The sequence below is a fragment of the Enterobacter sp. AN-K1 genome, assembly GCF_020971765.1.
GTDB classification, from domain to species: Bacteria; Pseudomonadota; Gammaproteobacteria; order Enterobacterales; family Enterobacteriaceae; genus Enterobacter; species Enterobacter hormaechei_C.
Genome location: NZ_CP087390.1, coordinates 511,920 through 569,590 on the forward strand (window position 1 = coordinate 511,920; position 57,671 = coordinate 569,590).

The window sequence follows — 57,671 nt, forward strand, 5'->3', positions numbered from 1 at the left end:
GCGTGCTGATAATAAGAATATCTTTAATGCCAGCAAGCATTAATGTTGTTAATGGATAGTAAATCATTGGCTTATCATAGATTGGAAGCAATTGCTTACTTACTGCCATTGTCACCGGGTAAAGACGTGTCCCGGATCCACCTGCCAAAATAATTCCTTTACGCGTAGTCATTCTTTTTCTCATAAATGGTTTGCTCATTCGAGCGAAGCAAATTTGTTACGCTCGTTGAGCTAAGAATAATTCTGCTAACATGCGTTTGACCCCAGTATCCCAGTCAGGTAATGTCAGCGCGAAGTTTTGCTGAAATTTTGACGTATCCAGACGTGAATTATGTGGCCGTCGGGCTGGAGTCGGCCAGGCTTCTGTCGGTACGCCATTCAGCGTTTCCAAAGAAAGTTCGATACCTGAGCGCTTTGCCTCTTCAAAAACCAACTTAGCATAGTCATACCATGTTGTTGTCCCTGATGCGACAAGGTGGTATACACCAGCTAATTCAGGTTGAGTAATAACTGACTTGATAGCATGCGCGGTGCAGTCAGCTAACAGTTCAGCCCCTGTCGGAGCACCATACTGATCGTTAATGACCGACATTTCCTTGCGCTCTTTTGCAAGGCGTAACATCGTCGCTGCAAAATTATTTCCTTTACTGGCATAAACCCAGCTTGTCCGGAAAATGAGGTATTTACGGCATGAATTCTGAACCGCTAATTCGCCCGCTAATTTCGTTTCACCGTAAACATTTAATGGGGCTGGCGTATCACTTTCAGACCAGGGTTTGTCACCTGTACCTGGAAATACATAGTCCGTTGAATAATGAACAACCCACGCTTCAATCTTTTCCGCTTCTCTCGCAATAGCTTCAACGGCTGTGGCATTAATGAGTTGTGCCAGTTCAGGTTCTGATTCAGCTTTATCAACCGCTGTATGTGCAGCGGCGTTTACAATAACATCTGGTCTGAGCTTACGAACCGTTTCGGCTACCCCTTCAGGTTTGCTAAAGTCGCCACAATAGTCCGCTGAATGGACATCAACTGCCGTAACTTTACCTAAAGGGGCCAGTGCGCGCTGGAGTTCCCAACCGACCTGACCAGACTTTCCGAATAGCAGAATGTTCAAGCGTTTCGATCTCCGTAGTTCTCTTCAATCCAGGTCTTATAGGCACCACTTTTTACATTCGCAACCCACTCTTGATTATTCAGATACCATTGAACCGTTTTACGTATGCCTGTTTCAAAAGTTTCTAATGGTGTCCAGCCAAGCTCGCTACTAATTTTTTGTGCATCAATCGCATAGCGACGATCATGCCCCGGTCGATCGCTAACAAACGTTATCTGTTCTTCATAAGACGTTTCTTTAGGCACCATTTCATTAAGCAAATTACAGATAATGCGGATCACTTCGATATTTTGCTTTTCGTTATGCCCACCGATATTGTAAGTCTCCCCTACTTTTCCTTGGGTAACAACGGTATAGAGCGCGCGGGCATGATCCTCAACAAATAGCCAGTCACGTATTTGATCGCCTTTACCATAAACCGGCAACGGTTTCCCTTCGAGCGCGTTCAGAATAACCAACGGGATTAATTTCTCAGGGAAATGATATGGCCCATAATTGTTTGAACAGTTAGTAACAATTGTTGGCAGCCCATATGTTCGGAGCCACGCTCGCACTAAATGATCGCTTGCAGCTTTAGATGCAGAATACGGACTACTTGGCATATACGCCGTTTCTTCAGTGAAAAGCGGTAATGCTTCTCCTTTTGAAATTTCATCTGGATGTGGAAGATCGCCATACACCTCATCGGTGGAAATATGATGGAAACGGAATTTCTGCTGAGCTGGTTTATCTAAGGTTGACCAATATGCTCGAGCTGATTCAAGTAAAGTATACGTACCAACAATGTTGGTATTGATAAATTCCGCTGGCCCGGTGATTGAGCGGTCAACATGGCTCTCTGCGGCCAAATGCATAATCGCGTCCGGTTTATGTTGTTCGAAAACGCGATCCAACTCATCTTTATTGCAGATATCAACTTGTTCAAAAACATATCGCTCATCATCGCTGACGGAGGTAAGCGATTCGAGGTTGCCGGCATAGGTCAATTTATCAACATTGATAACCTGATCAGCCGTATTGTTAATTATATGCCGAATAACGGCTGAACCAATAAACCCAGCACCGCCAGTAATTAGAATTTTCATAATTTATTTGGAAGTAAGTGTATTAACAATAACTTTTGATGAAGTGCCATCGCCATAAGGATTATGAGCGAAACTCATCGCGTTATAAGCCGCCTCAGACTCGAGAAGATTGTTTACTTCATTAACAATACGGTCTTTATCTGTACCAACAAGCTTAACTGTTCCCGCCTGAACGGCTTCAGGTCTTTCAGTGGTATCACGCATCACTAAAACAGGTTTGCCGAGGGAAGGTGCTTCTTCCTGAATCCCGCCTGAATCCGTTAATATCAGATAAGATTTGTCCATTAAATAAACAAAAGGCAAATACTGTTGTGGTTCAATAAGATGCACATTATCGATACCTGCAAGGATACGATTAACCGGCTCTCTAACGTTTGGATTCATATGGACAGGATAGACAATCTGAACATCATTATGCTGCTTTGCCAGCATTGCTAATGCTTCACAAATATTCTCAAAGCCCCGGCCAAAACTCTCGCGGCGATGCCCAGTAACCAATATCATTTTTTTATTAACAGACAAGAAAGGGAAACTCGCTTCTAGCTCACTGGCCATAGCAGTATTATTATCAATCTTATCTTTTGCTATATGCAATGCATCGATCACTGTATTTCCGGTAACAATTATTTTATCTTCATTATAGCCCTCATTGATTAGATTCGCTTTAGAAGACTCTGTCGGTGCAAAATGATAATTAGTTAATACAGAAGTTAGTTTTCGATTTGCTTCTTCTGGCCACGGGGAGTATATGTTCCCTGTACGTAGACCGGCTTCAACATGGCCAATAGCGACTTTCTCATAATATGCGGCTAAACTTACTGCAAAAGTGGTTGCTGTATCGCCATGCACGAGAACAATGTCAGGCTGGAACTCCTGAAGAATAGGTTTTAGATTGAGGAGAATAGCTGAGGTGATATCATTAAGAGTTTGCCCTGCTTTCATTAAATTCAGATCGTAGTCTGGAGTAATTTCAAATAAGTCCAGTACCTGATCTAACATTTCTCTATGTTGTGCAGTTACGCACACCTTTAGATTGAGCTGTGGGTTATTTTTGATTTCAGTAACCAGAGGAGCCATTTTTATTGCTTCAGGTCGCGTTCCAAATACAATCAAAACTTTTTTCGTCATTGTGAGTTTTCACCTAATATGTTTGATATCTAACCAAACGTCCCGTGAGTGTACGTATTGTCCGTGTAACAAATCACTGTAAATGCAAATGGCTGAGATTTAAAGCACGCTACCGCCCCTGGCTTGACAGCTACCAGTGCACTGAGCGACGTTTGATTGAAGGAATTTGTAGTCTGATTTCAGACAAAAAACAGGCATTAATTGTCGTCCTAAATGGACTCGGAAACAAGCACAAATCGTTACAAATCAGCCCAGATTTGAAGCAGGTAACTCTCTGTTATCATGAGAATTAATAATAAAAAGCGGCAGCCATCATTTTGGTTATGTAACAACATAACTAAAATAATGGCTGCCGCGCATGACGTCTTTCAGGCTGCGAAGAAGTATCAGTCTTCAGCCAGCAACTTCTCAATCCGGCTTCTGAACTTCGCCCCTTCCTTCAGGTTACGCAGGCCATAGTTCACAAACGCCTGCATATACCCCATTTTCTTACCGCAGTCATAGCTGTCGCCGGTCATCAGCATCGCATCAACAGACTGCTTCTTCGCCAGCTCAGCAATCGCATCGGTCAGCTGGATACGATCCCAGGCGCCCGGCTCGGTTTTTTCCAGTTCAGCCCAGATATCCGCATTCAGCACATAACGGCCGACTGCCATCAGGTCAGAGTCCAGGGTCTGCGGCTGATCGGGTTTTTCGATAAACTCAACGATACGGCTCACCTGCCCTTCTGTCTCCAGTGGCTCTTTAGTCTGAATAACAGAATACTCAGAGAGATCGCCCTTCATACGTTTCGCCAGCACCTGGCTACGGCCCGTTTCATTGAAACGTGCCACCATTGCCGCCAGGTTGTAACGCAGCGGATCGGCGGAAGCGGTATCAATAATGATGTCCGGCAGAACCACGATGAACGGGTTATCACCCACCACCGGGCGCGCGCAGAGGATTGAGTGGCCCAGACCCAGCGGCTGCGCCTGACGCACGTTCATGATGGTCACGCCAGGAGGACAGATAGACTGAACTTCTGCCAGAAGCTGACGCTTAACGCGCTGCTCAAGCAGCGCTTCGAGTTCATAAGAGGTGTCGAAGTGGTTCTCAACGGCATTCTTCGAAGAGTGCGTCACCAGAACGATTTCTTTGATCCCCGCAGCAACAATCTCGTCGACGATGTACTGAATCATCGGCTTGTCAACGATCGGCAGCATCTCTTTAGGAATGGCCTTTGTGGCGGGCAACATATGCATGCCCAAACCCGCTACCGGTATGACTGCTTTCAAATTAATCATTATTTCTTCCACCTTAAAATGGTTGACGAATTATAGCTTTTAAACCTGTTTTCGCCAGCATGTTTTGCCGTAAATATGAAGTAATCCTAGGTCACCCCACCACAAATTACAGTAGTTGTAATCTGAATAGATCGCGATTCCGTACCAGGAATAGTCGCAAAATAGGCTGTAGGATTACCTGTGCGGCAGCGCAAAATTCAACCGTTCCGTATTCACCACATGTTGATCCACCCGATCAATATCCACCGAACTCTGCCCTTTTTCATTAACCGCTTTTATGTTCGCGAGCGACAACAGCGTCTCGTTTTTGGCCATAAACTTCCCACGCACGTCTTTGCGCAAGTCGAAATTCATCTTAAGCGCTGGTCCCGTCGCTGACTCCTGCATCACGTTGATATTACGCAAGAAAAGATGCTGTGGCTTGTTGTGCAGCTCAAGCGTTGCCCGCTGCATGTTGACGTTGGTAATGGCGACAAACGACGTGGCATTGCCGGAGGAAATCTGTATCCCGCGCAGCTTATAGGCAAGCTGTCGGTTATCCAGGCGAATATCGTTAAGTTTGAAGTTTTGCGGTATCGACAGATAATCGCCCTTGATCACGCCATACCCGATTAACATTCCGGCGCTGTTCACCATATCGACATTATCAATAACGAAATTATCACAGCCATAAATAGCTACCGTCGCGTTATCAATGCCGGCCTTTTTACTGAAGTCAGGGGTAATATTGCTGGCCTTGATATTACGGATCACAAAGTGTTTACCGTTTTCAACATGGACCAACTGCCGACAGTTGCTGCCGGTGATATTTGCCACCACGAAGTTTTTAACGGTCTGCTGTTCCGGATAGTCATTGTCGTACGTGCTGCCAGCCAGCCCAATGCCTATGCCCCAGTTGATCTTGCCGTTTGTGCAGTTGATGTTATCGATCACGTGGTCAGAGATCAGGATGTTACGGTCGTTAATCGCCACGTTCCATTCAATCGCGTCACCCTGCAAATGGCTGAATTTGCTGTTGGTAATGCGCGCACCGTCCACCTGATTATGGAAACCCTGGCGCAGAATGGCGTAGTTGGCCTGGCTCACGGCAATGCGATCGATAAGCAGGTTACGCATCACTCTCGGCTTTTTACCGCCGATGTAGATCTGGGTGACGGGGCCGAAGCCGCTCATCGCCAGCCCTTTAATGACACAGTCGGAGCCACGCACGTCCAGCGTAATGTTATGCGTGCGCCCCTCTCCTTCCCCAATGACCTTACAGCCTTCCTGGAGCACAAACCGCCCGCGGCCGTTGCCCTTCAGCGCACCGCGGATCAGCAGGGTTTTGCCATCAGGAATGAAAATGCCGGTATTGATGTTTTCACAGGTTAACCCGGCGGGAACAACAACGGTATCGCCCTCAGTAAATGCCTGCTTAAAGGCGGCGATCCAGTCGTTATTGTTGTAGCGATCGACAGAAACCGTCTTCCCGGTTGCCGCCCGCACAGCGCGGGGCGACAGCAGCGGCATGGCAGCCAGGACGGATAAAGAAGAGACAAATCGGCGTCGGGTAATCTTTTTCAGCATACAACCTCAGCGTTACAGCGTTTGCAGCAGGCTCGCTAACTGGCGATTAATCACCTGCTGATTAAATTCTGCTTCAACTTTTTGCCGCGCATTTTGCAGCACAGGGATCAGCGTCTGCTGATCGATATCACTGAACGCAGCCAGACGATCCGCCAGCGCCAGCGCATTGTTTTCAGGGACCAGCCAGCCGGAGTGTTCAGAGGTGATCAGCTCAGGGATCCCGCTGTGCAGGGTCGAGACCACCGGAATGCCGACCGCCATCGCCTCCATCAGCGCCACGGGAATACCTTCCATATCGCCGTCGGCGCCGGTTACGGAAGGCAGCAGGAACACATCCGCATCATCAAGCATGGCTTTCACTTCGTGGCTCGGCTTGAAGCCCGGCATCTCGACCACGTCTTCCAGCTGATACTGTTCAATCAGCGTGCGCAGGCGACGCTCCCACGGCCCGATGCCCAGGATGCGGTAGTGGAAGTCCACTCCGCGCGCCTTCAGCTGACGACAGGCTTCGATGGCTACGTGCAGCCCTTTCTTTTCGGTCAGGCGGGCAACAGAGATAATTTGCAGCGGCTTGCCCGGCACCTTGACCGGTCGCTGAGTGAAACGTTCCATATCCACGCCCATGCGTGAAACGGTGATTTTCTCGCTCGGGCACCCCATGGTTTTCAGGCGTCCGGCCCACAGGTTGCTTATTGGCAGCATCATGTCGCCACGGCGAAACAGCTGCTGATATTCCGGCGTGTAGTGGTTCAGTACTTCCCGGCTGGAGATGTCGATACCGTGGAAAATGGTTGCGATTTTGCCGTCAATCACCCCCAGCTCACGCAGTTTTGCCGCAGTGACGCCCGCCGGGCCAAAGTGGGCGATAAAGACATCGGCCCGGTACGGCTGGGCCGTTTGCCCGCAAATGGCGGAAAGGATCAGGTTGCGGGCCTCCGCCCCATAGCGCGACATATTCAGCGCCCGCCACGTCGAGGCGCGATGAAGGCCGCGCAGCGTCTGGCTGGCGCGATGGCGCAGTTTGTTCATTCGTCCGGCGGGTTCATCCTGCAACCAGCGGGTTTTCGCCTCCAGCCCATACCGGGTATACGCCGCATGGGTGTTTTGCGTATCGCCCTTTTGCAGGGCGATAATCTCCACGTCATACCCCATATCGATAAACGCGGTGATTTGGTTCAGCACAAAGGTTTCAGACGACAGCGGAAATTTCAGTAAGAAGAAACCAACCTTCATTTCCCCTCCCGGACGCGGTCGAGTACGGATTTCACCATGCCAATACCTTTTTCGCGTTCGGCTTTTACCGCCACCGCCAGACGTTCGTTGATCGCAGGCAGCTGGCCGAGCGTGTCGCCCACCATCGCACCCAGAGATCCGTCCAGCAGATGACGAATATCAACGGCCATTTCCGGCATACCGAGCTGCTGCATAATGCCCGCGGACTTGTGCTCGTAGTTAATGGCGATGGCTGGCGTGCCGAAGTTCATCGAGATAATGGCCGAGTGCAGACGCGTGCCCACGGTCAGGTCGCAGGCGGAGAGCAGCTTGCCCATCTCCAGATCGTTCAGCTCGTCCATCACCACGTGATAGCGGGACGGATCGTTCACCAGGTTGCGCAGGTTGAGCGCCACCATACGGTCATCTTTGTTGTAGCTGTCGATACCGGTACAGGTGGAAAGCGCCAGCACCTGGTAACCGCTGTCCAGCACGCGGTTCACCACATCGGCAAAGGCTTTCTCGTACGCCGCCTGGGTCGTGCCGAGGCGTTTATCGAACGGCGCAAGTTCACGCAGGGTAATGGCGACGGTTTTCTGCTTTGCCGCCACGTCCAGCCAGTGCTGTACCGCGTAGCTGGCCTGGAAACTGTCATCCTGATGATCCACCAGCCAGGCGGTGTCCACACCGTGCTCCACTTTGGTGGTGTCGATTTCACTGCGCTTCATCATGTCGAGGCTGACCGATTCACGCAGGATCAGCGCGTCGCAGTGGCCGAAGACATAGTTCGCCAGCTGGTTAAACTGCGGATCCTGGAATGGCCCGACGCTGTGGCCGATCATAAACAGCGGCTTTTTCGCCATGAACGTACAAAGTGCATGCTCAAACTGCGGCACGCCGTAAAGATCGACGAAGAACGAACCGCCCACCTGAATAATGGCGTCATAACCGGACAGCAGACGAACAAAATCGGTAAAGCCCTGCGCGATGGCAATGTTGCGCAGCTTGCCGGTGTCGGTCACGCGAGAAAGCAGCACCTGATGCTGGTAGCGGCGACGCAGCACTTTCTTCACGCGCCCCATCACGCCCGCGGCGTTGTTGTGCTGTTTCATCTGGCTGTAGAGCGGGTCGCCCATCACCGGGCGGTTCAGTAACCAGGATGAGCTGACCGGATAACGGCTCATCACATCCACTTCAGTCTCAGGCTTAAGGGTGTTAATTGCATCCAGTAAACCGCGCAGGATGGCGCTGTCGCCACGGTTGCCGCAGGTATGGTTGCCAAGAATAAGTAATTTCATAATGGCCTCGTAAAATTAGCCTGCGCGAAGCAGCGTTTTCATTTTTTCGTTACGGCAAAACTGGCGCTTCATCTCGACCACCAGCGCATTGCGTGACAGCACAATCATCACGGCGAACGCCAGCGCGCCTGCCGCGACCTGCACCGCAAGCAGCGCCGCCAGCGGCAGATGCCCGTTGAGCACCACGCCCAGGCCGTAGCTCACCGCAAGCGTCGGTAAGGAGAGATAGAACGGCAGCCACAGGCTGAGGATGTACTGACGGTAGCTGGAGCCCAGCACCGGTTTGATCATCACGAAGTAGCTCAGCACGGTATTGACGATTTGCACCAGCAGGAAGCCGAGCGTCACGCCAATGGCGCCCGCCATGTGGCCGCCAACAATAATTGCCGGAATAAACAGGAAGGTTTTAAACACGTTGAACTTGAAGCTGATATCCACGCGCGCCTTCGCCATTAGCAGAGAACCAATCGGATTCCCCACCGAGCGCAGCAGCCCCACGACGCACAGCAGTTGCAGGATCGGGATGATGCTGTTCCACTTCTCGCCAAACACCAGCGGTACGAAATTGCTGGCAACCACCATCAGCCCCAGCAGCACCGGGAAGTTGATGATCCCCACGACGGAGAGCAGCTTGTAAAAGTTCACGCGCAGCTTTTCGGTATCGTCCTGAATTTTGGCGAACGCCGGGAACAGCACGCGGGTAATGATAGGGTTGAGCTTCATCGGCGGGACAACCGCGACGTTATACGCCAGGTTGTAGCCACCCGCGACGCTCGCGCCCAGAATACGCGCCAGCACCAGCGTGGAGAGGTTAGTATTCACGTAGTTGATAATGCTATCTGCCGTCAGCCACGCGCCGAAGCGCAGGTTGGATGAAACAGACGCCAGCGAAAAATGCAGCCCCGGGCGATAAATCTTACGGCCAAAGAAGCCAAACAGCAGCGTGCGCACGGCAGAGTTAACCAGGTAGCCGAGGATGGCGGTCATCGCCAGCGGCCAGAAATGGGCGCTGACCACGGTGAAGGTAAAGCCCGCCAGCACGGCGCTGGTTTCAATCATGCCGATTTTGTTGAACTCCAGCTCTTTCTGCATCAGCGCGCGGAACTGCTGCCCGTGCGGGATCACCACGAAAGCGAACGACAGGGTGCGCATCAGCGGCGCCAGGTCCGGGTTATGCAGCACGCCGGCAATCACATTGCTCAGCAGGAACACCAGCACAAAGACGAAGATACCCAGCCCGACGTTCAGCCAGTAGAGGGTGGTCAGCTCCAGATGGCTGATCTCTTTGCGCTGGATAATGGAGTTGGCGATACCAAAGTCCGACAGCGTATCGGCCAGGGCGATAATCACCAGCGAGACGGTCAGCAGACCAAACTGGTGGTTATCGATAATGCGCGCCAGCACCGTCATCTGCACCAGGCCTAGGCCAATGATGACTATGGTGGCCATGGCTGACCATTTCGCGCCGCTGATGGTTTTTTCTCGTAAGCTCATCTTAGTACGCCGCTTTGTTCACGAAGCCTTTGAAAATGGTCAGAAAAACAATCTTGATATCGAACCAGAGGCTCCACTCGCGGATGTACTCCAGATCGAACTCGATACGTTTTTCCATTTTTTCCAGCGTGTCGGTCTCGCCGCGCCAGCCGTTGATCTGCGCCCAGCCGGTGATGCCTGGCTTCACCTTATGGCGCAGCATGTAGCCTTCAATCAGGGTGCGGTACTGCTCGTTATGGGCCACGGCGTGAGGACGAGGCCCGACGATGGACATCCCGCCGGTGAACACGTTGATGAACTGCGGCAGCTCATCGAGCGAGGTACGGCGCAGGAAGTTGCCCACGCGGGTGACGCGCGGATCGTTCTGCGTCGCCTGGGTCACCACCTTGTCGTTCTCCATCACCTTCATAGAGCGGAATTTCCACACCATGATCGGCTTACCGTCCATGCCGTAGCGGGTCTGACGGAAGATGATCGGCCCCGGCGAGCTGAGCTTCACCGCCAGCGCAATACAGCACAGCACCGGGGAGATGAGCAGCAGGATCAGGGACGAAAGCACGATATCTTCCACGCGCTTCAGCACGCGGTTAATCCCCGACAGCGGCGTGTCGTACAGTGGAACAACCGGTACCCCGTTCACCTCTTCAATACGGGAGTGGAGAATATTGAAGGTGAAGACATCCGGGATGAGGATCACCGAGCAGGTGGTATCCGCCAGCTCGCGCATCAGTTTCTTGATGCGGGATTCATCTTTCATCTGCATGGCGATGTAGACGTTATGAATTTTGCCGGCTTTCGCATCGTCAATAAGCTGTTCGTAGTTACCTGCCCAGTCGGACGGCACGCCACCGGGCTTCGCGTCGTGATAAATCCCGACCACTTCAAAACCTAACCACGGCTCTTTGCGGAAGCTGTCGAGCAACACCTGTCCCACCGGCAGGTCGCCCGCCACGGCAACGAAGCGACGGTTATACCCGCGGTTGCGCAGCCAGCCCGCGCCAAAGCGGATCAGCGAGCGACAGACCACCATGCCAATGCTGGTTAACAGATACCAGCAGAGATAGGTCACAAGACGGTTATCAAAATCATGGCTGAACGCCACCAGCCCTGCGCTGAAAACCAGGCTTAAGGTCCAGTTCTGGAGCAGCAGCATCAGTTCGGTGGTCATTTTGACGCCGCGCCATGAACGATAAAAATCGGTCATGCCGCCGATCATCTGAAACACCACCAGCGCAATCAACGCCATCAGCAAGTGCATGTATAAGAACGACTGCCCGCTGACCCAACACACCGCCCACAGTCCGCCGACCATGATGGTGATATCAGAAAAACGCTGCACCATAGAGATTAACGATGCATTCGTTCTCGCTCGTTCGCGCTTTTTTAGATTTGTCATCGTTGTTCCTTTAGTTCTAAACCTTACCCCTCGCCCCTCACCCCGGCCCTCTCCCCAAAGGGGAGAGGGTGTTCAAGTTCCCTCTCCCCTTTGGGGAGAGGGTTAGGGTGAGGGGTAAGGTTTTCTTTTTACTGATTCAACAGCGCCAGAATGTCCTTCGTTCGGGCTTCCATCAGCGCGGTATCGGCGCGGGACTCCACGTTCAGGCGCACCACCGGCTCGGTATTGGAGGAGCGCAGGTTGAAGCGCCACTGCGGGAACGCCATGCTGATACCGTCGGTACGGTCAATCTCCAGCGCATGAATGGCAAAGTGGTGTTCTACGCGGGCAATGGCCTCAGCGGGCTGCGCCAGTTTGCTGTTGATCTCGCCGCTCGCCGGGAACGCCGCCATGCGGTCGCGCACCAGTTCGCCGAGGCTCTGCCCTTTCAGGCACAGCAGCTCGGTCAGCAGCAGCCACGGGATCATCCCGCTGTCGCAGTAGGCAAAATCACGGAAATAGTGGTGGGCGCTCATCTCGCCGCCGTAGATGGCGTCTTCCTCGCGCATACGCTCTTTGATAAACGCGTGGCCGGTTTTGGACATCACCGGCTCGCCGCCCGCGGCCTTCACCACGTCGACGGTGTTCCAGGAAAGACGCGGATCGTGAATGATCTTCGCCCCCGGGTTTTTCTCGAGGAACGCTTCCGCCAGCAGGCCAACGATGTAGTAGCCTTCGATAAACTGCCCTTTCTCGTCGAACAGGAAGCAGCGGTCGAAATCGCCGTCAAAGGCGATACCCATATCGGCGCCGTGCTCGATCACCGCGTTGCGGGTGTCGTCGCGGCACTCCGGCAGCAGCGGGTTAGGAATACCGTTCGGGAAGTTGCCGTCTGGCGTGTTGTGCACTTTGACGAAGGTCACCGGCACGTTCAGCGCCTTAAAGCGGGCTTCAAGTGCATCGACAACCGGGCCTGCCGCGCCGTTGCCGGAGTTAATCACCAGCTTCAGCGGTTTGAGGTTCGCCACGTTGATGTAGCCCAGCAGGTGGTCGATGTACTCTTTTTGCAGGTTAATCTGCTTATAGCTGCCGCGTCTGGCTTCATTTACCGGCGGGAAGTCGTTGGCCTCGGCCAGACGCTGCACGTCACGCAGGCCGGTGTCGCCGCTGATAGGACGCGCGCCCTTGCGTACCAGCTTCATGCCGTTGTAGTCCATCGGGTTATGGCTGGCCGTCACTTCGATACCGCCGTCCACGCCCAGGTGGAAGGTGGCAAAATAGATCTCTTCGGTACCGGAAAGGCCAATGTCCAGCACATCGACGCCCGCGTCCTGTAGCCCTTTCGCCAGCGCCAGCTTCAGGGATTTGCTGGTCAGACGCACGTCGCCGCCCAGCACGATAGTTTTTGGTTTCAGGTATTCGCCGTACGCGCGGCCGATGCGCCACGCAATGTCTTCGTTCAGCTCTTCGCCCAGCTTGCCGCGAATATCGTAGGCTTTAAAACAGGTTAATTTTTCCATGATGACCCCTTTTTCAGGCAACAGTTGGCCCTGACCATGTAATGGCCAAATTTATTTTTGTCATTCGTAGGCCCGGTAAGCGCTGCGCCACCGGGCATGATGCGGAGTGCTACACGCGCCCGTAGCGATCCTGGAAGCGGATGATGTCGTCCTCTTCCAGATAGGAGCCGGAACGCACCTCAATTAAGTCGAGCGGAATTTTCCCCGGGTTTTCCAGACAGTGCGTGGCGCCCAGCGGAATATAAATGGACTCGTTTTCACCGAGCAGCTTCACTTCACCGTCGATGGTCACTTTGGCGGTCCCCGCCACCACCACCCAGTGTTCGGCGCGGTGATGGTGCATCTGCACCGACAGCCCTTCTCCCGGCTTCACGGTGATGCGTTTCACCTGATAACGCTCGCCAGCGTCGATGGAGTCATATTTGCCCCACGGGCGGTAAACTTCACGGTGAATATGGTGTTCGTGGCGGCCATCGGCCTTGATCTTCTCCACCACTTTTTTAACGTCCTGCACGGCATTACGGTCGGCAATCAGCACCGCGTCTTTGGTCTGCACGACCACCAGATCCTTCACCCCTACCGTAGTGACGAGGCCAGATTCGGCGTAGACGTAGCTGTTTTCCGTTTTGTGGCTGATCACATCCCCGTGATGGACGTTACCCTCCGGGGTATGCGCGCTAATCTCCCACAATGACGACCAGGAGCCGACGTCGCTCCAGCCCGCATCCATCGGTACCACTACCGCATCTGCCGTACGTTCCATCACCGCATAGTCAATGGACTCTTCCGGACAGGCGAGGAAGGCTTCTTCGTCCACGCGGATAAAATCGAGATCCGGATCCACCACCGCCATCGCTTTTTCGCAGGCGCGTAAGATATCCGGGCGATATTTTTCCAGCTCTTCCAGGTAGCGACCGGCGCGGAACAGGAACATACCGCTGTTCCAGTAGTATTCCCCGCTGGCGACGTACGCCTGCGCGGTTTCCAGATTCGGTTTTTCGACAAACTGCGCCACGTCAAAGGCCACGCTGTCGCCTTCACCAGGCGTAACGCTGCCGCGGCGAATGTAGCCATAGCCGGTTTCCGGGAGATCCGGCACGATGCCGAAGGTCACCAGCTTGCCGTTCTCAGCGTAAGGAATCGCGGCGCGTACCGCATCGCGGAAGGCCTCTTCCTGCTGGATGACGTGGTCAGCCGCCAGCACCAGCATCAGCGGGTCGCAGTCCGGGCTGCTGCGTTTTGCCGCCAGCGCCGCAAGGGCAATGGCAGGCGCCGTGTTGCGTCCGGCAGGCTCCAGAATGATATTTTCGGTCAGTTTGTTCAGCTGGCGCAGCTGCTCGGCAACGATAAAGCGGTGCTGTTCGTTACAGATCACCACCGGGCTTTCACACTCCACGCCGTGCAGACGGTTAACCGTCGTTTGCAGCATGGTGAGGTCGCCTTTCAGGCACAGAAATTGTTTTGGATAAAGCACGCGGGACAGTGGCCACAACCGGCTCCCGGATCCACCCGCCATTACGACCGGATACAAAGTGGTTTGACTCATGATTTATCCCCGTATATCTGCAATAAATTGGCTCAGCACGTTCTCTTTCTCGAGCGTGCGTTCGGCATATTCACGTGCCACCGTGTTCTCTTTTGGCATGGCGAGTGCCTGCTCAATTCCGGTCACCAGCGCAGGAACCGATTCCGGCTCCACGCAAACGGCAATGCCCGGGTAGCTGTTGCACAGCTGGCCTAATTCTGTTGCGGCTTCTGCCGTAATCACCGCGTTTCCGCCCACTGCCAGAATGTTGGTCAGCTTGGACGGCAGCACCGCATCCGCCGCGCCGCGTTTTTGCACCACCAGATGGCAATCCGCCATTTTCAGCAGCGCGGGCAGCGCGTCATAAGACTGAAGCGGGAAGAAGCGGATGTTGGTCAGTCCGCGCTCGCTGGCCATTTTTTCCAGCCGCGCTTTACCGCCGCCCTGCCCGACTATCACGAACATCCACGGGTGTTCGCTCAGCTGAAGCGCGGCGTCAATCACGCTCTCCAGCCCCTGTTTTTCGCCGATGTTGCCTGAGTAAAGAATGATTTTTTGCTCAGCAGGCAACCCGAGCTGCGCGCGTAACGCCTGCGCATCCTGGTCTGTCACATCGCGGAAGCGCGCCACTTCGGACCAGTTCGGAAAGAAGATCACTTTTTCCGCCGGGACGCCCTTCTCCTGCGCCTTGTTCATCATCGAGCGCGAAATGGTCGAGACGTAATCCACGTTGTGCAGGCCGCTGCGCTCAAAGGCGCTGGCGAGCTTCGCCACCTTGCCGCCCTTGCCTTTCCCGGCCATCCCCAGCCCGAGCATGGCGTCCACTTCATAATCCTGAATGTGCAGCAGGGTGCGCGCGCCGGAGAGTTTGCCCAGCAGGCGCATGCCTGGCGTGCAGAACAGCGTCGGCACCACGCCGATGATGCGATCCGGCTTCCAGCGACGCTGCGCCATCAGCGGGAAGAAACTGCTCAGGGCAAAGCTGCCCAGATGAATTAAACGTTTCAGCGTCGAGGGCTGTTTCGGCACGTAGAGCGGGCAGCGCCAGACGGTCGCGGCGCCCTCTTCGCGGCGGTAGCGCCAGCTGGAATAGCGTTCGCCTACCTTCCACTCCGGGTAATACGGCGGGGCAGTAATCACCCGCACGTCATGTCCCTGGCTCGCCATCCACTCGACCATCTCGCCGGTGTATTTCCCGATACCGGTAAGCTCCGGCGAGTAGTTAATTCCGTAGACGAGGATTTTCATAGACCTGGCACCTCGGCCTGACGTTCCGCAAGGAAGTACGCCCGACTGTTGTCATGGACGTTGTCGCTTGCCAGCAGCGCCTCTGGCGTTAACCAGCGGTAATCGTCATGCTGAGAATCAGGCAGACGCAGGTCTGCCTCACTCACCTTCAGGCGGAACCCCAGCACGATGTAGTGCGTGGTGAACCCGGTGCCTGAAAAGTTATCGTCATAGAAGTGCTGCCAGACCCCGTAAAACTGGCCCGCTGCCATCGGCAGTTGCAGGCCCAGTTCCGCCAGAGTGAGACGCTCAAACGCATCGGTAAGCGTCTCATCCTTCTGCACGCGCCCGCCGGGCACGAACCAGAAGCCCTGTGCAGGACGATTGGTTCGTTTCCCCAGCAAGAACTCGCCGCGTTCGTTCTCCACGATCAAATCAATTGAGATCAGCGGAGTGGAACGCACTACCGTGGCAAAATCTTCCTGACTTAAAAACATCATTACCCCCGGAAGCGGTGCTGGTTTTCCAGGAACCACTGGTAGGTGCTGGCCAGCCCCTGCTCCAGTGAGACCTCGTGATACCAGCCCAGCTGATGCAGACGGGTCACGTCCAGCAGCTTGCGCGGCGTGCCGTCCGGTTTGGTGGCGTCAAACACCACGCGTCCTTTGTAGCCCACCACCTGCGCGATGGTCTGCGCCAGCTCGCGAATGGTGCAGTCCACGCCGGTCCCGACGTTAATGTGCGACAGCATCGGCTCGGTGTTTTCCTGCCACACCTCGCGATCCAGCTCCATGACGTGAATGCTGGCCGCCGCCATGTCGTCCACGTGCAGGAACTCACGCATTGGCGTACCGCTGCCCCACACCACCACGTCCGGGGCGTTCTCGGCAGTCGCCTCGTGGAAACGACGCAGCAGCGCCGGGATCACGTGCGAATTGCTCGGGTGGAAGTTGTCGTGCGGTCCGTACAGGTTGGTCGGCATCACCGAGCGATAGTCGCGGTTATACTGACGGTTGTAGGATTCACACAGCTTGATCCCGGCAATTTTGGCAATCGCATACGGCTCGTTGGTGGCTTCAAGCGTGCCCTGCAACAGTTCGCTCTCGGCGATCGGCTGCTTCGCCATTTTCGGGTAGATACAGGATGAGCCGAGGAACAGCAGTTTATTCACGTTGTGCAGATGCGCCGCGTGAATGATGTTGCTCTCAATCATCATGTTCTCGTAGATGAAATCCGCCGGGTAGGTGTTGTTAGCGACAATGCCGCCCACCTTCGCCGCCGCCAGATACACCTGGTCGATACGTTCGCTGGCGAAGAAGTCCTGCACCGCAAGGCTATCAAGCAGGTTCAGCTCGTCGCGGGTGCGAACAATCACCTCAACGTCGCCGCGCTGTTCCAGCTGGCGAACAATCGCGGAACCCACCATTCCGCGATGACCGGCGACAAAAATACGTTGTTTTGTCATTCTCAGGACTCCAGCGCGATGGCAACCTCGTAGCCATGAGACTTGAGCAGGGAGTGTTTTTTCGCTGCTTCAAGATCTTTGGCCACCATCTCGGATACCATTTCTTGCAGGGTGGTTTCTGGTTTCCAGCCCAGCTTCTCGTGCGCTTTGGTTGGGTCGCCCAGCAGGGTTTCCACTTCAGCAGGACGGAAGTAACGCGGATCAACCTGGACAATCACGTCGCCTGGCTTCACGCCCGGTGCGTCGTGGCCGGTCACGGAAACAACGATACCCTTCTCTTCCACGCCGGTGCCTTCGAAGCGCAGCTTGATGCCCAGCTGTGCCGCAGCCATCTCAACGAACTGACGCACGGAGTACTGCACGCCGGTCGCGATCACGAAGTCTTCTGGCTGTTCCTGCTGCAACATCATCCACTGCATTTTCACGTAGTCTTTCGCATGGCCCCAGTCACGCAGGGAATCCATGTTGCCGAGGTGCAGGCAAGACTCCAGGCCCTGAGCGATGTTGGCAATCGCGCGGGTGATTTTGCGGGTCACGAAGGTTTCGCCGCGACGCGGAGATTCGTGGTTGAACAGAATGCCGTTACAGGCGTACATGCCGTAGGATTCACGGTAGTTCACGGTGATCCAGTAAGCGTACAGTTTCGCCACAGCGTACGGAGAACGTGGGTAGAACGGCGTGGTTTCTTTCTGCGGAATTTCCTGCACCAGACCGTACAGCTCAGAGGTAGATGCCTGGTAGAAGCGGGTTTTCTTCTCAAGACCAAGGAAGCGAATCGCTTCCAGCAGACGCAGCGTACCCATCGCATCCACGTCAGCGGTGTACTCCGGGGACTCGAAGGAAACCGCAACGTGGCTCATTGCCCCCAGGTTGTACACTTCGTCCGGCTGTACTTCTTGCAGGATGCGGGTCAGGTTGGAGGTATCGGTCAGGTCGCCGTAATGCAGATGGAATTTCGGGTTTGCCGCATGCGGATCCTGGTAAATGTGATCGACACGCTCGGTGTTGAATGAAGAGGCACGACGCTTAATACCGTGAACTTCATACCCTTTTTCCAGCAGCAATTCTGCCAGGTAAGAACCATCTTGTCCGGTAACGCCGGTGATGAGAGCGACTTTAGACATGTTTATATTCCTCTGTACTTATCAAAGTTTTTCAGTTTCAACGCGTTCGCGTATCACCACTGCGGGGTTGCCACGGCAAATTTTATTTGCCGGAAGCGATTTAAAAACGCTGCTGCGGGCACCGACTACCGTGCCATCACCAACAGAAACACCGGGTGCAACAAAGACGTCTGTTGCCAGCCAGCATTTTTCACCGATCACAACAGGCGAAGCGGTAATATCAAAATGCGGGCTCATAAAATCGTGGCTGCCGGTGCACAAATAACACTTCTGTGAAACCACCGAATTTGCGCCAATCGTAATCTCGCCAAGGGTATATAACACCGCGTCATCCCCAACCCAGGCGTAATCCCCAAGCGTTAATTTCCAGGGATAAGTAATTTTCACCGAAGGTCGAATGACTACGTTTTTTCCTATTTTTGCGCCAAACAGACGCAGTAAAAATGCGCGCCAGCGGTACAGTATTTGCGGCGACCAGGCAAATAACGTTGCCTGCACAGCCCACCACAGTTGAACTTTAATACCGCTCCCGCCCCGAAAACCTTTCGGCACGGAGAATCCATTTAATTCCTGCATTACGTTTCCTTATATCTCAGGCTTTGTTATATAAGGCTTTCGCTTTACCCGTCGTTTTCAGACGTAAGAAATAAGATAATTCCGCCCAGAACCCCGGCACGCGTAATATTTTACGCTGCACGTTTTTGGCATCCTGGCACAGTTCCAGATTATTCGAGGTTGACACGCCACCCATTGAAAATTCAGATACCAGTCCTTTAATTCGACGGAACGGGTAGCCAGATTTGTACAGGCTGGCCGCCAGGGCATAATCTGATGACACTTTATAGCGCAAATCGTAAGGCTGTTTTTTCAGGCCGCTCATTGGGAAGAAAATAGCCTGATGGCTGGCCGGCAGGCTGTGGTAGATATACCAGCCTGGTTTCGCGCCGCGCAGCACTTTTTTCCCCTCGCCGAAATCAAGCAGCGCATCACCAATAAACATGGCATCTTCTTTCTGGCGCGCCAGCTGACGGGCAAACAGCGCCACATCTTCATGGAACACATCGCCGGAATTGAGGAAGATCGCGTAACGCCCCTGCGCCATGTTGATGCCTTTATTCATGGCATCGTAAATACCTTTATCTTTCTCGCTGATGTAACGTAAGTTGAACTCACCGTTGAGTTTTTCCAGGAACTCCGCCGTGCCGTCGTTCGAGCCGCCATCGACCACGATCCACTCAAAGGTGAGGCTCGGATCGCGCGCCAGGTTGCGCAGCGAGCGCCAGGTTTTTACCACCCCTTCGTAGTTACGAAAGGCGACAGTAATGACGCTAAGAAACATAAATCACCTCATTTCGTCATACGCTCGTAATATTCAGCGCTTTGCGCAAAATAAACGGACATACAATTAAGAATGCATATTCCGGGCTAAATATTGACCCGGTAAAAAACAACGACACCGGTGTGAACAGATAAAGTTGCACGCGAAAGTTCTGGTTATCACCAAACGCGTTAATCATCATTTTGAAAACTTTAAACAGATACCACAGTGTCAACAGTACGGCGAACCAGGAAAAATAGATAATTAACAGATACAGACCATTGTCTATGGTTTTACCGACATCCGCACCGTTAAAGATTCCGAATGATGCAACATATTCGTAAAGTGAGCCGAATCTTACTACGCCATCAATATGGGTTAAGGAATAACCCACCATCACCAGTGGACCAATGATGCGATAATAGGACGACGAACCTTCCGTTCCCAAATCACCCAAACGTTCAGAAATGTACGGAAACGCAAATATTACGCCCACTAAAAATACCGTCAGAGAGATTATCGCCAGCGGCAGTTTTTTCTTAATCGCCTCTTTGTTCAGGTACTGGAACGCCCACTCCAGCAGGTAAAACAGAATAAACGTCATTACCCCGGAGAACGACCCTGACAGAACGATTCCTGCAAGAATCATAGCATCGGTCTTGGGGGTTTTGATACCGAACTGTTTGATGCTGAGCCAAATTGAGATTAATGCCAGAGCAAAAAACGCCGGTTCAAAATAGAGCGCGGTTGTACGCTTGCCACCAAACTTAATGAAGTTCAGTACATAGCTGTTACTGTATATAAGATATTTCGAAATTATTTCCATCAGGCTACTGCCGCCTGTGAGAATAATTTGCGCCATCTCCATTGCCGCAAGCACAACAATCAGCCCGACGACAATATAAAAGAACCTGAGGATTTTCCTATAATTGTGCGGAGAAATAGTTTTAAAGCGAATACTCCACACCATGCCAATAATGATAACGATATAAACAAACAGCATGGTGGAGGTGACATATTTGCTGGCGTCCAGCGACTGACCAAAGATGTAGTTAAACGCCGTCAGACCAAACCCGATGCCCAGCGCAATCATCAGTTTTTTGAGGTTAAGCTTGTCAACGTAAAGCAACAGCAGAACCGGCAGGAAGGTGACGATAGTGATCGGGAAGCTTTCACCGAGCTGGGCAATCTTAACGTTGACCAGCAGGTAGATCAGCGGCAGCAGCAGATAACTACAGATTCTGATAGAACGAGACATACTCCTCCAGCATCTGTTGTCCACTGTACGCTTTGCGGCTACGGTTGCGGAACGATTCCAGGTCCGTGCCAAAAACAGCCTGCGCGATATCGGCCTTCGACAACTGCACCAGCGGCAGCACCTCATTTTCACTGAAGGTTTTACCGCCGGATTTCTCCAGCACTTCCCGCGCGGCGTCGCTGTGGGTGGCAATCACCGGTACGCCGATGGAGAGCGCTTCGCACAGGATCAGCGGGTAGTTGTCCACGCGGGAGCTGAACACCAGCGCGTCCATACCGTTCAGCGCGCTCATCAGTTTGCGCTTGTCGGTTTCAAACCCGTGGTTCACCACGTTAGCGCCATCAAACGGCGAGAATTTGCCAAAGGTATGCAGCTCAATTTTGTCGCCGAGCGCCATCATGTCGCGCACCAGCTGCTGGTTGGTTTTGCCGTCGTAGCGCAGGTCATGGGCGACGACCGCAATTTTCGGCTTACCGGGGGTAACGGCTACGGGCATCAGTTCGGCCAGGATCGCTTCCGTTGCCACATCAATACCGTTGTTGATGATCTGGCAGCGCCCTGCTCCGTACAGGCTATTAAAAGCGTCCGCCACGTGCTGGCTTGGGGAGATAAAGGTGCAGCCGAGCGAGAGCATATCGCGGAACAGCTGACGCTTACCCTCAACCAGCTGATGCGCGCGATCGACCTTCACAGGCGGGTAGTTGCTGAGCGTAGGGCATTTCTGGCAGTTATCTTTCCAGCCTTCGCAGCCGTCGGTAAAGGCGCAACGTCCGGTCACGCTCCAGTGGTCGTGCAGCGTCCAGACAAATCGGGTATCCGGCTTGTGCGCCTTCACCTTGCCACAAAACGCCACCACCTCTTCCAGATTCAGCCAGTAGCTGTGCAGCACGTGGAAGTGCAGCACAACCGGGCCGCGAGTGCGGGTGACGGTGCGGTAGAGATTATTCAGGTTGCCGAACAGGTCGCGGTTAAACAGGCGGAACAGCGCAATATTGGCGATGGAGGTCAGACGTGGCGTCTGCTTCAGCACCTGCGGATAGTTATCATGGCTGACGCTTTTCTTGCCGCCTTTACCGTAACCGTAAACAAAGCGCGACTGGAGTCCTTTTTGCAGCGCGCGCTGGTGCAGATCCAGCGCTACGCCTGCCGCCCCGCCCTCTGCGAGGCGTACGTTAAATTGCAGAATGTTCATTTAATCACCTTCACGCGGGCTTTCTCGCCCACCACCAGCGCGTTGTCCGGAATGCTGTCCAGCACCACGCTGCCTGCGCCAATCGTCACGTTATTACCCACGGTAATGTCCCCGATCATCACCACGTTGGCGCCCAACTCGACGTTATTGCCAATCACCGGGCAAGCCAGGCTGTCTGGCCCGCGGTTGCCGATTGTCACCCCGTGGCGAATGGTGAAATCATCACCCGCGACGACGAACTTGTTGATGACCACCGCATAGCCGTGATGAATGGTAAAGCGGCGGCCAATGGTGGCAGCGGCCTGAATTTCATAGCCAAAAAAGCATTCGGTGATGATGCGGTACAGCACCAGCACCGGCGCGGCCCAGATATTGTTCAGCACATTTTTTTTGCGCCACACCGAGCAAAAGTGCGCAATACGGTAGGCCAGAACCATGCAGCACGGGCGCAGGCTCCAGCTGTTAGCGCGGCAATCTTCCAGAAACATTATTTCCCCCGAAGCCCGTCAGCCAGACGCTTGCCGTTACGTACCGACAGCAGCGTCAGCAGCGTGCGCCAGTTCATGCGCTTATTACGGATCTGATACAGGGTGAAGAGCTGATACTTCCGGCTGGCACGGTCAAACTTGTCCTTGTGCTTGCGGTAAAAATGGAAGTAGCCCGAGAATTTCTTCGGCGACGAGGTGATTTGCATCTCCCCGTGATTGATGTGCAGGATCTGCGTGGCCTCTTCCACCTTCCACGGCTCGCCGTACTCCACCACCATCCGCAGGAAGATGTCGTAATCCTGCGCGGCCTTCAGCTCGGTATCGAACAGGCACTCCTTAAAGCGCCATGCCCAGGTAAACACCTGATTGCCGATAATGTTGCGCTTGTAGAACAGGCGGCGGGAATACGGTGATTTCGGATACAGCGGCAGGCTGGCCGGCTGCGAATAGACCTCGCCCTGGCAAACATAGTCATTGGCATACAGAAACGCGTGGGTCACCAGCTGCGCTTTGTGCGACAGGAAGATTGACAGACGGTTTGGCGTCCATTCGTCATCGTCGTCGATACCGGTCAGATACTGCCCTTTCGCCTGCATAATCGCCTGGTTGCGCACCGCACACGCCCCGGAGTTGATGGCGTTGTGAGTGTACACCACGCGCGGGTCGTTCAGGTCTTCAACAAACTTTTGCAGTTGTTCGTAAGAGGAGGAACAGTCATCCACGATAATCAGTTCCCAGTTATCGTAATCCTGACGCAGGACCGATTTAATCGCGCGGATCGCCAGCTGCTGACGATTCCATGTCGGCATATAGATAGAAATCAAAGGGCGTTGTGTGGTCATGGTCTTCCCCTTATCCCTCACCCCGACCCTCTCCCGGAGGGAGAGGGAGAAAAGCTGCACCATGCAGTCCTCTCTCTCCCCTGGGGAGAGGGTTAGGATGAGGGGGATTATTATTTACTGTCAGACTTGTATTCGTACTCGTAGTAGCCGTAATCCTGATACCCGGTCGCGCGGCGGAAGATGGAGTTCAGAATGACCCCCTTCACCTCAATACCGTTTTGCTCAAAGCGGCTAAGGCTGGTTTCCACTTCCTTCAGGGTGTTCACCGCATAGCGTGCGACCATCAGCGTGGTGCCCGCATGACGCCCTACCACGGCAGCGTCGGTGACCGCCAGAATTGGTGGGGTATCGATCAGCACCAGGTCATAGTTTTTGCTCGCCCACTCAATCAGCTGCGTGAAGCGCTCGCTCATCAGCAGTTCAGACGGGTTCGGCGGCACCTGGCCACGCGGGATCAGGTCAAATTTCGGAATCGACGTCGGCTTGGCGCTCTCGCTGATTTCCCCTTTACCGAGCAGGATTTCCGACAGACCGTTAACGTTGTTGGTCCCCAGCAGCTCATGGGTGTAGCCCTTACGCATATCGCAGTCGATCAACAGCACGCGCTTGTTGGTCTGGCTCACCACCGCCGCCAGGTTGGCGCAGACGAAGGTTTTACCGATTGACGGGCTGACACCGGTCATCATCAGGACGTTGTTTTTGGCCTGCATCATGGCGAAGTGGAGGCTGGTACGCAGGCTGCGCACCGCTTCAATCGCCAGGTCAGTCGGGTTACCCACGGCCAGCAGCTGGCTCTGTTTGTAACGCTTGACGCCCTTAACGGTTTTGACGCTGTCACGGGACTTCTGCCACTCTGAAAGCGGGATGCTGGCGTACACGCTGATCCCGTTCTCTTCCAGCACCTGCGGGCTTTCGATACCGCGGTTGAACAGCGAGCGCAGCAGCACGCCGACAATGGAAAGCATCAGGCCGAGAATAATGCTGCCGAGGATAATCAGCGCTTTCTTCGGCTTCAGCACGCCCGGCTGGGTAATCGCCGGGTCAACGATACGCACGTCGCCGACGGTGCTGGCTTCGGTGATTTTCAGCTCCTGCTGTTTGTTCAGCAGCTGCATGTAAACCTGCTGGCCGGATTCCACATCACGCGTCAGGCGTACAATTTCCTGCTGCGTCTTCGGCATCGCGGTCACGCGGTCATTCAGCTTCGCCTTCTCTTCTTCCAGGGTACGACGTTTCTCCAGCAGCGTGCGGTACGCCGGGTGACGTTTGGTATAGAGCTTGGAAATCTCCGCCTCTTTGAAGGTCAGCTCGTTCAGCTGCGCATCAATATTCACCATGGAGTCGAGAACCGATTTCGCCTCCAGCGGCAGATCGACGGAATCCTTGTCCTGACGGTACGCGTTCAGCTTGTTCTCAGCGTCATCCAGACGGGCGCGCACCTCCGGCAGCTGTTTACTGAGAAACGCCAGGCTTTTTGCAGCTTCCGCTGACTTACGCTCAACGTTCTGCTCCAGATAGTTGCGGGTGATGCTATTGAGGATGTCGCGGATTTGATCCTTGTCTTCACCGGTGAAGGTCATGCTCAGGACGCCGGTGTCCTTGCCGTTTTCGGTGACGGTCAGGTTGTTTTGCAGGTTGTTGATCATCCCGAGCGTCGAGAATTTGGTGACCGTAAACTCCCCGCCCTCATGCGCCTGAATTGCGCTGACCTTGATGCTGACGCCCTCTTTGGTCAGCATCTGCCCCACCTCGCCGCGTGCGCTGAAGCCCGCGTCGCTGGTCAGCTGATACTGTTTTGGTCCCAGCACTGTCAGGGTAAAGGTTTGGTCCCCTGCCCCTTTTGGGATCACGAAGTCGGTCACTTTTACCGTATCGTTACTGCGCCCCATCAGGCGATCCCAGCCTGCGCCAAATACCGGGAAGGTGTTTTTGGTGACCGCGATATCCAGCCCCAGATCGTGAACCGTTTTGCCCAGTACCAGGCGCGACTGGATCAGCTGAATTTCGGCTTCCGATGCCGGCGGCTTGTTGGCCAGCGCCGAGCCGATATCCTGAACCAGCGAGTTTCCGGTATTTTGTTCGATCTGCACCAGCGCGTCGGCGCTGTAAATAGGCGTCGCGAACAGCGTATAAACGATCGCCGCCACGGCAAAGATGGCGGTAATACCCAGCACCCACCATTTCGCTTCAATAACGGTCCCGACCAGGCGACCGATATCGATTTCATCACTGCCCGACGTCGGGGCGGCAGAAGGTCTTGTTTTTTCTGTCATTGTTATCCCTGCTGAGCTTTCAGTGCCTGCGCCCACTGACGGGCAGACTGGTCTAGTAAGGTGTATACCGCCTCAAAGGCCTCGCGGCTCTTGCGATACGGATCGGGAATTTCGCGCTCACCATCCCAGTGACCAAACAGCATCACCTTGCCGCGCATCTCCGGTGCGATATCGCACAGCGCGTGAATGTGGCGTTTTTCCATCGCGAGGATCAGGTCATATTCCCGGCACATCCGGCCAGAGACCTGACGGGCAACGTGCCCGTCGAGTGAGAGGTTATGCTCAAGGGCAACGCTTGCGGCACGTTCGTCGGCACCTTTTCCGACCAGCGCGCCCAGCCCTGCGGAGTCGACCGTTAACGCAGGCTGGTAATTTTTCAACAGCCTTTCAGCCGTGGGGGAACGGCAAATGTTCCCCACGCACACCACCAGAATTTTGTTAAACATCGCGGCTTACCAGTTATGAACGTCGCTCGCCGTATCCGTCATGTAGCGAACGCCACTGATGGTAGGCAGCAACTGGTTGATCAGACGGTTCCAGCGGGCAACCGGCGCGGTGGTGACATAGACCACATCGTACGGCTGGAGACGGAACGACGTTGCCATGACCAGGGACGTCGCGTCGGACATATCCAGCTGGTAGATGTTGGCAATCTTGCCCTTCGCGTTCTCGCCTTTGATAGGACGGATCACGAAGATACCGCTGGCGTTGGAGGCGGTCAGATCGATGCCTTCCGCATTGCCCAGCGCTTCGGTCAGGGTCATACCGCTGAAGTCCATCTTGAGGGTGCTCTGTTTCTTCACTTCACCCATCACGAACACTTTCAGATCGTCGTTGCGCGGCACGTACAGAATATCGCCCGGATAAAGGAGGCGGTTCTGGGTCAGGTCACCGTTTTGCATCAGCGCCTGAAGCGAAATGCGCTGCTCTTTGCCGTTGTGGGTCAGCACCACGTTGCGCCAGTCAGCGCCGTCGGTTAAGCCGCCTGCGGCATTGATCGCATCGAGAACGGTGAGCGGGACGTTAGTGATCGCCTGCTGGCCGGATTTATTGACCTGGCCAGAGATATAGGCTTTCTGGGATCGGAACGCGGCGATATTAACGTCCACCTGCGGGTCAGCAATGTACTGCGCCAGGCGGCCGGTAATATCACTACGGATCTCAGCAAGCGTTTTGCCCGCGACGTGCACTTTGCCAATGTAGGGATAGAACATGGTGCCATCGGACTGTACCCAGTTACCGGTGTCACTTGAGCTACGGTACTGGCCCGCAGGCGTGGTCAGTTCAGGGTGATCCCAGACGGTCACATTAATGACGTCACCCGGACCCACGCGATACTGGTAAGAGGCAATTTCCTGGTCCAGAGACATATTTGGCTGAGCAACATTTGGACGTGGGCGTAATTGTTCCACCAGACGTGGGGTTAATGGATACACATTCACCATTTTGTCGAGATCAAAATCAGCATCCTGCTGTTTAATCACATCCTTGCCCATTGTCGACATATTGCTGCCGGGAAAGACCGTGCAACCACTCATCAAGGTCACAGACACCAATAATGGCATCAATTTCATTTTGGATTTCATCATTGATTATTTATCACTTTGGCAGAGTAATTATCCTGTGCAATTAAAATAAGCGCGGGTCGTGGTGACAATCAGAATGCAGTTAATCATTTAGCAATATAACTGGCATCAGTCCTAAAAAAAGCTTATTCATCCATTGGCTATTGACAGAATAATTGAGGCTGATTCACACGCTTTCAGGCACGCTACCGCCCTTGGCTTTCAGTTACCAATCCACTGACTAAACAATGCGTTATGGTTAGACACCCTCTTGGATAAGGCCTTTTGCGAAATATATCAAACGCCTCACAGGGGCGATTGATAATGTATAGCTTTCACCAAAGACCGAAACAAAAATAGCAACAAGGAGATTTAACATTTGATGCTGGAAGAATTGTTGCAGCTAACCTAATAGCAGGCAAGGAGACAACCGTCCTAATATTCGTTTTTAAGATTAATATTAAGAGCAAAGTTTTAAGGTTTTCGGATTTTCTTTATATTGACAAAATAGATCGCCAGACCATTTATTGCGATATATCCTAAATATCGTCTTATGTAATTAAATCTTCGCAATTAACTTATTTACACCGCCCGGCAAATGGGGCTTACCTGAGTGTAGCATTAAGAGAAATCTCACCCCGGCATTGCAATTTCCGTCGGCTTTATCCATGATCGAAGTGTGACATTAGTCATATAACAGAAGGTATTGCATTTACTATGGAATGGATTGCCGATCCATCAATCTGGGCCGGGCTGGTGACGCTGGTCGTCATCGAATTAGTGCTCGGCATTGATAACCTGGTGTTTATCGCTATCCTTGCCGATAAATTACCCCCTTCACAACGCGACCGCGCCCGCGTGACGGGTCTTCTGCTCGCCATGGTGATGCGTCTGCTGTTACTGGCCTCAATCTCCTGGCTGGTGACGCTGACCAAACCCTTATTCAGCGTGCAGGGTCTGAGCTTTAGCGCCCGCGACCTGATCATGCTTTTCGGCGGATTGTTCCTGCTGTTCAAAGCCACGGTTGAGCTTAATGAGCGGCTGGAAGGAAAAGACAGTGAAAACCCCACCCAGCGACGCGGTGCAAAATTCTGGCCGGTGGTCGCGCAGATAGTGGTGCTGGATGCCGTCTTTTCTCTCGACTCCGTGATCACAGCCGTCGGGATGGTTGACCATCTGGCGGTGATGATGGCCGCGGTGATCATCGCCATCACCCTGATGGTGCTCGCCAGTAAAGCCCTGACGCGCTTTGTGAACAGTCACCCGACTATCGTCATCCTCTGTCTGAGCTTCCTGCTGATGATTGGCTTTAGCCTGGTGGCGGATGGTTTTGGCTTCCATATCCCGAAAGGGTATCTGTACGCCGCCATTGGTTTCTCGGTGCTGATTGAGTTTCTCAATCAGCTGGCCATTTTCAACCGTCGCCGTTTTCTCTCCGCGAACCAGACATTACGACAGCGCACCGCAGATACGGTGATGCGCCTGCTGAGCGGCAAAAAAGAGGATGCCGAGCTGGATGCTGAATCCGCGGCGATGCTTGCCGACCACAGCGACGGGCAGATCTTCAACCCGCAGGAACGCCGGATGATAGAGCGCGTGCTTAACCTCAACCAGCGCTCGGTGAGCAGTATCATGACCTCCCGCCATGACATTGAGCATATTGACCTGACGGCGCCGGAAGAGCAGATCCGCGCCCTGCTGGATAAAAACCAGCACACCCGCGTGGTCGTGACCGGCGGTGAAGAGGAAGAAGAGCTGCTGGGCGTGGTACACGTGATTGACCTCCTGCAACAGCAGCTCCACGGCGAGCCGCTCAACCTGCGGGCGCTGGTGCGCCAGCCGCTGGTCTTCCCGGAAGCGCTACCGCTGCTCTCCGCGCTGGAGCAGTTCCGCAACGCGCGTACCCACTTCGCGTTTGTCGTTGATGAGTTTGGTTCTGTGGAAGGGCTGGTGACGCTCAGCGACGTGATGGAAACCATCGCTGGTAATCTGCCTAATGAGGTGGATGAGATCGATGCGCGTCACGATATTCAGAAAAACGCCGACGGCAGCTGGACCGCCAACGGCCATATGCCGCTCGAAGATCTGGTGCAGTTCGTTCCGCTTCCGCTGGATGAGAAGCGCGAATACCACACCATCGCCGGTTTGCTGATGGAATATCTGCAACGTATTCCGCAGCCGGGCGAAGAGGTCCAGGTGGGGGATTACATGATCAAAACCTTGCAGGTAGAGAGCCATCGCGTGCAGAAGGTGCAGCTGATACCGCTGCGCGGTGAAGATGAGATGGATTTTGAGGTGTAAAAAAGCCGGGTGGCGCTTCGCTTACCCGGCCTACGGTGTCTGGCTTTTGTAGGCCGGGTAAGGCAAAGCCGCCACCCGGCACAACAGGCATCACAGCTTATCGAGCAGCTTTTTCACGTCCTTACCTGACTGAGACTCTTTATTGCGGTCCGCCCAGTCATTCAGCCGACGTTTCGCTTCATCCTGAAGGTGCTTCCGCAGGATCTGATCGACCTGCAAACTGTAATTCAACTCCTGCCATTTTCCGTACACGCGCAGCGGTATCGGCGTCTCTTTCAGGAACTCCACAAGCTGGCCTTCGCCTTCCCAGCCAGCCTTCACGCGGACGTTGAAGCGGGTGTCTGCCGTCTCTTTCACCAGATCCAGCGCGCCGGTTCCGGTCAGCGCCAGCAGTGACGAAGTCCCCTGCATGTCGTCAAGCGAGAGCTGACCGTTATCGAGGGCAAGCTCGCTGGTAAAGCTGTCCAGACGGGTTGCGCTGTCGTAGTTTTCATTCGCTTTCACGCTGCTGCTGCGCTCTACCGCCTGCTGCACCAGTTGCTGGAAGTTCAGCCCTTCCATGCGCGAATCTTTCAGCTCAACGTGCGCCTGCCCCTGCCAGCTACGACGGAAGGCGTCCGCATCAATCTTCGTACCAGAGAAATCCCCTGCCAGCGACAGCTGCCCCGTGAGGGCAATCGGGTAATTAAAGGCTTTCAGGATGGTGCCAATCTCAACGTTTTCCAGACGCGGCTGGAACGCGGCGCTGGCAACGTCTTTGCGTACATCCAGCGTGCCCGGCAGGGAGAGGTTCCCTGCTCCCATTTTTCCGCTGAGCTCGGAGATGACCAGCAGGCCGTTGTGGTTGAACATCTGGCTGCTGACGTCAGTAAAATCAATCCCACGCCAGCGCACGCTGTTCGCTTTCAGCAGAATGTCGGCGGTAAATCCGCGCAGGCCGTTGTAGTCAGGCTGATCGAGATTTGAGGAGATCACCGGACGCGACTGCGTGACCTGGCTTTGCCCCACCTGCGTGGCTCCCTCATCGGTCGCGTTCACCGGTTGGGGCGGAAGCAGGTTCTCGAGGTTCAGCTTGTCGAATTGCAGATCCAGCACCCACTTAGGTTTCTCATCAAGCGTGACGCTCGCCTGCCCCTTCAGGGCACTGTCGTTGGCCTGGAGGTTGAGCGCGTTCAGTTCGAGCTGTTTGCGCTCTTCATGCCACACCGCCTGCATCGTGCCCTGGCCGGCAATCCCCTTCGCGGGTAAATCCGCGCCGGTCAGCTGCCAGTTAAGCTGCTGAACGTCCGCAGTCAGCTGGTGCGGATAATCAGAGGCGTTCACGTTCGCGTTCATCGACAGGTTGAGATCGCGCTGATTGCGGTTGATCCGCCCGGAGAACTCCATGGTGGCGTGATGGTTGGCATCCTGCTCCATCCTGAGGTTGATATTGCGTACGGTGATCTGTTCGTCATCTTCATGCTGGAAAACCAGCACGCTGTCGGCAACTTTCAGATTACCAATATCGAACGACCAGCCGGTGTCAGACGGGACGTCAGGCAAGGTGTTTTCACGCGGTGCGACCGGAGCATCCGCCTGACGAACGGCTTCGGTTTGCGGCGTAAGCTGAATCACCGCCCCTTTCAGCATCACCTGTTCAACCTGGAGCTGATGGGATAAGAGCGGGATGAGCGCGACATCAAGACGCATGTTATCCGCCGTGACCAGCGGCTGCGCGGCACCCGGCGCGGTGAGGGACATACGTCCGGAGAGAATGCTGAGCTGAGGCCAGACGTGCCAGCGCAGCGGCCCGTCCAGCTTGAGTTCATACCCGCTGCGCGCTTCCACCTGCCGCACCATGTAGGCCCGGAAGTCATTCGGGTTAACCAGCAGCACCAACGCTGAAAGGCCAGCCACCAGCACCACCAGCAAAATCATCAGCGTTGTCAGAACTCTTCTCATGGCTTCCTCAGTGAACTCACAGATCAGTCTTTATCGATACGACTGGCAACCGCACCCTGCTGGTCGCGATATTTTGCGTCCTGACGGCGGTTATAAGGACGGTCTGCCGGGCCGGTCAGCGGTTCAAAGCTCAACGCACCAATCATCATTCCCGGACGAAGCGCCAGCGGCAGTTTACCGGCGTTAAAGAACTCCAGCACGATACGGCCAGACCAGCCCGGATCGATACGGTGCGCGGTGACGTGCACCATCAGGCCCAGACGCGCCAGGGAAGAGCGTCCGTCAAGCCAGCCGACCAGGTCCGCAGGCAGCGTGACCGATTCAAAGGTCACCGCCAGCGCCAGTTCGCCAGGATGGAGATAAAACGCCTCTCCTTCTTCGATGACGATTTCGTCGCTCATGACGCGATCCAGCGCCGCACTGACTTCGTCTTTCGGCCCGCTGAGGTCGATAAACGGTGCCGTGTGGCCGCTGAAGGTGCGGAATTTATTCCCCAGACGCACATCGACGGTCACGCCGTTAATACGCTCAACCGGCGGACGCGGGGTGATAGACAGGCGGCCTTCATCCAGCCAGGCTTCTATATCGCGGTCACAAAGACGCATGGCACTTTCTCCTTTCGTGCATCGCGCCCTGAAGCCTTACGGCGTCAGGGCAAAACCAGGTTATCTCTGAACGGTACACAATTCACACGGCTTATTCAAAAAACTGACTGATTTTCGCTTTTAAGATATCAATGGCAATACGGTTTTTACCGCCGCGAGGCACGATAATATCGGCGTATTGTTTCGAAGGCTCAATAAATTGCAGGAACATCGGGCGAACGGTTTTCTGATATTGCGCCATCACGGAGTCCATGGAGCGGCCGCGTTCGTTAACGTCGCGTTTAATACGCCGCATCAGGCAGATATCCAGCGGAGTGTCGACGAAAATCGAGAAGTTCATAGATTCGCGCAGACGGGCGTCGGTGAGCAGCAAAATCCCTTCAAGGATAATCACCTTCTTGGGCTCGATACGGATCGTTTCCTGGGTGCGGGTATGTTCCACGTAGCTGTAGACGGGCAGCTCAATCGCCTCGCCGCGCTTCAGCGCTTCCAGATGCTGGAACAGCAGGCTGTGATCCATCGCACTGGGGTGGTCGTAGTTGGTTTTTACGCGCTCTTCCATCGAAAGATGGGATTGATCTTTGTAATAGCTATCTTCGGGAATAACACCGATATGCTCATCACCCACTTGTTCACGCAGTTCGCGATAAAGCGTACTGGCAATAAGACTTTTACCTGAAGCCGATGCGCCGGCGATGCCTATGATGACGCACTGATGAGACTTATCAGTCATAAATTTAGCGACCTGATTAACCTGGATGTAAGGAAGGACGACGCCGGAGCGTCAAACGCGGCAATTATAGGGATTTCGGGGGCGTGATACCAGTCGAATGCGCAGGTTATGCGAGGCGGGCTGAAAAGCGCCGTTTCACGCCTTTAGCGAAATTTTTACGCGCGGTTTTTCGCCATTTCATTACCCTTCTTCGCAGAGTAACTATTTTATAAGTCTATGAAGTCAAAATCTGACCACTCAGCATATGAATTGTAAAATGTTTGTACTAGCATAAACCAAATTATTAATTTCACGCGTCCGGACCTGGCTCCTGACAACATGGCGTCCCTGGATAGAGCGGTAATGAATAAACAATACCAGCGGGTTTTGGTTACTACCCCACATCCTTTACTGCGGCTTGTCTGTCTGGGTCTGGTCACGTTCATCTTCACCTTATTTTCCCTCGAGCTGACTCGCTTCGGTACGCTGCTGGCGCCACTATGGTTCCCGACTTCAATTATGATGGTGGCGTTTTACCGCCATGCGGGAAAAATGTGGCCCGGCATTGCGCTCGCCTGCTCCTTTGGCAATATTTTTGCCTCGTGGATGCTCTTCTCATGGGCATCGATCAACATCACCTACACGGCGATCAATATCATTGAGGCCACGGTTGGCGCGCTGTTACTGCGTAAGCTGCTCCCCTGGTATAACCCGCTGCAAAACCTCAACGACTGGGTCCGGCTTGCCCTCGGCAGTGCCCTGGTGCCGCCGCTGGTGGGGGGCGTTCTGGTTCATTTTCTGGTGCCGAGCGCGGAGCCGCTGCGTAATTTCCTTGTCTGGGTACTTTCAGAAGCCATTGGCGCACTGGCGCTGGTGCCGTTAGGTCTGCTGTTTAAGCCGCATTACCTGCTGCGCCACCGCAACCCGAAACTGCTGCTGGAAACGCTGGTGACCCTGGTCGTCACGCTGGTTCTTAGCTGGACGGCAATCACCTGGCTGCCGTGGCCATTCACCTGCATTATCGTTCTACTGATGTGGAGCGCGGTCCGTCTGCCGCGTATGGAAGCGTTCCTGATATTTTTATTCACCATCATGATGGTGTCCCTGATGATGGCGCGAAATCCGCTCTCCATGACGCCCTCCACCATGATCGTCACCTTCAACGCGCCGTGGCTCCCCTTCCTGATGATGCTGCTCCCCGCCAACATTATGACGATGGTGATGTATGCCTTCCGGGCCGAGCGTAAACATATTACGGAAAGCGAAGAACGTTTTCGCAATGCGATGGAGTATTCCGCGATTGGTATGGCGCTGGTGGGCATTGAGGGCCAGTGGCTCCAGGCCAACAAGGCTCTGTGCAATTTCCTCGGTTACAGCCAGTCTGAGCTTCAGTCGCTCACGTTCCAGCAGTTAACCTGGCCGGAAGATTTAAATACCGACCTGGAACAGTTGCAACAGCTGATTCACGGCGAGATCAACACCTACACCCTCGAAAAACGCTACTACACCCGCAGCGGCGAGGTGGTGTGGGCGCTGCTGGCCGTCTCCGTTGTGCGCCATGCCGACGGCACCCCGCTCTACTTTATTGCCCAGATTGAAGACATCAACGATCTGAAACAGACCGAGTGGGTGAATAAGCGTCTGATGGAGCGTATCACTCTCGCTAACGAAGCCGGCGGAATCGGGATTTGGGAGTGGGATCTCGAGCCGGACGTAATCAGCTGGGATAAACGGATGTTTGAGCTGTACGAGATCCCCTCGCACATTAAACCCACCTGGCAGCTCTGGCATGCGGCCATGGTGCCTGAAGATCGTACGCACGCCGAACAGGTCCTGCGTGAGTCACTCCAGGCCAGGGTACCTTTCAAGCTGGAATTTCGCATTCGCGTCAAGGATGGCATTCGCCACATTCGTTCGCTGGCGAACCGGGTGCTGAACAAACAGGGCGAAGTGGAGCGGCTGTTAGGGATCAACATGGATATGACCGAGGTGAAGCAGCTGAACGAGGCGCTGTTCCAGGAAAAAGAGCGCCTGCATATCACCCTCGACTCCATCGGCGAAGCGGTGCTGTGTACCGACATCGACATGAACATCACCTTTATGAACCCGGTCGCCGAGAAGATGAGCGGCTGGTCGCAAAGCGAAGCGCTGGGTCAGCCCGTTCTGAAGGTGCTGCACATTACCTTCGGCGAGAACGGTCCGTTAATGGAAAACATCCACAGCGGCGATATGTCCCGTACCGATATCGAACAGGATGTGGTGCTTAACTGCCGCAATGGCGGCAGTTTCGACATTCATTACAGCATTACCCCCCTCAGCACTCTGGAAGGGCACACCATCGGCTCGGTGCTGGTGATTCAGGACGTCACCGAGTCGCGCAAAATGCTGCGCCAGCTGAGCTACAGCGCTTCCCATGACGCCCTTACCCACCTGGCGAACCGCGTCAGCTTTGAAAACCACCTTAAGCGCCTGTTGCAGACGGTACAGGAGACCCATCAGCGTCACGCGCTGGTCTTTATCGATCTTGACCGTTTCAAGGCGGTGAACGATACGGCAGGCCACGCGGCGGGCGACGCTCTCCTGCGCGAACTCTCTTCGCTAATGCTGACCATGCTGCGCTCCAGCGACGTGCTGGCGCGTCTGGGCGGCGACGAGTTTGGCCTGCTGCTGCCGGACTGCAACGTCGAAAGCGCACGCTATATTGCGGGCCGGTTGATCGACGCCATCAACAACTATCATTTTTCCTGGGAAGGACGCCTGCACCGCATTGGCGCCAGCGCGGGGATTACGCTGATTGACGACACCAATTACCAGGCTGCGGAAGTGATGTCTCAGGCCGATATCGCCTGCTACGCCTCGAAAAACAGCGGGCGCGGCGTGGTCACCGTCTACGAACCCCAGCAGGAGCGGATCCACAGCACGCGCAGCATGATGTCGCTGGACGAGCAGTGGCACATGATTAAAGATAACCATCTGCTGATGATCGCCCGCAGCGTCGCCTCGCCGCGCATTCCCGAGAGCAGTAGCTTCTGGCTGATTTCCTTGCGGCTGTGGACCAGCCAGGGGGAAGTGCTGGAAGAGCATGCCTTCCGCGCCGGGCTGGCGGAGCCGGAGCTGCTGCACGCCCTGGACCGACGGATATTCAGCGAATTTTTCCGTACCTATGCCGCACAGGTGGCGGCCAAAGGAATGGGCGTCGCGCTGCCGCTCTCAGAAGCGGGTTTAGCCAGCGTCACGCTGGTGGATGAGCTGCTCGACCTGATCACCAGAGGTCCGCTGCCGGCGCGGCTGCTGCATCTGGCGATCGCCGTTGATGTGCTGAGCAATACGGATGAAAACGTGCAGCAGGGTCTGCAAAAGCTTCGTCAGGCCGGCTGTCGCGTGGTGCTGACCCGGGTCGGACGCGATATGAACGTCTTCAGCCAGCTCAGCGCCAACACCGCCGATTATCTGCTGCTGGATACAGACATGGTGACCAACGTCCACGGCAATCTGATGGATGAGATGATGGTGACAATCATTCAGGGCCACGCCCAGCGTCTGGGCATAAAAACCATTGCCGGGCCATGCCATCAGTCGATCATGATGGATACGCTGTCGGGCATCGGCGTTGATTTTATTTACGGCGACACCATCGGGGAAGCGCAGCCGCTTGATCTACTGCTGAATACCAGCTATTTCGCCATCAACTGACGGCGACCAGCCGTCGGTGTACCAGATATGTAACAGCGCATACGAGCGCCACGGCTGCCAGCGTTCGGCATAGCGACGGATCTGCGCGGGCGTCATACCGGCAAAGCGCTGTTTAATCAGATAGTCATCCGGCAGGAAAACATCCTTCGCCTGCCAGCCGCGCAGGGCCAGATAATTCGCGGTCCAGCGCCCGATGCCGGGGCGCTGCTGTAGCGCCTTCATCCCGGCCTCAACGTTCGCAGGCGGGAACAGCGGGAATTCACCGTCCACCACCGACTGCGCCAGATGAATCAACGACTCCGCACGCCTGAGCGGCATCCCGAGGGCTTTCAACGCCAGCGGATCTGCCGCGGCCAGCACCTCTGGCGGAGGAAAGCAGAGATAGCCCGGCGCATCCTCAATGGGTTCACCGCACAGCGCCACCACCCGTGACACCAGTTTTGCCGCCATCGCCACGCTCACCAGTTGCCCGAGAATGGCGCGCACGCCCTGCTCGTATGCATCCATCGCGCCGGGCAAACGTAAGCCCGGCCGCGCCGCGCCGAGCTCGCCGAGAGTCTGCGCAATGTGCAGCGGGTCGCAATCGAGGTCAAACAGGCGGGAGATGCGGTCGAGGCAGATATCCGCCACCGGGATCAGGCCAGGGCTGAGCGACACCGCCAGCGTAGGGGTTGCGCTGTCTGGCGTAACCCGGAAAACGCCCTGGTGCCCGGCATAGCCAAAACTGCGCTCGTAGTAATCCTCCGTAACGGTCTCAACCCCCGTGACCGCACGCGCGGCAAGAAAGCCAAACATCCACGACCAGTCGTAGGGCGGTTGCCAGTTCAGGGTGTACATCGTCTCTCCTTTTGTATTTACCTCAGCATAAACCGAAAGATCGCCTTGCGCCTTGCTTTCATATTCCTGTTGTCGCCTGGCAGACATTTCGCTAAAGTCTCGCCCCTTCTCACCGGCATGGGGATTTATTGTGTTTATTGGATTCGACTACGGCACCGCAAACTGCTCGGTTGCGATAATGCAAAACGGACAACCGCAGCTCCTGAAAATGGAAAACGGCAGTACGCTGTTGCCGTCAATGCTTTGTGCGCCCACGCGTGAAGCGGTGAGCGAGTGGCTGTTCCGCCACCATCAGGTTCCGGCCACGGCGGCGGAGACCCAGGCGCTGCTGCGCCGTGCGGTCAGCTTTAACCGCGAGGAAGATATCGACGTTACCCCGTCCAGCGTGCAGTTCGGCCTCTCTTCCCTCGGGCAGTACATTGAAGACCCGGAAGAGGTCTACTTCGTTAAATCGCCGAAATCCTTCCTCGGCGCCAGCGGCCTGAAGCCGCAGCAGGTGGCGATGTTTGAAGATCTGGTCTGCGCGATGATGCTGCACATCCGCAATCAGGCGCAGTCCCAGGTGCCGGATGCCATCACCCAGGCGGTGATTGGCCGTCCGATTAACTTTCAGGGGCTGGGCGGCGACGAAGCCAACCAGCAGGCGCAGGGGATCCTTGAGCGTGCAGCGCACCGGGCAGGCTTCCGTGACGTGGTGTTCCAGTATGAGCCGGTTGCGGCGGGGCTGGATTTTGAAGCCACGCTGACGGAAGAGAAACGGGTGCTGGTGGTGGACATCGGCGGCGGTACGACGGACTGTTCATTACTGCTGATGGGTCCCCAGTGGCATCACCGTCGCGATCGTGAAAATAGTCTGCTGGGGCACAGCGGCTGCCGCGTGGGCGGTAACGATCTTGATATTGCCCTGGCCTTCAAGAGCCTGATGCCGCTGCTCGGTATGGGCGGTCAAACCGAGAAAGGCATCGCCCTGCCGATCCTGCCGTGGTGGAACGCGATTGCCATCAACGACGTCCCTGCCCAGAGTGATTTTTACAGCACCGCGAATGGCCGTTTCCTCAACGATCTGGTGCGTGATGCGCAGGATGCAGAGAAGGTCGCACTTCTGTATAAGGTGTGGCGTCAGCGCCTGAGCTACCGCGTGGTGCGCACCGCCGAAGAGAGCAAAATTGCCCTTTCCGATCGTCCAGAGCATGCGGTTTCGCTGCCGTTTATCAGTGACGATCTGGCTACGGCTATCACCCAGGAAGGGCTGGAAATGGCGCTGACTCAGCCGCTTCAGCGTATTCTGGAGCAGGTGCAACTGGCGCTTGAGAACGGCAAAGTGAAGCCGGACGTAATTTACCTGACTGGCGGTAGCGCCCGTTCGCCGCTGATCAAGAAAGCGCTGGCGGAACAGCTGCCGGGGATCCCGATTGCCGGCGGCGATGACTTTGGCTCCGTTACGGCAGGGCTGGCGCGCTGGGCGCAGGTGGTGTTTAGCTAATGGGGTTATGCCGGGTGGCGGCTTCGCCTTACCCGGCCTACAAGATCTTCCAACCGTAGGCCGGGTAAGCGCAGCGCCACCCGGCGAAGGCGAAACAGCGCGCCACACTCAGACAATTCCCGACAGTCTTCCATATTTCCTCCATTTTTCCGCTGTGTTAGCTGACTAAACTAGTATCATTCCCCGAAAGAGTTTCAGGATGAGAACGTATAACGATGAAAGGCAGTAACAAATCCCGCTGGGCAATCGCCGTTGGTCTGATTGTGGTGGTCCTGGCCGCCGCCTGGTACTGGCACAGCCAGTCCGCGAATTCCACGGCACCTGCTGGCGCTAATAGCTCCTCACAACGCCCAACGGGCGGCGGGCGCCACGGTATGCGCGGCGGTGCGCTGGCACCGGTGCAGGCGGCAACGGCGGTGAATAAAGCGGTGCCTCGTTATCTCTCCGGGCTGGGAACCATCACCGCCGCCAACACCGTGACGGTACGTAGCCGCGTGGACGGTCAGTTGATGGCCATCCATTTCCAGGAAGGTCAGCAGGTAAAAGCCGGCGATCTGCTGGCGGAAATCGATCCAAGCCAGTTTAAGGTGGCCCTGGCGCAGGCGCAGGGGCAGCTCGCGAAAGACAAAGCTACCCTCGCCAATGCCCGCCGCGATTTAACCCGCTATCAGCAGCTGGTAAAAACCAACCTCGTGTCGCGCCAGGAGCTGGACACCCAGCAGTCTCTGGTCAGTGAATCTCAGGGCACCATCAAGGCCGACGAAGCCGCGGTCGCCAGCGCCCAGCTCCAGCTCGACTGGAGCCGGATCACCGCGCCGATTGACGGCCGCGTGGGCCTGAAACAGGTTGATATCGGGAACCAAATCTCCAGCGGCGATACCACGGGCATCGTGGTGATCACCCAGACGCATCCTATCGATCTCGTCTTTACCCTGCCGGAAAGCGACATTGCGACGGTGATACAGGCGCAGAAGGCCGGAAAAGCGCTGGTGGTTGAAGCCTGGGATCGCACCAACAAGCAGAAGCTGAGCGAAGGTTCGCTGTTGAGCCTGGATAACCAGATCGACACCACCACCGGCACCATTAAGCTAAAAGCACGCTTCAACAATCAGGATGATGCCCTGTTCCCGAATCAGTTCGTCAACGCGCGAATGCTGGTCGCGACCGAAGAAAACGCGGTAGTGATCCCGACGGCGGCCCTGCAAATGGGCAGTGAAGGCAACTTTGTCTGGGTGCTGAACAGCGAAAACAAGGTCAGCAAACACCTGGTGAAAACCGGCATCCAGGACAGCCAGACGGTGGTGATCAGCGCCGGGCTGTCCGCTGGCGACCGCGTCGTGACCGACGGTATTGACCGTCTGACCGAAGGGGCGCAGGTCGAGGTGGTGGAAGCGCAGGATACAGGAGCAAAAGCCTGATGCAGGTGATGCCGCCGAGCTCTACAGGTGGGCCATCACGCCTGTTTATCTTACGTCCGGTTGCGACGACCCTGCTGATGGTGGCGATCCTGCTGGCCGGGATCATTGGCTACCGTTTTCTGCCCGTGTCGGCGCTGCCGGAAGTGGACTACCCGACCATTCAGGTTGTCACCCTCTATCCGGGCGCCAGTCCGGATGTGGTGACGTCCGCCATCACCGCCCCGCTGGAGCGACAGTTTGGCCAGATGTCTGGCCTGAAGCAAATGTCGTCCCAGAGCTCCGGTGGCGCTTCGGTCGTCACGCTTCAGTTCCAGCTCACGCTGTCGCTGGACGTCGCTGAGCAGGAGGTGCAGGCCGCGATTAACGCCGCCACTAACCTGCTGCCGTCTGACCTGCCGAATCCACCTGTTTACAGCAAGGTCAACCCGGCGGATCCGCCGATCATGACCCTTGCCGTCACCTCCTCCGCCATGCCGATGACCCAGGTCGAAGACATGGTTGAAACCCGCGTGGCGCAGAAGATTTCGCAGGTGACCGGCGTGGGGCTGGTGACGCTGGCGGGCGGTCAACGCCCCGCCGTGCGCGTCAAACTGAATGCCCAGGCCATTGCCGCGCTGGGGTTAACCAGCGAAACCATTCGCACCGCCATCAGCAGCGCCAACGTCAACTCAGCGAAGGGTTCGCTGGACGGCCCGACCCGCGCGGTCACGCTCTCCGCCAACGACCAGATGCAGTCCGCCGATGAGTACCGTCAGCTGATCATTGCCTACCAGAACGGCGCGCCGATCCGTTTGGGCGACGTGGCAACCGTTGAACAAGGCGCGGAAAACAGCTGGCTCGGGGCGTGGGCCAATAAGCAGCAGGCGATTGTCATGAACGTTCAGCGCCAGCCGGGCGCGAACATCATTGATACCGCCGACAGCATTCGCACCATGCTGCCGCAGCTGGTGGAAAGCCTGCCAAAATCGGTCAGCGTGAAAGTGCTCTCTGACCGCACCACGAATATTCGCGCGTCAGTGACCGACACCCAGTTCGAGCTGATGCTGGCGATTGCGCTGGTGGTGATGATCATCTACCTGTTCCTGCGCAACGTCCCGGCAACCATCATTCCCGCCGTCGCCGTGCCGCTCTCGCTGGTCGGAACGTTCGCGGTGATGGTGTTCCTCGACTTCTCGATTAACAACCTGACGCTGATGGCGCTCACCATCGCCACCGGGTTTGTGGTGGACGACGCCATCGTGGTAATCGAGAACATCTCGCGCTATATCGAAAAAGGTGAAAAGCCGTTAGCCGCCGCGCTGAAGGGCGCGGGGGAGATCGGCTTTACCATTATCTCGCTCACCTTCTCGCTGATTGCGGTGCTGATCCCGCTGCTGTTTATGGGCGATATCGTCGGGCGGCTGTTCCGCGAGTTTGCCGTGACGCTGGCGGTCGCCATTCTGATCTCTGCCGTGGTGTCGCTGACGCTGACGCCGATGATGTGCGCCCGCATGCTGAGCCACGAGTCCTTGCGCAAGCAAAACCGCTTCTCGCGCGCCTCCGAGCGGATGTTCGAGCGCATTATTGCCGCCTACGGCCGCGTGCTGGCGAAAGTCCTGAACCATCCGTGGGCGACGCTCGGCGTGGCGCTCGGCACCCTGGCGCTCAGCGTCATGCTGTGGATTTTCATTCCGAAAGGCTTCTTCCCGATTCAGGACAACGGCATTATTCAGGGCACGCTTCAGGCGCCGCAGACGGTCTCCTTCGCCAACATGGCGCAGCGCCAGCAGCAGGTGTCTGAGATCATCATGAAAGATCCGGCGGTGGAAAGCCTGACTGCCTACGTGGGCGTGGACGGCACCAACCCGTCGCTCAACAGCGCGCGCCTGCAAATTAACCTTAAACCGCTCGATGACCGCGACGATCGCGTTAACGCGGTGATTGAACGCCTGCAAAGCGCGGTGGCGCGCGTGCCGGGCATTGAGCTGTATCTGCAACCGATCCAGGATTTAACCATTGATACGCAGGTGAGCCGCACGCAGTACCAGTTTACGCTCCAGGCCACCTCGCTTGAGGCACTGAGCACCTGGGTGCCGCAGCTGGTGGACAAGCTGAAAGCACTGCCGCAGGTTTCTGACGTCAGCAGCGACTGGCAGGATAAAGGGCTGGCGGCGTACGTGAACGTCAACCGCGACACCGCCAGCCGTCTGGGCATTACCATGTCCGACGTGGATAACGCCCTGTATAACGCCTTTGGCCAGCGCCTGATCTCCACCATCTATACCCAGGCCAACCAGTATCGCGTGGTGCTGGAACATAACACCGAAAACACGCCCGGGCTGGCCGCGCTGGACACGGTGCGCCTGACCAGCAAAGACGGCGGGATTGTGCCGCTCAGCGCCATTGCCAGCGTGGAAGAGCGCCACACCCCACTGTCGATTAACCATCTCGATCAGTTCCCGTCCACCACCATTTCGTTCAACGTGCCGGACGGGTATTCCCTGGGCGAAGCGGTGGAGGCCATTCTGGGCGCGGAGAAAGAACTCAGCTTCCCGTCCGATATTCAGACCCAGTTCCAGGGCAGTACGCTGGCGTTCCAGGCCGCGCTGGGCAGCACCGTCTGGCTGATTGTCGCGGCGGTGGTGGCGATGTATATCGTGCTTGGCGTGCTGTATGAAAGCTTTATCCATCCGATCACCATCCTCTCCACCCTGCCGACAGCGGGCGTGGGGGCGTTGCTGGCGCTGATGCTGGCGGGGAGCGAGCTGGACGTCATTGCGATCATCGGCATCATCCTGCTTATCGGCATTGTGAAGAAAAACGCCATCATGATGATCGACTTTGCGCTGGCCGCCGAGCGCGAGCAGGGTATGGCGCCGCGCGAGGCCATTTACCAGGCCTGTCTGCTGCGTTTTCGTCCGATCCTGATGACCACCCTCGCCGCCCTGCTGGGCGCGCTGCCGCTGATGCTGAGCACCGGCGTGGGGGCCGAACTGCGCCGTCCGCTGGGCATCGGGATGGTGGGCGGCCTGCTGGTGAGCCAGGTGCTGACGCTGTTTACCACGCCGGTTATCTACCTGCTGTTTGACCGTCTGGCCCTGTGGACGAAAAGCCGCTTCCCGAAACGTGAAGAGGAGGCGTAAGTGAAGTTTTTCGCCCTCTTCATTTACCGTCCGGTGGCGACGATTTTACTCTCCGTCGCTATTACCCTGTGCGGCGTGCTGGGCTTCCGGCTGCTGCCGGTGGCCCCGCTGCCGCAGGTCGATTTCCCGGTGATCATGGTCAGCGCCTCGCTGCCGGGTGCCTCGCCGGAAACCATGGCGTCATCGGTGGCGACGCCGCTTGAGCGCTCGCTTGGGCGAATTGCCGGGGTTAACGAGATGACCTCCAGCAGTTCGCTGGGCAGCACGCGCATCATTCTGGAATTTAACTTCGACCGGGACATCAACGGCGCGGCGCGTGACGTGCAGGCCGCGATAAACGCCGCCCAAAGCCTGCTGCCAAGCGGCATGCCGAGCCGTCCAACCTACCGCAAGGCTAACCCGTCCGACGCGCCGATCATGATCCTGACGCTCACGTCAGAGACCTACTCCCAGGGCGAGCTGTACGATTTTGCCTCCACCCAACTGGCGCAAACCATCGCCCAGATTGACGGCGTGGGCGACGTGGACGTCGGCGGCAGCTCCCTGCCCGCCGTGCGCGTGGGGCTGAATCCGCAGGCGCTGTTTAACCAGGGCGTGTCGCTGGACGACGTGCGTTCCGCCATCAGCAACGCCAACGTGCGTAAGCCGCAGGGCGCGATTGAGGACAACAGCCACCGCTGGCAGATCCAGACCAACGACGAGCTGAAAACCGCCGCCGAGTATCAGCCGTTGATTATTCACTACAACAACGGTGCGGCGGTGCGCCTGAGCGACGTCGCCAGCGTCACCGATTCGGTGCAGGACGTGCGTAACGCCGGGATGACTAACGCCAAACCGGCGATTTTGCTGATGATCCGCAAACTGCCGGAAGCCAACATTATCCAGACGGTGAACAGCATCCGCGCGCGCCTGCCGGAGCTCCAGGAAACGATTCCGGCGGCCATCGACCTCCAGATTGCGCAGGACCGCTCCCCTACCATTCGCGCCTCGCTTGAGGAGGTAGAGCAAACGCTGATCATCTCCGTCGCGCTGGTGATCCTGGTGGTGTTCCTGTTCCTGCGCTCGGGGCGCGCCACGCTGATCCCGGCGGTGGCGGTTCCGGTATCGCTGATAGGCACCTTTGCCGCCATGTACCTGTGCGGGTTTAGTCTTAACAACCTGTCGCTGATGGCGCTGACGATTGCCACCGGGTTTGTAGTGGATGACGCCATCGTGGTGCTGGAGAATATCTCGCGCCATCTGGAAGCGGGCATGAAGCCGCTCCAGGCGGCGCTTCAGGGGACGCGCGAAGTGGGCTTCACGGTCCTGTCCATGAGCCTGTCGCTGGTGGCGGTGTTCCTGCCGCTGCTGCTGATGGGCGGCCTGCCGGGGCGACTGCTGCGCGAATTTGCCGTCACGCTTTCCGTCGCCATCGGTATCTCCCTGGTGATTTCGCTGACGCTGACGCCGATGATGTGCGGCTGGATGCTAAAGCGCAGCCAACCGCACTCGCAGCCGCGCAGGAAAGGCTTTGGCCGCGTCCTGATAGCAATGCAGTCCGGCTATGGCAAATCGCTGAAATGGGTGCTGAACCACACGCGTCTTGTCGGGCTGGTGCTGATCGGCACCATTGTGCTCAACGTCTGGATGTATATCACCATCCCGAAAACCTTCTTCCCGGAGCAGGATACCGGCGTGCTGATGGGCGGTATTCAGGCGGACCAGAGTATTTCGTTCCAGGCGATGCGGGGCAAACTGCAAGACTTTATGAAAATCATCCGGGAAGATCCGGCCGTGGATAACGTCACCGGCTTTACCGGTGGTTCGCGCGTTAACAGCGGGATGATGTTTATTACCCTTAAGCCGCGCGGTGAACGTCACGAAACGGCGCAGCAGATCATTGACCGCCTGCGGCTGAAGCTCGCCAAAGAGCCGGGGGCAAATCTGTTTTTGATGGCCGTTCAGGATATTCGCGTCGGCGGACGACAGGCTAACGCCAGCTATCAGTACACCCTGCTCTCGGATGACTTAGCCGCCCTGCGCGAGTGGGAGCCGAAGATCCGTAAAGCGCTGGCCGCGCTGCCGCAGCTGGCGGACGTGAACTCCGACAGCCAGAATAACGGCGCCGAGATGGCGCTCACCTACGATCGCGAAACCATGTCCCGCCTGGGCATTAACGTTGAAGCGGCCAACAGCCTGCTTAACAACGCCTTCGGGCAGCGTGAAGTCTCCACCATCTATCAGCCGATGAACCAGTACAAGGTGGTGATGGAAGTTGATCCGCGCTACACCCAGGACATCAGCGCGCTGGACAAGATGTTTGTGATCAATAATGACGGCAAGGCGATCCCGCTGTCGTACTTCGCCAGCTGGCAGCCGTCGAACGCGCCGCTGTCGGTGAACCACCAGGGGCTTTCCGCCGCCTCGACCGTGTCGTTTAACCTGCCAACCGGCTCGTCGCTGTCTGAGGCCAGCGACGCCATCAACCGCGCCATGACCCAGCTCGGGGTGCCCTCCTCCGTGCGCGGCAGCTTTGCCGGTACGGCGCAGGTGTTCCAGGACACCATGAACTCGCAGGTCATTTTGATCCTGGCGGCTATTGCCACGGTTTATATCGTGCTGGGCGTGCTGTACGAAAGCTATGTGCACCCGTTGACCATTCTCTCCACGCTTCCCTCTGCGGGCGTGGGGGCGCTGCTGGCGCTGGAGCTGTTCGGTGCCCCGTTCAGCCTAATCGCGCTCATCGGGATCATGCTATTAATAGGTATTGTGAAGAAAAACGCGATTATGATGGTCGACTTTGCCCTGGACGCCCAGCGTAACGGCAACCTGACGCCGGACGAGGCGATATTCCAGGCCTGTCTGCTGCGTTTTCGCCCGATCATGATGACCACGCTGGCCGCGCTGTTCGGTGCGCTACCGCTGGTCATATCCGGCGGTGACGGCTCGGAACTGCGCCAGCCGCTGGGGATCACGATTGTCGGCGGCCTGGTGATGAGCCAGCTGCTGACGCTCTACACCACGCCGGTAGTCTATCTGTTCTTTGACCGCCTGCGGCTGCGTTTTTCGCGTAAAAAGAGAACCACGGTGACCGAGTAAATGACCGACCTACCCAGTAACGTTCGCTGGCAATTGTGGATCGTCGCGTTCGGCTTCTTTATGCAGTCGCTGGACACGACCATCGTGAACACCGCCCTTCCCTCGATGGCGAAAAGCCTGGGGGAGAGCCCGCTGCACATGCATATGGTGATTGTCGCCTACGTGCTGACGGTCGCCGTGATGCTGCCCGCCAGCGGCTGGCTGGCGGATAAAGTCGGTGTGCGAAACATCTTCTTCACCGCCATTGTGCTGTTTACCACCGGGTCGCTGTTTTGCGCCCAGGCCAATACCCTCGACCAGCTGGTGATGGCGCGCGTGCTACAGGGCGTCGGCGGCGCGATGATGGTACCCGTCGGGCGTTTAACGGTGATGAAAATTGTTCCGCGCGCGCAGTATATGGCGGCGATGACCTTCGTCACCTTGCCCGGTCAGGTCGGCCCGCTGCTTGGTCCGGCGCTGGGTGGTATTCTGGTGGAGTATGCCTCCTGGCACTGGATCTTCCTGATCAACCTGCCGGTCGGTATTATCGGCGCGATTGCCACCCTGACGCTGATGCCGAACTATAAAATGCAGACCCGGCGCTTTGATTTCGTTGGCTTTATCCTGCTGGCGGCTGGCATGGCGACGCTCACCCTGGCCCTCGACGGGCAAAAAGGGCTGGGGATCTCCTCCCTGTCGCTCGCCCTGCTGGTGGCGCTGGGGATCACCGCGATTCTCTGGTATCTGTGGCATGCCAGAGGCAACGCTAACGCGCTGTTCAGCCTGAATCTGTTCAGGAATCCCACCTACCGTCTTGGTCTCTTCGGCAGCTTTGCCGGACGCATCGGCAGCGGCATGTTGCCGTTTATGACGCCGGTATTTTTACAGATTGGGATGGGCTTCTCGCCGTTCCACGCCGGGCTGATGATGATCCCGATGGTGCTCGGCAGCATGGGGATGAAGCGTATTGTGGTGCAGGTGGTGAACCGCTTCGGCTATCGCCGGGTGCTGGTGGCCGCCACGATCGGGCTGGCGCTGGTCTGCCTGCTGTTTATGGCCGTGGCGCTGCTGGGCTGGTACTACATCCTGCCGCTGGTGCTGTTCTGCCAGGGGATCATCAACTCCATGCGCTTCTCGTCGATGAACACCCTGACGCTGAAAGATCTGCCGGACGAGCTGGCGAGCAGCGGTAACAGCCTGCTGTCGATGATCATGCAGCTCTCCATGAGCGTGGGGGTCACGGTCGCCGGATTGCTGCTCGGCATGTACGGTCAGCACCATCTCAGCGCCGACACCCCCGTCGCGCATCAGGTCTTTTTATACACTTACCTCAGCATGGCGGTAATTATCGCCCTGCCCGCTTTTATCTTTGCCAGAGTACCGAATGACACGACCAAAAACGTCGTGATCCGACGCGGCAAAAGGAGTGCACCATGAAATTCTGGCGTCCGGGCATCACCGGTAAGCTTTTTGTGGCGATTTTCGCCACCTGTATCGTCCTGCTGATTACCATGCACTGGGCGGTGCGGGTCAGCTTTGAGCGCGGCTTTATTGACTACATTAAGCACGGTAACGAACAGCGACTACAGGGCTTAAGCGACGCGCTGGGCGAACAGTATAGCCTGCACGGTAACTGGCGTTTTCTGCGCAATAACGATCGCTTTGTGTTTCAAATCCTGCGCTCGCTGGAGCACGATAATGACGACGACCGCCCGGGGCCGGGCATGCCGCCGCACGGCTGGCGCACCCAGTTCTGGGTGATTGATCAGGAGATGCGCGTGCTCGTTGGACCACGCTCTCCGGTACCGCCGGACGGTACAAAGCGCGCCATCACCTCGAACGGCGCCACGGTGGGCTGGGTTATCGCCTCGCCGGTCGAGCGGCTGACGCGCAACACCGACATCAACTTTGACCGCCAGCAGCGTCAGACCAGCTGGCTGATTGTCGCGCTTTCTACCCTGCTTGCGGCGCTCGCCACCTTCCCGCTGGCGCGCGGCCTGCTGGCGCCGGTTAAGCGCCTGGTGGAAGGCACGCACAAGCTGGCGGCGGGTGATTTCTCGACCCGCGTGGACACCCGCAGCCAGGATGAACTGGGCAAGCTGGCGCAGGACTTCAACCAGCTCGCCAGCACGCTGGAAAAAAACCAGCAGATGCGCCGCGATTTTATGGCCGACATTTCGCACGAGCTGCGCACCCCGCTGGCGGTGCTGCGCGGCGAGCTGGAGGCGATTCAGGACGGCGTGCGGCAGTTCACCCCCGAGTCCGTGGCCTCGCTTCAGGCGGAAGTCGGCACGCTGACCAAACTGGTGGACGATCTGCATCAGCTTTCCATGTCCGACGAAGGCGCCCTGGCCTACCAGAAAGCCCCAGTCGACGTGATCAATATCCTTGAAGTCGTGACCGGCGCATTCCGCGAGCGCTTCGCCAGCCGTGACCTGAAAATCAACCTCTCGCTGCCGGACAGCGCGGTGGTATTTGGCGACAGAGATCGCCTGATGCAGCTGTTCAATAATTTGCTGGAGAACAGCCTCCGCTACACCGACGGCGGCGGCGCGCTGCATATCTCCGGCAGGCAGGAAAACGGGCGCTTTGCCCTGAACTTTGCGGACTCTGCCCCTGGCGTGAAGGATGCGCAGCTGGAAAAACTGTTCGAGCGCTTCTATCGCACCGAAGGTTCACGCAACCGCGCCAGCGGCGGTTCCGGCCTTGGGCTGGCGATTTGCGTTAACATTGTGGAGGCCCACGGCGGCACCATCCGCGCCGCCCATTCGCCTTTTGGCGGGGTTAGCATTACAGTAGAGTTACCTCTGGAACGGGATTTATCGAGGGAAGCATGACCGAGTTACCGATTGACGACAACACACCGCGTATTTTGATCGTGGAAGACGAGCCTAAACTTGGGCAACTGCTGATCGACTATCTGCGTGCCGCAAGTTACGCGCCAACGCTTATCAGCCACGGCGACCAGGTGCTGCCCTACGTGCGCCAGACGCCGCCGGATCTGATCCTGCTGGATCTGATGCTGCCGGGTACCGACGGCCTGACCCTGTGCCGGGAAATTCGTCGTTTCTCCGATGTGCCCATCGTGATGGTGACGGCCAAAATCGAAGAGATCGACCGTCTGCTGGGGCTCGAAATCGGCGCCGACGATTACATCTGCAAGCCTTACAGCCCGCGGGAGGTGGTCGCTCGGGTGAAAACCATCCTCCGCCGCTGTAAGCCACAGCGTGAATTGCAGGTGCTGGATGCGCAAAGCCCGCTGATCGTCGACGAAAGCCGCTTCCAGGCGAGCTGGCGCAGCAAACTATTGGATCTTACCCCAGCGGAGTTCCGCCTGCTGAAAACGCTCTCCCACGAGCCGGGAAAAGTGTTTTCCCGCGAGCAGCTGCTCAACCATCTTTATGACGATTACCGCGTAGTGACCGACCGCACCATCGACAGTCACATCAAAAACCTGCGCCGCAAGCTGGAGGCACTGGACGCCGACCAGTCGTTTATTCGCGCGGTGTACGGCGTGGGTTATCGCTGGGAAGCGGATGCGTGCAGGATTGCTTAATATTTGCTTTAACGATGATTACCTGCCCAGGTAATCATCGTTCTTCATAACATTCACTTTCTAACAACACCCCTACCTGATTTGACAATTGCAAATTGTAATGTTTGATGTTAAAAACGAAATAAATCACAATATTACGGCTTCAAGAAATGCAAAATGTTATTGGTAATTTATTCATTATCATCACCACAGCTATAAGCGTTGCCAGCCTTTTCTTGGGGTTATTTGCTTATAATAAAAAAATGAAAACAAAAGCAATACAAAAAATAGAACTCCTCATACCTAAAAAAAACAGAATAACCAAGTTTTCCGAGCAATGGGTAAGCGCTTTTTTCCTGGCATTCGGTAATCATGCATTCTCAAAAAGGCAATTAATTACCATACCGTTTTTATTGATTTTATATTCCAGTATCTTATTTGTAGTTTGGTATCTCTGGGTGCTGACTTTTAGAAATCCTGAGCACATCATTCCTCAACATCTGCCATTGACCATTAAAGTTGCATTGCATGACTTTATTCATTTTGGCTTTTGGTACTCTTTACTGCTTGATGTGATGTCAATTTATCTTATCAGAGCTTACATTAACGCAGGTCTATCGAAAGGGTTTTCGTCTGTAAAATCGATCGTTTATTTTTCTTCAATTGTTCTGGGCGTTATGCTCTCATTTACACTTATCGTCACCCATCTTAAAAATGCTTCGATTGAGGACCTCTATATCCAGCAAGGCCTGTATTTTGAAGACAGACCTGTAATGACATGGAACCCGCTGGAAGTGATACGGTCTTCACTGGATTTCATCGATAACGAAACCATGATTATCTTTACCTCAAAAGGGGCAATATCTAACTACTTCATTCCGCAGGCTATCATGTTTTACCTTTCCATGTTTACGCAATTGACGCTGCTTATTGTTTTCATCAGCTATATGATCACAAAAATACTGCATAACATTCGAACAGTTGCCATCTGGACAGTCAAGTATTCTGGAACGGCTACGATGAATGCCATTGGTTTCATTCTTATCGCCGGTATTATTCTACTTGCTTTAATATATTTGTGTTTGTATGTCATATCGCTAATGGTTTAAAGATACGAAGTATTATGTCATCTGAAAGGGGTGAGGCGCTTTACCTCCCCGCCCCGCAGCGCTACAATGCCCGCCCTTAAAGTGGGGGATCTCCCCTTACCGCTGCACCAGGTGCACGCGGATCTGACCTGTCATCAGAACGAGAACAAACATGTTTAAACCGGAACTCCTTTCCCCGGCGGGAACGCTGCAAAATATGCGTTACGCTTTCGCCTATGGTGCCGACGCCGTTTACGCGGGCCAGCCGCGCTACTCGCTGCGCGTGCGTAACAACGAATTCAACCACGAGAATCTTCAGCTCGGCATCAATGAAGCGCATGCCCTGGGCAAAAAATTCTACGTGGTGGTGAACATCGCGCCGCACAACGCCAAGCTGAAAACGTTCATTCGCGACCTGAAGCCGGTCGTGGAGATGGGGCCGGACGCGCTGATCATGTCGGACCCGGGTTTAATCATGCTGGTTCGGGAGAACTTCCCGGAGATGGACATTCACCTCTCGGTGCAGGCTAACGCCGTCAACTGGGCAACGGTGAAATTCTGGAAACAGATGGGGCTGACCCGCGTCATTCTGTCCCGCGAGCTGTCCCTCGAAGAGATCGAAGAGATCCGCACCCAGGTGCCGGATATGGAGATCGAAATCTTCGTTCACGGCGCGCTGTGCATGGCCTACTCCGGCCGCTGCCTGCTCTCTGGCTACATCAACAAGCGTGACCCGAACCAGGGCACCTGCACCAACGCCTGCCGCTGGGAATATAACGTTCAGGAAGGCAAAGAAGATGACATCGGCAATATCGTGCACAAACACGAGCCGATCCCGGTCACCAACGTTGAGCCAACGCTGGGTATCGGCGCGCCTACCGACAGCGTGTTTATGATCGAAGAAGCCAAACGTCCGGGCGAATACATGACCGCCTTCGAAGACGAGCATGGCACCTACATCATGAACTCCAAAGATCTGCGCGCCATCGCACACGTCGAGCGTTTAACCCAGATGGGCGTACACTCCCTGAAAATCGAAGGCCGCACCAAGTCTTACTACTACTGCGCCCGTACCGCACAGGTGTATCGCAAAGCCATCGACGATGCCGCCGCCGGCAAACCGTTCGACACCAGCCTGCTGGAAACGCTGGAAGGTCTGGCGCATCGCGGCTATACCGAAGGTTTCCTGCGCCGTCACACCCACGACGACTACCAGAACTACGAGCATGGCTACTCGATTTCCGAACGCCAGCAGTTTGTAGGCGACTTCACCGGCGAACGTAAAGGTCCGCTGGCCGCCGTCGCCGTAAAAAACAAATTCACTAAAGGCGACAGCCTGGAGCTGATGACGCCTCAGGGCAACATGAACTTCCGCCTGGAGCACCTGGAAAACAAAAAAGGTGAGGCGATAGAGGTCGCACCTGGCGACGGCCATGTGGTCTGGCTGCCGGTTCCTGAAGAGGTAGAGCTGGAGTTTGCGCTGCTGATGCGTAATTTTGAAGGTGAAAATACCCGAAATCCACACGGCAAATAGTCAATCAACGGGATTTTTTCACGCTGGGATAATTCTTAGAATCGGATCACATACCGCTTCGTTCAATACGGGTATTATCCCCCCGCTGAAAAACATAACCCATAAATGCTAGCTGTACCAGGAACCACCTCCTTAGCCTGCGTAATCTCCCTTACGCGGGCTTATTTTTTGCCTTTCATCCTGTTCTTACCCGCTTTTTCCTTCTCTGGGATACACTCTTTCTATAGTTAAAAAAGGGAGCAACCCGGATGGCATCCTATCCAGACAGTTTATTAATTCTCAATGGCAAAAGTGCAGGCAACGATCTGTTGCGCCAGGCGATCACCGAATTGCGTGAAGATGGCGCGCGCATTCACGTGCGGGTGACCTTTGAAAAAGGCGATGCGGCACGCTATATCGACGAAGGCATCAGGTTAGGTGCTGAGACCATCATTTCAGGCGGCGGCGACGGAACAATCAACGAGATCGCTGGTGCGCTTATTGACCTCAACACAGCACATCGCCCGGTGATGGGCATTTTACCGCTCGGTACCGCCAATGATTTTGCCACCAGCGCCGGCATACCTGAGGATTTAGGCAAAGCACTGCAACTGGCTATCCTCGGGAAAGCGACCGCCGTCGACATTGCACAGGTGAATGAAAGAACCTGCTTTATCAACATGGCTACGGGCGGTTTCGGCACGCGGATCACCAGCGAAACGCCGGAGAAGCTGAAAGCCGCGCTGGGCGGCGTCTCGTACCTCATTCACGGTCTGATGCGCATGGACACCCTCAAACCCGACAGCTGTGAAATCCACGGTGAGAACTTCCACTGGCAGGGCGACGCGCTGGTGATTGGTATCGGCAACGGACGTCAGGCAGGCGGCGGACAGCAGCTTTGCCCGGAAGCCCTGATTAATGATGGTCAGCTACAGCTGCGCATTTTTACTGGCGACGGGCTGCTGCCCGCGCTGTTTACGACGCTGACGCAGCCAGAGGAGAGCCCCAATATTATCGCCGGGAAATCCGCGTGGTTTGAAGTGATCGCCCCACACGGCATGACCTTTAACCTTGATGGCGAACCGCTGAGCGGAGAGAAATTCCGCATCGAAGTGGTTCCGGGCGCGTTGCAGTGCCGATTACCGCCGGATTGTCAGCTCTTGCGCTGATGGTTTGCCGGGTGGCGGCTACGCCTTACCCGGCCTACAGGACCGATCGCGTAGCCGCCACCCGGCTACCTAATACACCGCCACCTCCCGCGCCATCTCGCGGGAATACTGCTGTGAGGCATTGACCAGCATCCGCGTATAGTCGGTTTTGGCCTGCCCGGCGACCAGTTCGTCCACCGTCAGGCTTTCAAGGATTTTGCCATACTGCATTACCGCCACCTTCTGACACAGATGGGCAATCACGCCCAGATCGTGGGTGACCATCAGGTAGGTCAGGTTCGACTCACGCTGAAGTTCCGCCAGCAGGTTGAGGATTTCCGCCTGAACCGAGACGTCCAGCGCCGAGGTAGGTTCATCCAGCAGCAGCACCTGCGGCTCCAGAATCAGCGCCCTGGCAATCGCCACGCGCTGGCGCTGCCCGCCGGAAAGCTGGTGCGGATAGCGATCGCGAAACGCCCGGTTAAGCCCAACTTTATCCAGCAGGGCGTGAACGCGCCGCTCCCGATCTTTTATGCGGTGAATGTGCAGCGGCTCTTCCAGAATATCGCCGATGGTGTGACGCGGATGCAAAGAGCCGTACGGATCCTGAAATACCATCTGCACCCGGCGGCAGCGTTCCTGGCTGATACGTTTTTCCAGCCGCTTGCCGTTAATCGCCAGCTCGCCCTCCCAGTGGGTAAACAGCCCGGCAAGGCATTTCAGCACCGTGGTTTTGCCCGAACCGGACTCCCCCACCAGGCCGTAAATCTCCCCCTCCCTCACGCTGATATTCACATCGTCCAGCACCTGATTACGCTTCTCGCCCTCGCCAAACGTCAGGTTAAGGTGTTGTATCTCGATCATCTCTGCTCCTTACTCGGTGAGCCAGCTGGCCTGACGCTGTAATACCGGCAGCGTCGGTCGGCGATGATTTATTTCCGGTAGCGCGCTGATGAGCCCCTGGGTGTAGGGATGCCTGGCGTTGTGCAGATCCTTCGCGGCAATCGACTCCACCACCCGTCCGGCGTACATCACCAGCACCCGGTCGCAGAAGCTGCGCACCAGGTTGATGTCGTGGCTGATAAAGATCAGCCCCAGACCGCGGGACTGCACCAGGTCATCCAGTAACCCCAGCACCTGCAAGCGCACCGACACGTCCAGCGCCGAAGTCGGCTCGTCGGCAATGACCAGCTCCGGGTCGGCGATCAGCATCATGGCGATCATGATGCGTTGCCCCTGCCCGCCGGAAATCTCGTGCGGGCAGAGGTGATACACCCGTTCCGGCTGGCGAATGCGCACCACGTCGAGCATCTCCAGCACTCTGGATTTGGCTTCCGCCTTGCGCCCCGGATGATGGGTCAGCCAGGCTTCGGCAATTTGGTCGCCCACGCACACCACCGGGTTAAGGGAGTATTTCGGGTCCTGCATGATCATCGAGATGCGCTTGCCGCGAATGCCGCGCATCTGCGCCTCGCTGACGGCCTGTAAATCGACATCGCCAAACTGCATCCGCGCGGCGCGGATCTGCGCTTTGGCCGGATGCAGGCGTAGCAGCGCCCGCCCGACGGTGGATTTACCGGAACCGGATTCACCGACAATCGCCAGCTTTTCGCGTCCGAGCTGGAAAGAGACGCCGCGCACCGCGTGGGTGACCGCGCCGCCGTTGATAAAATCGACGTGGAGATCGCGCACGTCGAGCATCGGGTTATTCGCTACGAGGATCGAGGATGTCACGCAAGCCATCTCCTAAGAAGTTGAACGCCAGACTGTTGATCAGGATCGCCAGCCCCGGAATAGTCACCACCCACCAGCACTCCATCATGTAGGTACGACCGCTGGAGATCATCGCTCCCCACTCCGGCTCCGGCGGCTGTGCGCCAAGGCCAAGAAAGCCCAGCCCGGCGGCGGTGAGAATGATCCCCGCCATGTTCATGGTGATGCGGATAATCACTGACGGCAGGCACAGCGGGACAATGTGACGCCACAGTACGCGCACCGGGGAAGCACCCTGAAGCCGCACGGCGGAGACAAAATCGGCCTGGCGCAGAGAGAGAGTTTCGGCGCGCGCCAGACGGGCAATCGGCGGCCAGGCGGTGAGCGTAATCGCAATCACCACGTGCTCCAGCCCCGGCCCGAGCGCCGCGACAAACGCCAGCGCCAGCACCAGGCTCGGGAAGGAGATAAAGATATCGGTGACGCGCATCAGCACCGCGTCCACCCTGCCGCCGAAGTAGCCTGCGGTCACGCCCAGCAGCAGCCCCAGCGGGCCAACGGTCACGGAGACCAGCAGCACGATGTAGAGCGTGATGCGCGCGCCGTACACCAGCCGGCTGAAGATGTCCCGGCCAAACTCGTCGGTGCCGAACCAGTGCAGTGCGTTCGGGGCGACCAGCGCGTTATTGAGGTCCTGCACCAGCGGGTTGTACGGCGCGATCAGCGGGGCAAACGCCGCCACAATCAGCAGCAGCAGGATAATCCCGCCGCCGATGGCGGTGAGCGGATTGCGCGCCATCTTGCCGACGAAGCCCGCGGCGCGGCCCAGCGTGCGTCTGATACGCTGGCGGCGTTCGGATGGCCCGGTCCCCAGCGGCGAATCCAGAGAAACGGTCATGATTTCGTCCTCGGGTCAAAGAGTTGATACAGCATGTCGGAGAGCAGGTTCAGCATCACGAAGATGACCCCCACCAGCAGCACGCAGCCCATGACCGCGTTCATATCCCCGAGCAGCAGGCTGCCGGTGAGATACGAACCGAAGCCCGGCCAGGAGAAGACGGTTTCAATCAGCACCGCCCCCTCCAGCAGCGAGCCGTAGGCCAGCGCCACTACCGTCAGGAGCTGCACGAGAATGTTGCGAAACGCGTGATTCCAGATCACCTGACGTTCAGTTAAGCCCTTCACCCGGGCAGTGATAATGAACTCCTGCGACAGCTGCGCCAGCATGAAGCTGCGGGTCATGCGGCTGATATAGGCCAGCGAGTGGAAGCCAAGCAGCGACGCGGGCAAAACCAGATGGTTAATGGCGTTCCAGAACACCGCGCCGTTTCCGGCCAGCAATGCATCCACCGTCATCAGTCCGGTGCGGCGTGGGACTACCCCCTCCAGTCCGAGATCCACACGCCCCGCGCCCCCCACCCAGCCAAGCCAGGCGTAGAACAGCAGCAGCCCCATCATCCCGACCCAGAAAATCGGCGTGGAATAACCCGCCAGACTGATGATGCGCACCACGTAGTCGGAAACGCTGTTGCGCCGCGCCGCCGCCAGTACGCCCAGCGGAATGCCCAGACCCGCACCGACGATAATCGCCATCGTCGCCAGCTCGAGCGTCGCCGGGAAGACGCGCAGAATATCGGCAGTCACCGGTTTACCCGTCAGCAGGGCATTGCCCAGATCGCCGTGCAGCAGGTTATTGAGGTAAATACCGAACTGAGCCAGCAGCGACCGGTCGAATCCCAGCTGGTGATAGACCTGCTGATAGGTGCTGTGGTCGGCATCCGGTCCGACAATCGCCAGCACCGGATCAACGGGCATTACGCGGCCGATGAAAAAGGTCAGCAGCAGCAGACCGAACAGCGTCACCACCACCTGCGTTAACCGCTTTGAGAAGCGCCGGGTCCGTGAGCCGGGCGCGAGAATTGCCACGCTCATTTTTCACCTCCGGTTTTGTAGACGTCGCGCAGGAAGGTCGTGGCCGAGGGGTGCGACTGAAAGTTCTTCACCTCGTTACGCACCACCACTGAATCCACCATCTGCGACAGGGGGATCATCGCCGGGATCAGCGCGTCGTAGCGCACCTGGATCTGCTGGTAGTCGGCGACCTGTTTCTTCGGATCGCGCTCCAGCAGGGCCTTGTCGATCATTTCGTT

Annotated in this window: 46 protein-coding genes (2 of these 46 cut by a window edge); 12 read left to right on the forward strand and 34 right to left on the reverse strand. The window is 56.2% G+C overall.

Annotation, left to right across the window (positions count from 1 at the left end; genetic code table 11):
- The 25 genes from rfbA to LOC22_RS02665 form a co-directional block, all read right to left on the reverse strand.
- On the reverse strand, positions 1–172 hold the 5' portion of the coding sequence (gene rfbA / locus LOC22_RS02545) for a glucose-1-phosphate thymidylyltransferase RfbA (protein ID WP_048210193.1). 707 nt of this gene lie to the left of the window's left edge; only the first 172 of its 879 coding nucleotides appear in the window; it begins with the start codon at positions 170–172; its stop codon lies off the left edge, out of view.
- 45 nt (positions 173–217) lie between these two features.
- A complete protein-coding gene (rfbD, locus tag LOC22_RS02550; protein ID WP_047354497.1) occupies positions 218–1,117 on the reverse strand; it encodes a dTDP-4-dehydrorhamnose reductase in 900 nt (299 codons plus the stop codon).
- On the reverse strand, positions 1,114–2,202 hold the full coding sequence (gene rfbB / locus LOC22_RS02555; RefSeq protein WP_047354496.1) for a dTDP-glucose 4,6-dehydratase: 1,089 nt from the start codon (positions 2,200–2,202) through the stop codon (positions 1,114–1,116). Before rfbB ends, rfbD begins: the two co-directional genes overlap by 4 nt.
- A 3-nt stretch (positions 2,203–2,205) precedes the next feature.
- Positions 2,206–3,330 (reverse strand): non-hydrolyzing UDP-N-acetylglucosamine 2-epimerase, encoded by a 1,125-nt coding sequence (gene wecB, locus LOC22_RS02560; protein ID WP_047354495.1) that lies wholly within the window; start codon positions 3,328–3,330, stop codon positions 2,206–2,208.
- Positions 3,331–3,716: 386 nt separating this feature from the next.
- Complete coding sequence (galF, locus tag LOC22_RS02565; RefSeq protein ID WP_047738844.1) at positions 3,717–4,613, reverse strand: GalU regulator GalF; 897 nt, start codon at positions 4,611–4,613, stop codon at positions 3,717–3,719.
- 174 nt (positions 4,614–4,787) lie between these two features.
- On the reverse strand, positions 4,788–6,179 hold the full coding sequence (gene wcaM, locus LOC22_RS02570; protein WP_103270033.1) for a colanic acid biosynthesis protein WcaM: 1,392 nt from the start codon (positions 6,177–6,179) through the stop codon (positions 4,788–4,790).
- Positions 6,180–6,191: 12 nt separating this feature from the next.
- Positions 6,192–7,412, reverse strand: coding sequence for a colanic acid biosynthesis glycosyltransferase WcaL (wcaL, locus tag LOC22_RS02575; protein ID WP_032609659.1), 1,221 nt, complete (start codon positions 7,410–7,412; stop codon positions 6,192–6,194).
- Entirely contained in the window at positions 7,409–8,689 is a 1,281-nt protein-coding gene (gene wcaK, locus LOC22_RS02580; RefSeq protein ID WP_006811234.1) for a colanic acid biosynthesis pyruvyl transferase WcaK, read from the reverse strand. The genes wcaL and wcaK overlap by 4 nt, the downstream gene beginning before the upstream one ends.
- 15 nt (positions 8,690–8,704) lie before the next feature.
- On the reverse strand, positions 8,705–10,183 hold the full coding sequence (gene wzxC / locus LOC22_RS02585) for a colanic acid undecaprenyl disphosphate flippase WzxC (protein ID WP_230239332.1): 1,479 nt from the start codon (positions 10,181–10,183) through the stop codon (positions 8,705–8,707).
- Position 10,184: 1 nt separating this feature from the next.
- On the reverse strand, positions 10,185–11,579 hold the full coding sequence (gene wcaJ / locus LOC22_RS02590) for an undecaprenyl-phosphate glucose phosphotransferase (RefSeq protein ID WP_006811236.1): 1,395 nt from the start codon (positions 11,577–11,579) through the stop codon (positions 10,185–10,187).
- Positions 11,580–11,707: 128 nt separating this feature from the next.
- Positions 11,708–13,078, reverse strand: coding sequence for a colanic acid biosynthesis phosphomannomutase CpsG (gene cpsG / locus LOC22_RS02595; protein WP_230239333.1), 1,371 nt, complete (start codon positions 13,076–13,078; stop codon positions 11,708–11,710).
- Positions 13,079–13,187: 109 nt separating this feature from the next.
- Positions 13,188–14,624, reverse strand: a complete 1,437-nt coding sequence (gene cpsB, locus LOC22_RS02600; protein ID WP_017383276.1) for a mannose-1-phosphate guanyltransferase — start codon at positions 14,622–14,624, stop codon at positions 13,188–13,190.
- A gap of 3 nt (positions 14,625–14,627) precedes the next feature.
- Positions 14,628–15,851, reverse strand: a complete 1,224-nt coding sequence (gene wcaI, locus LOC22_RS02605) for a colanic acid biosynthesis fucosyltransferase WcaI (RefSeq protein ID WP_022651482.1) — start codon at positions 15,849–15,851, stop codon at positions 14,628–14,630.
- Complete coding sequence (locus tag LOC22_RS02610; protein ID WP_065186924.1) at positions 15,848–16,327, reverse strand: GDP-mannose mannosyl hydrolase; 480 nt, start codon at positions 16,325–16,327, stop codon at positions 15,848–15,850. The genes wcaI and LOC22_RS02610 overlap by 4 nt, the downstream gene beginning before the upstream one ends.
- Positions 16,328–16,329: 2 nt before the next feature.
- On the reverse strand, positions 16,330–17,295 hold the full coding sequence (gene fcl / locus LOC22_RS02615; RefSeq protein ID WP_032671736.1) for a GDP-L-fucose synthase: 966 nt from the start codon (positions 17,293–17,295) through the stop codon (positions 16,330–16,332).
- 2 nt (positions 17,296–17,297) lie between these two features.
- Entirely contained in the window at positions 17,298–18,419 is a 1,122-nt protein-coding gene (gmd, locus tag LOC22_RS02620) for a GDP-mannose 4,6-dehydratase (RefSeq protein ID WP_003863514.1), read from the reverse strand.
- A 21-nt stretch (positions 18,420–18,440) separates the two neighbouring features.
- Complete coding sequence (gene wcaF, locus LOC22_RS02625; RefSeq protein ID WP_015572376.1) at positions 18,441–18,995, reverse strand: colanic acid biosynthesis acetyltransferase WcaF; 555 nt, start codon at positions 18,993–18,995, stop codon at positions 18,441–18,443.
- Positions 18,996–19,011: 16 nt separating this feature from the next.
- Positions 19,012–19,758 carry a colanic acid biosynthesis glycosyltransferase WcaE gene (gene wcaE / locus LOC22_RS02630; RefSeq protein ID WP_003863510.1) on the reverse strand — a complete coding sequence of 249 codons (747 nt, stop codon included), beginning with the start codon at positions 19,756–19,758 and terminating at the stop codon, positions 19,012–19,014.
- A gap of 16 nt (positions 19,759–19,774) precedes the next feature.
- Positions 19,775–20,995: a colanic acid polymerase WcaD gene (wcaD, locus tag LOC22_RS02635; RefSeq protein ID WP_003863508.1), complete on the reverse strand. Its 1,221-nt coding sequence runs from the start codon at positions 20,993–20,995 to the stop codon at positions 19,775–19,777.
- Positions 20,970–22,187 (reverse strand): colanic acid biosynthesis glycosyltransferase WcaC, encoded by a 1,218-nt coding sequence (gene wcaC, locus LOC22_RS02640; RefSeq protein ID WP_032669515.1) that lies wholly within the window; start codon positions 22,185–22,187, stop codon positions 20,970–20,972. The genes wcaD and wcaC overlap by 26 nt, the downstream gene beginning before the upstream one ends.
- Positions 22,184–22,675, reverse strand: a complete 492-nt coding sequence (gene wcaB, locus LOC22_RS02645) for a colanic acid biosynthesis acetyltransferase WcaB (RefSeq protein WP_003863505.1) — start codon at positions 22,673–22,675, stop codon at positions 22,184–22,186. Before wcaB ends, wcaC begins: the two co-directional genes overlap by 4 nt.
- Positions 22,675–23,517 (reverse strand): colanic acid biosynthesis glycosyltransferase WcaA, encoded by an 843-nt coding sequence (gene wcaA, locus LOC22_RS02650; protein WP_017383272.1) that lies wholly within the window; start codon positions 23,515–23,517, stop codon positions 22,675–22,677. The genes wcaB and wcaA overlap by 1 nt, the downstream gene beginning before the upstream one ends.
- 110 nt (positions 23,518–23,627) lie before the next feature.
- Entirely contained in the window at positions 23,628–25,790 is a 2,163-nt protein-coding gene (gene wzc / locus LOC22_RS02655) for a tyrosine-protein kinase Wzc (protein ID WP_015572374.1), read from the reverse strand.
- Positions 25,791–25,792: 2 nt separating this feature from the next.
- Complete coding sequence (gene wzb, locus LOC22_RS02660) at positions 25,793–26,236, reverse strand: low molecular weight protein-tyrosine-phosphatase Wzb (RefSeq protein WP_003862078.1); 444 nt, start codon at positions 26,234–26,236, stop codon at positions 25,793–25,795.
- 6 nt (positions 26,237–26,242) lie between these two features.
- Positions 26,243–27,379 (reverse strand): polysaccharide export protein, encoded by a 1,137-nt coding sequence (locus LOC22_RS02665; protein WP_003862079.1) that lies wholly within the window; start codon positions 27,377–27,379, stop codon positions 26,243–26,245.
- A 693-nt stretch (positions 27,380–28,072) separates the two neighbouring features.
- Between LOC22_RS02665 and LOC22_RS02670 the strand changes: the two genes are divergently transcribed.
- Complete coding sequence (locus tag LOC22_RS02670) at positions 28,073–29,656, forward strand: TerC family protein (RefSeq protein ID WP_015572372.1); 1,584 nt, start codon at positions 28,073–28,075, stop codon at positions 29,654–29,656.
- A 90-nt stretch (positions 29,657–29,746) separates the two neighbouring features.
- Here the strand turns inward: LOC22_RS02670 and asmA are convergent, their stop codons facing one another.
- From asmA to udk, 3 genes are all read right to left on the reverse strand, one after another.
- Positions 29,747–31,597, reverse strand: coding sequence for an outer membrane assembly protein AsmA (asmA, locus tag LOC22_RS02675; RefSeq protein ID WP_032654208.1), 1,851 nt, complete (start codon positions 31,595–31,597; stop codon positions 29,747–29,749).
- Positions 31,598–31,620: 23 nt separating this feature from the next.
- On the reverse strand, positions 31,621–32,202 hold the full coding sequence (gene dcd, locus LOC22_RS02680) for a dCTP deaminase (protein WP_006811250.1): 582 nt from the start codon (positions 32,200–32,202) through the stop codon (positions 31,621–31,623).
- Positions 32,203–32,293: 91 nt separating this feature from the next.
- Complete coding sequence (udk, locus tag LOC22_RS02685; protein ID WP_000130320.1) at positions 32,294–32,935, reverse strand: uridine kinase; 642 nt, start codon at positions 32,933–32,935, stop codon at positions 32,294–32,296.
- Between the two features lie 342 nt (positions 32,936–33,277).
- Here udk and LOC22_RS02690 point away from each other — a divergent pair, with 342 nt between their 5' ends.
- Entirely contained in the window at positions 33,278–36,607 is a 3,330-nt protein-coding gene (locus LOC22_RS02690) for a diguanylate cyclase (protein WP_230239334.1), read from the forward strand.
- On the opposite strand, the gene alkA is transcribed toward LOC22_RS02690, so the two are convergent.
- A complete protein-coding gene (alkA, locus tag LOC22_RS02695; RefSeq protein WP_163358652.1) occupies positions 36,572–37,444 on the reverse strand; it encodes a DNA-3-methyladenine glycosylase 2 in 873 nt (290 codons plus the stop codon). The two genes, LOC22_RS02690 and alkA, sit on opposite strands and share 36 nt — an antisense overlap.
- A gap of 130 nt (positions 37,445–37,574) precedes the next feature.
- Between alkA and yegD the strand changes: the two genes are divergently transcribed.
- From yegD to yegS, 10 genes are all read left to right on the forward strand, one after another.
- Positions 37,575–38,927 (forward strand): molecular chaperone, encoded by a 1,353-nt coding sequence (gene yegD, locus LOC22_RS02700; RefSeq protein ID WP_040117858.1) that lies wholly within the window; start codon positions 37,575–37,577, stop codon positions 38,925–38,927.
- A 215-nt stretch (positions 38,928–39,142) separates the two neighbouring features.
- A complete protein-coding gene (locus LOC22_RS02705; protein WP_230239335.1) occupies positions 39,143–40,345 on the forward strand; it encodes an MdtA/MuxA family multidrug efflux RND transporter periplasmic adaptor subunit in 1,203 nt (400 codons plus the stop codon).
- On the forward strand, positions 40,345–43,467 hold the full coding sequence (locus tag LOC22_RS02710; protein WP_017383264.1) for an MdtB/MuxB family multidrug efflux RND transporter permease subunit: 3,123 nt from the start codon (positions 40,345–40,347) through the stop codon (positions 43,465–43,467). The genes LOC22_RS02705 and LOC22_RS02710 overlap by 1 nt, the downstream gene beginning before the upstream one ends.
- On the forward strand, positions 43,468–46,545 hold the full coding sequence (gene mdtC / locus LOC22_RS02715) for a multidrug efflux RND transporter permease subunit MdtC (RefSeq protein ID WP_045357020.1): 3,078 nt from the start codon (positions 43,468–43,470) through the stop codon (positions 46,543–46,545).
- A complete protein-coding gene (locus LOC22_RS02720; RefSeq protein ID WP_045328806.1) occupies positions 46,546–47,961 on the forward strand; it encodes an MFS transporter in 1,416 nt (471 codons plus the stop codon).
- Positions 47,958–49,361, forward strand: coding sequence for a two-component system sensor histidine kinase BaeS (gene baeS, locus LOC22_RS02725; RefSeq protein ID WP_096205024.1), 1,404 nt, complete (start codon positions 47,958–47,960; stop codon positions 49,359–49,361). Before LOC22_RS02720 ends, baeS begins: the two co-directional genes overlap by 4 nt.
- Positions 49,358–50,080, forward strand: a complete 723-nt coding sequence (baeR, locus tag LOC22_RS02730) for a two-component system response regulator BaeR (protein ID WP_015572364.1) — start codon at positions 49,358–49,360, stop codon at positions 50,078–50,080. The genes baeS and baeR overlap by 4 nt, the downstream gene beginning before the upstream one ends.
- 149 nt (positions 50,081–50,229) lie before the next feature.
- Complete coding sequence (locus LOC22_RS02735) at positions 50,230–51,168, forward strand: hypothetical protein (protein WP_015572363.1); 939 nt, start codon at positions 50,230–50,232, stop codon at positions 51,166–51,168.
- Between the two features lie 151 nt (positions 51,169–51,319).
- The gene (gene yegQ, locus LOC22_RS02740) at positions 51,320–52,681 is read left to right on the forward strand and encodes a tRNA 5-hydroxyuridine modification protein YegQ (RefSeq protein ID WP_017383261.1); all 1,362 of its coding nucleotides are present in this window, start codon (positions 51,320–51,322) and stop codon (positions 52,679–52,681) included.
- Between the two features lie 248 nt (positions 52,682–52,929).
- Entirely contained in the window at positions 52,930–53,829 is a 900-nt protein-coding gene (yegS, locus tag LOC22_RS02745) for a lipid kinase YegS (protein ID WP_015572360.1), read from the forward strand.
- A 69-nt stretch (positions 53,830–53,898) separates the two neighbouring features.
- On the opposite strand, the gene LOC22_RS02750 is transcribed toward yegS, so the two are convergent.
- The 5 genes in view from LOC22_RS02750 to LOC22_RS02770 are tightly spaced (at most 9 nt apart) and all read right to left on the reverse strand, a layout consistent with a single transcriptional unit that may run on beyond the window.
- Positions 53,899–54,672, reverse strand: coding sequence for an ABC transporter ATP-binding protein (locus LOC22_RS02750; RefSeq protein ID WP_058687523.1), 774 nt, complete (start codon positions 54,670–54,672; stop codon positions 53,899–53,901).
- Positions 54,673–54,681: 9 nt separating this feature from the next.
- On the reverse strand, positions 54,682–55,542 hold the full coding sequence (locus LOC22_RS02755) for an ABC transporter ATP-binding protein (protein WP_230239336.1): 861 nt from the start codon (positions 55,540–55,542) through the stop codon (positions 54,682–54,684).
- The gene (locus LOC22_RS02760; RefSeq protein WP_045142415.1) at positions 55,514–56,419 is read right to left on the reverse strand and encodes an ABC transporter permease; all 906 of its coding nucleotides are present in this window, start codon (positions 56,417–56,419) and stop codon (positions 55,514–55,516) included. Before LOC22_RS02760 ends, LOC22_RS02755 begins: the two co-directional genes overlap by 29 nt.
- A complete protein-coding gene (locus LOC22_RS02765; RefSeq protein WP_032104610.1) occupies positions 56,416–57,453 on the reverse strand; it encodes an ABC transporter permease in 1,038 nt (345 codons plus the stop codon). Before LOC22_RS02765 ends, LOC22_RS02760 begins: the two co-directional genes overlap by 4 nt.
- A protein-coding gene (locus tag LOC22_RS02770) for an ABC transporter substrate-binding protein (protein ID WP_230239337.1) crosses the window boundary here: on the reverse strand, positions 57,450–57,671 show its 3' portion. Its footprint extends 1,395 nt past the window's final position; the window shows 222 of its 1,617 coding nt (coding positions 1,396–1,617); its start codon lies beyond the right edge, outside the window — the gene reads right to left on this strand; the stop codon is at positions 57,450–57,452. Before LOC22_RS02770 ends, LOC22_RS02765 begins: the two co-directional genes overlap by 4 nt.

Coding starts and splice junctions, on each gene's coding strand:
- LOC22_RS02760 (WP_045142415.1), bottom strand. CDS start 56,419: ATGACCGTTTCTCTGGATTCGCCGCTGGGGACCGGGCCATCCGAACGC.
- yegQ (WP_017383261.1), top strand. CDS start 51,320: ATGTTTAAACCGGAACTCCTTTCCCCGGCGGGAACGCTGCAAAATATG.
- wcaI (WP_022651482.1), bottom strand. CDS start 15,851: ATGAAAATCCTCGTCTACGGAATTAACTACTCGCCGGAGCTTACCGGT.
- alkA (WP_163358652.1), bottom strand. CDS start 37,444: ATGTACACCCTGAACTGGCAACCGCCCTACGACTGGTCGTGGATGTTT.
- gmd (WP_003863514.1), bottom strand. CDS start 18,419: ATGTCTAAAGTCGCTCTCATCACCGGCGTTACCGGACAAGATGGTTCT.
- wcaJ (WP_006811236.1), bottom strand. CDS start 11,579: ATGACAAATCTAAAAAAGCGCGAACGAGCGAGAACGAATGCATCGTTA.
- LOC22_RS02710 (WP_017383264.1), top strand. CDS start 40,345: ATGCAGGTGATGCCGCCGAGCTCTACAGGTGGGCCATCACGCCTGTTT.
- LOC22_RS02670 (WP_015572372.1), top strand. CDS start 28,073: ATGGAATGGATTGCCGATCCATCAATCTGGGCCGGGCTGGTGACGCTG.
- cpsG (WP_230239333.1), bottom strand. CDS start 13,078: ATGGAAAAATTAACCTGTTTTAAAGCCTACGATATTCGCGGCAAGCTG.
- baeS (WP_096205024.1), top strand. CDS start 47,958: ATGAAATTCTGGCGTCCGGGCATCACCGGTAAGCTTTTTGTGGCGATT.
- baeR (WP_015572364.1), top strand. CDS start 49,358: ATGACCGAGTTACCGATTGACGACAACACACCGCGTATTTTGATCGTG.
- LOC22_RS02690 (WP_230239334.1), top strand. CDS start 33,278: ATGAATAAACAATACCAGCGGGTTTTGGTTACTACCCCACATCCTTTA.
- wcaE (WP_003863510.1), bottom strand. CDS start 19,758: ATGTTTCTTAGCGTCATTACTGTCGCCTTTCGTAACTACGAAGGGGTG.
- LOC22_RS02610 (WP_065186924.1), bottom strand. CDS start 16,327: ATGTTTTTAAGTCAGGAAGATTTTGCCACGGTAGTGCGTTCCACTCCG.
- LOC22_RS02750 (WP_058687523.1), bottom strand. CDS start 54,672: ATGATCGAGATACAACACCTTAACCTGACGTTTGGCGAGGGCGAGAAG.
- wcaD (WP_003863508.1), bottom strand. CDS start 20,995: ATGTCTCGTTCTATCAGAATCTGTAGTTATCTGCTGCTGCCGCTGATC.
- dcd (WP_006811250.1), bottom strand. CDS start 32,202: ATGCGTCTTTGTGACCGCGATATAGAAGCCTGGCTGGATGAAGGCCGC.
- wcaK (WP_006811234.1), bottom strand. CDS start 8,689: ATGAAATTACTTATTCTTGGCAACCATACCTGCGGCAACCGTGGCGAC.
- yegS (WP_015572360.1), top strand. CDS start 52,930: ATGGCATCCTATCCAGACAGTTTATTAATTCTCAATGGCAAAAGTGCA.
- wzb (WP_003862078.1), bottom strand. CDS start 26,236: ATGTTTAACAAAATTCTGGTGGTGTGCGTGGGGAACATTTGCCGTTCC.
- wcaF (WP_015572376.1), bottom strand. CDS start 18,995: ATGCAGGAATTAAATGGATTCTCCGTGCCGAAAGGTTTTCGGGGCGGG.
- LOC22_RS02665 (WP_003862079.1), bottom strand. CDS start 27,379: ATGATGAAATCCAAAATGAAATTGATGCCATTATTGGTGTCTGTGACC.
- galF (WP_047738844.1), bottom strand. CDS start 4,613: ATGATTAATTTGAAAGCAGTCATACCGGTAGCGGGTTTGGGCATGCAT.
- LOC22_RS02720 (WP_045328806.1), top strand. CDS start 46,546: ATGACCGACCTACCCAGTAACGTTCGCTGGCAATTGTGGATCGTCGCG.
- LOC22_RS02705 (WP_230239335.1), top strand. CDS start 39,143: ATGAAAGGCAGTAACAAATCCCGCTGGGCAATCGCCGTTGGTCTGATT.
- LOC22_RS02765 (WP_032104610.1), bottom strand. CDS start 57,453: ATGAGCGTGGCAATTCTCGCGCCCGGCTCACGGACCCGGCGCTTCTCA.
- wcaM (WP_103270033.1), bottom strand. CDS start 6,179: ATGCTGAAAAAGATTACCCGACGCCGATTTGTCTCTTCTTTATCCGTC.
- udk (WP_000130320.1), bottom strand. CDS start 32,935: ATGACTGATAAGTCTCATCAGTGCGTCATCATAGGCATCGCCGGCGCA.
- wzc (WP_015572374.1), bottom strand. CDS start 25,790: ATGACAGAAAAAACAAGACCTTCTGCCGCCCCGACGTCGGGCAGTGAT.
- wecB (WP_047354495.1), bottom strand. CDS start 3,330: ATGACGAAAAAAGTTTTGATTGTATTTGGAACGCGACCTGAAGCAATA.
- asmA (WP_032654208.1), bottom strand. CDS start 31,597: ATGAGAAGAGTTCTGACAACGCTGATGATTTTGCTGGTGGTGCTGGTG.
- wcaL (WP_032609659.1), bottom strand. CDS start 7,412: ATGAAGGTTGGTTTCTTCTTACTGAAATTTCCGCTGTCGTCTGAAACC.
- LOC22_RS02735 (WP_015572363.1), top strand. CDS start 50,230: ATGCAAAATGTTATTGGTAATTTATTCATTATCATCACCACAGCTATA.
- wcaB (WP_003863505.1), bottom strand. CDS start 22,675: ATGTTTCTGGAAGATTGCCGCGCTAACAGCTGGAGCCTGCGCCCGTGC.
- wcaA (WP_017383272.1), bottom strand. CDS start 23,517: ATGACCACACAACGCCCTTTGATTTCTATCTATATGCCGACATGGAAT.
- wcaC (WP_032669515.1), bottom strand. CDS start 22,187: ATGAACATTCTGCAATTTAACGTACGCCTCGCAGAGGGCGGGGCGGCA.
- wzxC (WP_230239332.1), bottom strand. CDS start 10,183: ATGAGCTTACGAGAAAAAACCATCAGCGGCGCGAAATGGTCAGCCATG.
- cpsB (WP_017383276.1), bottom strand. CDS start 14,624: ATGAGTCAAACCACTTTGTATCCGGTCGTAATGGCGGGTGGATCCGGG.
- fcl (WP_032671736.1), bottom strand. CDS start 17,295: ATGACAAAACAACGTATTTTTGTCGCCGGTCATCGCGGAATGGTGGGT.
- rfbB (WP_047354496.1), bottom strand. CDS start 2,202: ATGAAAATTCTAATTACTGGCGGTGCTGGGTTTATTGGTTCAGCCGTT.